41 protein-coding genes and 1 other RNA gene are annotated in these 45,377 nt (G+C 65.0%); 15 read left to right on the top strand and 27 right to left on the bottom strand.

All coding sequences use genetic code 11. The features are described from left to right. The first annotated feature begins 200 nt into the window (after positions 1-200). A complete protein-coding gene (locus HF854_RS02685) occupies positions 201-377 on the top strand; it encodes a hypothetical protein (protein ID WP_168934890.1) in 177 nt (58 codons plus the stop codon). A 611-nt stretch (positions 378-988) separates the two neighbouring features. On the opposite strand, the gene rny is transcribed toward HF854_RS02685, so the two are convergent. The 11 genes from rny to yajC form a co-directional block, all read right to left on the bottom strand. Next, a complete protein-coding gene (rny, locus tag HF854_RS02680) occupies positions 989-2,548 on the bottom strand; it encodes a ribonuclease Y (protein ID WP_168934889.1) in 1,560 nt (519 codons plus the stop codon). Between the two features lie 171 nt (positions 2,549-2,719). Further along, positions 2,720-2,898, bottom strand: a non-coding RNA gene (gene ssrS, locus HF854_RS02675) — 6S RNA. Positions 2,899-2,915: 17 nt separating this feature from the next. Then, on the bottom strand, positions 2,916-3,194 hold the full coding sequence (zapA, locus tag HF854_RS02670) for a cell division protein ZapA (protein WP_168934888.1): 279 nt from the start codon (positions 3,192-3,194) through the stop codon (positions 2,916-2,918). 8 nt (positions 3,195-3,202) lie between these two features. Continuing rightward, positions 3,203-3,448 carry a DUF904 domain-containing protein gene (locus tag HF854_RS02665; RefSeq protein ID WP_081446796.1) on the bottom strand — a complete coding sequence of 82 codons (246 nt, stop codon included), beginning with the start codon at positions 3,446-3,448 and terminating at the stop codon, positions 3,203-3,205. A gap of 316 nt (positions 3,449-3,764) precedes the next feature. Beyond that, on the bottom strand, positions 3,765-5,120 hold the full coding sequence (gene glmU, locus HF854_RS02660; RefSeq protein WP_168934887.1) for a bifunctional UDP-N-acetylglucosamine diphosphorylase/glucosamine-1-phosphate N-acetyltransferase GlmU: 1,356 nt from the start codon (positions 5,118-5,120) through the stop codon (positions 3,765-3,767). Between the two features lie 369 nt (positions 5,121-5,489). Then, the gene (gene clpB / locus HF854_RS02655; protein WP_168934886.1) at positions 5,490-8,090 is read right to left on the bottom strand and encodes an ATP-dependent chaperone ClpB; all 2,601 of its coding nucleotides are present in this window, start codon (positions 8,088-8,090) and stop codon (positions 5,490-5,492) included. A gap of 206 nt (positions 8,091-8,296) precedes the next feature. After that, entirely contained in the window at positions 8,297-8,599 is a 303-nt protein-coding gene (locus HF854_RS02650; RefSeq protein ID WP_168934885.1) for a chaperone modulator CbpM, read from the bottom strand. 15 nt (positions 8,600-8,614) lie between these two features. Continuing rightward, on the bottom strand, positions 8,615-9,538 hold the full coding sequence (locus tag HF854_RS02645) for a J domain-containing protein (RefSeq protein ID WP_168934884.1): 924 nt from the start codon (positions 9,536-9,538) through the stop codon (positions 8,615-8,617). A 307-nt stretch (positions 9,539-9,845) separates the two neighbouring features. Then, positions 9,846-10,946, bottom strand: a complete 1,101-nt coding sequence (gene secF, locus HF854_RS02640) for a protein translocase subunit SecF (protein ID WP_168934883.1) — start codon at positions 10,944-10,946, stop codon at positions 9,846-9,848. Between the two features lie 18 nt (positions 10,947-10,964). Beyond that, the gene (gene secD, locus HF854_RS02635) at positions 10,965-12,545 is read right to left on the bottom strand and encodes a protein translocase subunit SecD (RefSeq protein WP_168934882.1); all 1,581 of its coding nucleotides are present in this window, start codon (positions 12,543-12,545) and stop codon (positions 10,965-10,967) included. 153 nt (positions 12,546-12,698) lie between these two features. Further along, positions 12,699-13,034: a preprotein translocase subunit YajC gene (gene yajC / locus HF854_RS02630; RefSeq protein WP_205906006.1), complete on the bottom strand. Its 336-nt coding sequence runs from the start codon at positions 13,032-13,034 to the stop codon at positions 12,699-12,701. Here yajC and HF854_RS02625 point away from each other — a divergent pair. Next, positions 13,033-13,278, top strand: coding sequence for a hypothetical protein (locus HF854_RS02625; protein WP_168934880.1), 246 nt, complete (start codon positions 13,033-13,035; stop codon positions 13,276-13,278). The genes yajC and HF854_RS02625 overlap by 2 nt on opposite strands. Before the next feature lie 241 nt (positions 13,279-13,519). Here the strand turns inward: HF854_RS02625 and HF854_RS02620 are convergent, their stop codons facing one another. After that, positions 13,520-14,278, bottom strand: coding sequence for an alpha/beta hydrolase (locus HF854_RS02620; RefSeq protein WP_168934879.1), 759 nt, complete (start codon positions 14,276-14,278; stop codon positions 13,520-13,522). A gap of 78 nt (positions 14,279-14,356) precedes the next feature. Here HF854_RS02620 and HF854_RS02615 point away from each other — a divergent pair, with 78 nt between their 5' ends. From HF854_RS02615 to HF854_RS02570, 10 genes are all read left to right on the top strand, one after another. Next, entirely contained in the window at positions 14,357-15,685 is a 1,329-nt protein-coding gene (locus tag HF854_RS02615; RefSeq protein ID WP_168934878.1) for an amidohydrolase, read from the top strand. A gap of 178 nt (positions 15,686-15,863) precedes the next feature. Then, positions 15,864-16,127, top strand: coding sequence for a PxxKW family cysteine-rich protein (locus tag HF854_RS02610; RefSeq protein ID WP_006004419.1), 264 nt, complete (start codon positions 15,864-15,866; stop codon positions 16,125-16,127). A gap of 154 nt (positions 16,128-16,281) precedes the next feature. Continuing rightward, positions 16,282-17,544: a M20 family metallo-hydrolase gene (locus tag HF854_RS02605; protein WP_168934877.1), complete on the top strand. Its 1,263-nt coding sequence runs from the start codon at positions 16,282-16,284 to the stop codon at positions 17,542-17,544. After that, entirely contained in the window at positions 17,525-19,456 is a 1,932-nt protein-coding gene (gene mnmG, locus HF854_RS02600; RefSeq protein ID WP_168934876.1) for a tRNA uridine-5-carboxymethylaminomethyl(34) synthesis enzyme MnmG, read from the top strand. The genes HF854_RS02605 and mnmG overlap by 20 nt, the downstream gene beginning before the upstream one ends. 372 nt (positions 19,457-19,828) lie before the next feature. Next, positions 19,829-20,692 carry a hemolysin family protein gene (locus HF854_RS02595; protein ID WP_168934875.1) on the top strand — a complete coding sequence of 288 codons (864 nt, stop codon included), beginning with the start codon at positions 19,829-19,831 and terminating at the stop codon, positions 20,690-20,692. A gap of 1 nt (position 20,693) precedes the next feature. Beyond that, positions 20,694-22,238 (top strand): apolipoprotein N-acyltransferase, encoded by a 1,545-nt coding sequence (gene lnt / locus HF854_RS02590; RefSeq protein ID WP_168934874.1) that lies wholly within the window; start codon positions 20,694-20,696, stop codon positions 22,236-22,238. 5 nt (positions 22,239-22,243) lie between these two features. Then, a protein-coding gene (gene prfB / locus HF854_RS02585; RefSeq protein WP_204625293.1) for a peptide chain release factor 2 occupies positions 22,244-23,357 on the top strand; the annotation gives its coding sequence in 2 pieces (ribosomal slippage) (positions 22,244-22,318 and positions 22,320-23,357; 1,113 coding nt in all). A gap of 190 nt (positions 23,358-23,547) precedes the next feature. Next, positions 23,548-23,823 (top strand): HU family DNA-binding protein, encoded by a 276-nt coding sequence (locus HF854_RS02580; RefSeq protein ID WP_006004403.1) that lies wholly within the window; start codon positions 23,548-23,550, stop codon positions 23,821-23,823. 37 nt (positions 23,824-23,860) lie between these two features. Further along, the gene (gene dapA / locus HF854_RS02575; RefSeq protein ID WP_168934872.1) at positions 23,861-24,742 is read left to right on the top strand and encodes a 4-hydroxy-tetrahydrodipicolinate synthase; all 882 of its coding nucleotides are present in this window, start codon (positions 23,861-23,863) and stop codon (positions 24,740-24,742) included. A gap of 275 nt (positions 24,743-25,017) precedes the next feature. Further along, positions 25,018-25,719, top strand: coding sequence for a LexA family transcriptional regulator (locus HF854_RS02570; protein ID WP_168934871.1), 702 nt, complete (start codon positions 25,018-25,020; stop codon positions 25,717-25,719). 530 nt (positions 25,720-26,249) lie between these two features. Here the strand turns inward: HF854_RS02570 and argF are convergent. Beyond that, positions 26,250-27,281 carry an ornithine carbamoyltransferase gene (gene argF / locus HF854_RS02565; RefSeq protein ID WP_168934870.1) on the bottom strand — a complete coding sequence of 344 codons (1,032 nt, stop codon included), beginning with the start codon at positions 27,279-27,281 and terminating at the stop codon, positions 26,250-26,252. A gap of 256 nt (positions 27,282-27,537) precedes the next feature. On the opposite strand from argF, the gene HF854_RS02560 reads away from it, so the two are divergent. Together HF854_RS02560 and HF854_RS02555 are read left to right on the top strand one after the other, a co-directional pair. Beyond that, the gene (locus HF854_RS02560) at positions 27,538-28,902 is read left to right on the top strand and encodes a histidine-type phosphatase (protein ID WP_168934869.1); all 1,365 of its coding nucleotides are present in this window, start codon (positions 27,538-27,540) and stop codon (positions 28,900-28,902) included. After that, positions 28,899-29,282, top strand: a complete 384-nt coding sequence (locus HF854_RS02555; protein ID WP_168934868.1) for a hypothetical protein — start codon at positions 28,899-28,901, stop codon at positions 29,280-29,282. Before HF854_RS02560 ends, HF854_RS02555 begins: the two co-directional genes overlap by 4 nt. Before the next feature lie 228 nt (positions 29,283-29,510). Here the strand turns inward: HF854_RS02555 and HF854_RS02550 are convergent, their stop codons facing one another. The 6 genes from HF854_RS02550 to modA form a co-directional block, all read right to left on the bottom strand. Further along, positions 29,511-30,356, bottom strand: coding sequence for a tetratricopeptide repeat protein (locus HF854_RS02550; protein WP_168934867.1), 846 nt, complete (start codon positions 30,354-30,356; stop codon positions 29,511-29,513). A 129-nt stretch (positions 30,357-30,485) separates the two neighbouring features. Next, positions 30,486-31,427 (bottom strand): DUF4037 domain-containing protein, encoded by a 942-nt coding sequence (locus HF854_RS02545; protein WP_240937635.1) that lies wholly within the window; start codon positions 31,425-31,427, stop codon positions 30,486-30,488. Between the two features lie 2 nt (positions 31,428-31,429). Beyond that, the gene (locus HF854_RS02540) at positions 31,430-32,407 is read right to left on the bottom strand and encodes a DMT family transporter (protein ID WP_168934866.1); all 978 of its coding nucleotides are present in this window, start codon (positions 32,405-32,407) and stop codon (positions 31,430-31,432) included. Positions 32,408-32,748: 341 nt separating this feature from the next. Then, positions 32,749-33,528 (bottom strand): ATP-binding cassette domain-containing protein, encoded by a 780-nt coding sequence (locus HF854_RS02535; RefSeq protein ID WP_168934865.1) that lies wholly within the window; start codon positions 33,526-33,528, stop codon positions 32,749-32,751. Continuing rightward, the gene (gene modB, locus HF854_RS02530; protein ID WP_168934864.1) at positions 33,525-34,214 is read right to left on the bottom strand and encodes a molybdate ABC transporter permease subunit; all 690 of its coding nucleotides are present in this window, start codon (positions 34,212-34,214) and stop codon (positions 33,525-33,527) included. The genes HF854_RS02535 and modB overlap by 4 nt, the downstream gene beginning before the upstream one ends. Positions 34,215-34,417: 203 nt before the next feature. Then, the gene (gene modA / locus HF854_RS02525) at positions 34,418-35,200 is read right to left on the bottom strand and encodes a molybdate ABC transporter substrate-binding protein (RefSeq protein WP_205906004.1); all 783 of its coding nucleotides are present in this window, start codon (positions 35,198-35,200) and stop codon (positions 34,418-34,420) included. 153 nt (positions 35,201-35,353) lie between these two features. Between modA and HF854_RS02520 the strand changes: the two genes are divergently transcribed. After that, positions 35,354-36,460, top strand: a complete 1,107-nt coding sequence (locus HF854_RS02520) for a TOBE domain-containing protein (protein ID WP_168934863.1) — start codon at positions 35,354-35,356, stop codon at positions 36,458-36,460. 370 nt (positions 36,461-36,830) lie between these two features. Here HF854_RS02520 and HF854_RS02515 read toward each other — a convergent pair whose 3' ends face one another. The 8 genes from HF854_RS02515 to HF854_RS02480 are packed head-to-tail and all read right to left on the bottom strand — an operon-like array spanning position 36,831 to position 45,207. Continuing rightward, entirely contained in the window at positions 36,831-37,544 is a 714-nt protein-coding gene (locus HF854_RS02515) for a histidine phosphatase family protein (protein ID WP_168934862.1), read from the bottom strand. 1 nt (position 37,545) lies between these two features. Continuing rightward, a complete protein-coding gene (locus HF854_RS12825; RefSeq protein WP_168934861.1) occupies positions 37,546-38,784 on the bottom strand; it encodes a DVU_1551 family NTP transferase in 1,239 nt (412 codons plus the stop codon). Then, the gene (locus HF854_RS02505; RefSeq protein WP_168934860.1) at positions 38,766-40,025 is read right to left on the bottom strand and encodes a DVU_1553 family AMP-dependent CoA ligase; all 1,260 of its coding nucleotides are present in this window, start codon (positions 40,023-40,025) and stop codon (positions 38,766-38,768) included. Before HF854_RS02505 ends, HF854_RS12825 begins: the two co-directional genes overlap by 19 nt. Continuing rightward, complete coding sequence (trsS, locus tag HF854_RS02500) at positions 40,012-41,472, bottom strand: radical SAM (seleno)protein TrsS (protein WP_168934859.1); 1,461 nt, start codon at positions 41,470-41,472, stop codon at positions 40,012-40,014. Before trsS ends, HF854_RS02505 begins: the two co-directional genes overlap by 14 nt. Further along, a complete protein-coding gene (locus tag HF854_RS02495) occupies positions 41,465-41,929 on the bottom strand; it encodes a DVU_1555 family C-GCAxxG-C-C protein (protein WP_300705595.1) in 465 nt (154 codons plus the stop codon). The genes trsS and HF854_RS02495 overlap by 8 nt, the downstream gene beginning before the upstream one ends. Then, positions 41,926-42,630: a DVU_1556 family methyltransferase gene (gene trsM / locus HF854_RS02490; RefSeq protein WP_168934858.1), complete on the bottom strand. Its 705-nt coding sequence runs from the start codon at positions 42,628-42,630 to the stop codon at positions 41,926-41,928. The genes HF854_RS02495 and trsM overlap by 4 nt, the downstream gene beginning before the upstream one ends. Then, positions 42,627-42,842, bottom strand: coding sequence for a DVU_1557 family redox protein (locus HF854_RS02485; protein ID WP_040369047.1), 216 nt, complete (start codon positions 42,840-42,842; stop codon positions 42,627-42,629). The genes trsM and HF854_RS02485 overlap by 4 nt, the downstream gene beginning before the upstream one ends. Before the next feature lies 1 nt (position 42,843). After that, positions 42,844-45,207 carry a pyridine nucleotide-disulfide oxidoreductase/dicluster-binding protein gene (locus tag HF854_RS02480; protein WP_240937633.1) on the bottom strand — a complete coding sequence of 788 codons (2,364 nt, stop codon included), beginning with the start codon at positions 45,205-45,207 and terminating at the stop codon, positions 42,844-42,846. Between the last annotated feature and the right edge of the window lie 170 nt (positions 45,208-45,377).

Here is a 45,377-nt window from a genome sequence, read left to right as displayed (position 1 = left end):
AAAGATCTCCGTTGGACGGAAATCAGAATCTCAAAGTTCCTTCCCGTTCGCTATTCACTTGTCAATGAACCACACCGATTCACTCGGCGCGAAGCAGTTTTTTACGCCGCTTCGCTTTCGCTGTCAACAAGTTTTTTTCATTTTCGCGAAAGTTTTTTTCGCGGCCCCGTCGGGGCAACTCGTTGGCGCGAGGGAGACTTATGTCTCATTTTCAAACCCGCGTCAAGAACTTTTTTGCCATCCGGGAAAATTTCTTTTTCCGTCGCCCTTTCGGACGTGGCCAGCTCGTTGGCGCGAACGGCTTTATGCGCCTTTTCGACCCAACCGTCAAGCATTTTTCCGCAAAAAAATTTGTGGATTTGCTCCCTGCTGACTGATTATTCAATCAACATGCCGAAAAGACACAGAAAAATGTTTTATTTTTTTGCAAGCTATCAGTTTTCCTCACGCGCAAGGTCTCCCATTGAGAGCGGAAGGAATCACCGATCTGCCTGCTTTCAACAATCTCTGCTTCCTACCGTTTTCCCTACTTTTCCCTGTGACACAAACATACCAGGCATATGACACTGCCTTATCCCTTTACCAGGAAGATAGCGGCCATCCAGATTTCATTCGTGTTCCAGTGCAACGCCAGAAACAGCAGGAGAGAGATGCATGCCTCCCCTGCGGCCTTGGTAATCCCTTCCCCCTCTCTAACAAGAGCCTTCGGCAGCTTTGAACGGCAAGCCTGCGAGATAAGGCACGACAGGAATTCCTTTTGGGATTTTCACTCTGGGAGAGAAGGTTTTCGTAGGCTGCCGGGGAGCAACCCTGCAGTACGGAGAAAACACAGAAGCCCGTCATCTTTCAGCAGCACCGGACAGAAGCCCCATACCCGGGAGCGAAGAGCCTTCGAGCATCAGACAGCCACCAAACAGGGATTTATTCGTACAACAAAAAAGGCGGCCACCGAAGTGACCGCCCTGAATATGCACCTGTTCGCTCTGCTCTACTTGGCAAAGCCCATGGCACGGCGTTCGCGGATGACCGTCACTCGGATCTGGCCCGGGTAGGTCAGATTCTTTTCGATCTTTTCCGCGATGTCCTTGCACAGCAGATAGGTGGCATCGTCATCCACATTGTCGGGATTGACCATGACACGGATCTCGCGGCCCGCCTGGATAGCGTACGCCTTGGACACGCCCTCGAAGCTGGTGGCGATGCCTTCCAGTTCTTCCAGACGTTTGACGTAGTTCTCCAGCAGTTCCTTGCGGGCGCCGGGACGGGCACCGGAGATGGAGTCAGCCGCCTGCACCAGCACGGCCAGAGCCGTCGAGGGGCGCTGATCCTCATGGTGCGCGGCGATGGCGTGGACGATGTCCTTGCCTTCGTTATACTTTTTGGCGATATCGGCGCCAATGAGGGCATGGGGCCCTTCGACCTCATGGTCGACGGCCTTGCCGATATCATGCAGCAGACCGGCACGCTTGGCCTTTTTGACATCCATGCCCAGCTCCGCGGCCATCATGCCGCACAGGGCGGAGACCTCCAGGGAATGCTGCAGCACGTTCTGGGTGAAGGACGTACGGTAGCGCAGCTGCCCCAGCAGGCGGATGATCTCGGGATGGATGCCGTGGACCCCGGCATCGAACGTGGCCTGTTCGCCCACTTCGCGCACCTGAGCATCCAGTTCCTGTTCGCATTTCTGGACGATGTCCTCAATGCGGGCGGGATGGATGCGGCCATCCTGGATCAGACGTTCCAAAGCCATCTTGGCCACCTGACGACGCAGGGGGCTGTAGGCGGACAGGATGACGGTCTCCGGCGTGTCGTCGATGATGAGGTCCACACCGGTCGCGGCTTCCAGCGCACGGATGTTGCGCCCTTCACGACCGATGATGCGTCCTTTCATATCCTCGCTGGGCAGGGAAACCGCCGTGACGGTCTGCTCGTTGACGTAGTCGCCGGCATAACGCTGGATGACGTTGCACAGGATCTCCTTGGCCTTGCGGTCGGCGGTCTCCTTGGCTTCCGTCTCGATCTGGCGGATCATCTTGGCCGATTCGTGGCGGGTCTTGGCCTCCACCTCGGCAAACAGACGGGCCTTGGCTTCTTCCGCCGTCAGGCCGGCGATCTCGGAAAGACGCTGCTCTTCTTCATCGATGCGCGTCTGCAGGAACTCTTCCGACTCGGCCAGCTGGCGTTCCTTGCGGGCCAGATCCTTTTCAGCGGCGAGGAGCTCATGCTCCTTGGCGGTGGCTTTTTCCAGTTTTTCTTCCAACCGGCCGCCCATCTCTTCAAGCTTGCGTTCACGCAGTTTGACTTCGCGCTCGCGCTCCTTGAATTCGTTTTCCAGCTCTCGCTTCTGGTTAAAAAGGTCATCCTGCCCCTGGATGAGGATTTCCTTTTTTTGCGCCTGGGCCTCCTTGCGCGCTTCTTCCACAATGCGTTTGGCCAGCTCGTCAGCATCGCCGATGCGCTTGGTGGTCACACTTTTGTGCACCAGCGCACCGACCAGCAGGCCGACCACAGCGGCCAGGGCCAGCCATACAATATCCATAAAATCCATAACCATCCTCTATAATCAACGGGAATCACCCGGGTATCATAAATGGCGGAAGCCAGCCTCCGCACGAGGTCTACTGGCGGAGGGCTGGCTTCTGACCGCAAAAACGGCATAAGGATGGCTGCAGGCAAAGACCACGCCGAAGCGTGCAAGGAGTACGGTGCAGGACAGAAAAAAATCCCCAGAGCGCCGTGTCATGACTTCGATGCAGAACCTGGTTTCCCAGGGGGGGGCCGTGTACTTTTCTACAGGCTTCCCGTAAACGGGCGTGCTCACAAAAAGCAGGGACAGCTCCCGATTTTATGCTTGTAAGGTCAGCACCGAGTCATAAATCACGCACACTCCAGGGAAATATGCTGTCATTGATGACTTAAACGGACTCTTCTTTTATCTTTGAAAGCATGGTCTCGATGCGATTCTGCACATCGTCCAGCTTTTTTTGCGATTGCAACAAATCATCCGCCAGACCAAGAGCCAGAACAGTCAGCAGAATATCTTTGTTACTCTGCATACCGTGTGACCTCAGTTTCTGGTCTGCAAACCGTTCTTCCACAAGAGCGATGGCCTCACGCACACGCTCCATATCGGCACTGTGGCGGAATGTGACCGCAGTACCAAGAACGGTAAGGTTAAAGTGTTCTTGACTCACTCGAAAACCTACTCGGCGCTTTCATGCTCCTGGATAAGTCTCAGCAGAGCATCCATGCGGTTGATGGCATCGCCCCGCACCTGTTCTTCTTTGTTCAGGTTCTCGCGCAGTTCGCGGTTTTCTTCTTCCAAAGACATCTTCGCGGCGATAGTGGCCTCAAGTTCGGAGTGGAGACGACGAGTCTCCGCCAGAAGCTGGGCTTTCTGCTCCAAAAGGGCCAGTACCTGCGTTTCAAGTTGCTCTAGTGCTTCCATGATTCTGGGTATAGCACTGCCCCATGCCGATGGCAAGGCGGCCCATGCGGCAAATCACGATTTCATGCAAAGATAATCAACTGTTTTTCCTTGCTATTCAACGAAATTTCCTTTTCTGGAAAAAGAAAAAACTTTTCCTGCATATCAGAAAAAAGAGGGAGGCACCGGGCCTCCCCCAAAGGATTTTTTGCCTGGAACTCTCCCGCCGGGCAGGAAGAATCAGACGGATAGAGCCTGACTGACGCCACGGCATGGCCGGGCAGTCTTGCCTGCAGCGGAAAAGTTTCTGGTGGCGCTTTTCATGCTCCCAAAGGAGCTAGACGGATTTGCGCGGCAGGTTCTTCTGCCGGCCGCGGGCGATGCCCATCTCGCCATCGGGCACGTCCTTGGTGATGACCGAGCCCGCCCCGATCAGCGCGCCGTCGCCCACACGCACCGGAGCCACCAGGGCCGTATTGCTGCCGATAAAGGCCCCTTCGCCGATGGTGGTCTTGAACTTGTGCTTGCCGTCATAGTTGCAGGTGATGGTGCCCGCACCGATATTGGTGCCCGCGCCGATCTCGGAATCCCCCAGATAGGTCAGGTGATTGGCTTTGGCGCCCTTGCCCAGACGGGATTTTTTGAGCTCCACGAAGTTGCCCACATGCGAGGCTTCTTCCAGCACGGCGCCGGGCCGCAGACGGGCATAGGGCCCCACCAGGGCGGCCTCGCCCACATGGGCATCCTCGAAATGGCAGAAGGAGCGGATCTCCGCCCCGGCCTCGATGACGGTATCGCGCATCACGCAATGGGAGTCGATACGGGCGCCCCGACGCACCACGCTGCGGCCGTAGATCTCGCACGGGCCCGTGATCTGCGCACCCGGCTCCACCGTGGCCAGCGGGCTGATCCGTACCAGCGCGGGCGCATGCAGCATCACGCCGGAACGCAGCAGGCCGTCCACCACACGTTCACGCAAAAATTCTTCGCTGCGGGAAAGTTCCAGAGGCGAATTGACGCCCATCAGGCTCTCGTCCCGGCCGCACTGCACACCCTGCACCTTGCAGCCTTCGGCCACAGCCAGGGAGATGAGATCGGTGATGTAGTATTCGCCGCTCTTGTTGGCATTGCCGATGCGCGGCAGCAGACGGACAGCCAGGTCCAGACGCACGCAGTACATGCCCGCATTGACCTCATGCGGTTCGGGCCCGTACAGCGCGGGATCATAGTCCTTGGCCTCCACGATGGCCCGCACGCTGCCGTCGGCGGCACGCACCACCCGGCCATAGGCGGCGGGATCGTCCAGCTCGATGGTGGCAAAGGCCAGATCAGCCCCTTCCGAGGCCTCCACGAAATGACGCACCACGTCCTCGGAGAGCAGCGGCGTATCGCCGTTGACCACCAGCACGCGCTCGCACTGCCCTTCCAGCGCGGGCATGGCCTGCATCAGCGCATGGCCCGTGCCCAGCTGCTGTTCCTGGTGCACGAAGGAAGCCTCCGGGAAGGCAGCCTCCACCATGCCCGCCTGATGGCCCACCACCACCAGCACACGCCCGTCGAACACGGGGCGGACGGCTTCCAGCACGTAGCGCAGCATGGGTTCGCCCAGAACGGTCTGCAATACTTTGGGTTTGTCGGAATGCATGCGGGTGCCCTTGCCCGCGGCCAGAATAAGGGCGGCTGTCTGCAACATGGTGGCTCCTTGCAAAAAAGATGGAAAGAAAATAGCCCCTCAGCCCGCAAAGGGCAAGCTGATGGATACGAGGGGGAAGGGGAGGACCTTTTGAAAAAGGCCCTCCCCTTCCCCCTCGAGCTCCCCCTTCCCTACCCGAAAACTTTTATTCTGAAGGATGGCAGGCAGGATAGGGGCCGGGAGCAGACACGCGGCCGCAGGTCCCCCGGCAGGAAGACGGCTGTCCCGGACAAAGGGGAATGCTTTTGGCAAAAGCTGCCTTTTGGGATCATGGCGATACGAAAAAGGCGGCCCCGAAGGGCCGCCTTTGCTGTGCGGGATCATCCCGGCAGGCTGGCAGACAACCATGCCGGAGCAGTTTTTTCAGGCTCAGGCGTTCTGGAAAACCAGTTCGCCATCGCGCACATCGATCTGGACAGCCTGACCATCCAGGATGCGGCCGCTGACCAGCTCACGGGCCAGAGGCGTTTCCACGTATTGCTGCACGTAGCGCTTGAGCGGACGGGCGCCGTACACGGGATCGTAGGCTTCGCCGGCGATGAACTCGCGGGCGGCATCCGTAATGCCCAGCGTGATCTTGCGTTCTTCCAGACGCTTGCGCAGGCGATCCATCTGCAGGTCCACGATGCGCGTCACCTGGTCACGCCGCAGGGGCAGGAAGAGCACGGTCTCGTCCACACGGTTCAGGAATTCCGGCCGGAAGTGGCGGCGCAGCTCTTCCATCACCGCATCACGGGCGCCTTCCTTCAGGCTGCCGTCCTCACCGATGCCGTCCAGCAGATGCGGCGAACCGATGTTGGACGTCATGATGACGATGCAATTGCGGAAGTCCACGGTACGGCCCTGACTGTCGGTCAGACGGCCATCGTCCAGCAGCTGCAACAGGGTGTTGAAGACGTCGGGATGGGCTTTTTCGATCTCGTCGAACAGCACCACGGAGTACGGCTTGCGGCGCACGGCCTCGGTGAGCTGACCGCCTTCGTCATAGCCCACATATCCTGGAGGCGCACCGATGAGGCGGGACACGGAGTGCTTTTCCATGTACTCGCTCATGTCCAGACGCACCATGTTGTCCTCGGTATCGAACAGGGCCTCGGCCAGGGTCTTGCACAGTTCGGTCTTGCCCACGCCCGTGGGGCCCAGGAAGATGAACGAACCCGTGGGACGCGAGGGGTCGGACAGACCGGCACGGGCACGCAGCACGGCGTCGGCCACGGCCTGCACGGCTTCGTCCTGGCCCACCACACGCTTGTGCAGCTGATCGGCCAGATGCAGCAGCTTTTCGCGTTCGGATTCCATGAGCCGGGTCACCGGGATGCCGGTCCACTTGGCCACGATCTCGGCCACGTCGTCGGGACGTACTTCTTCCTTGAGCAGGCGCGGTCCGTCGGCACCGGCGGCAGCGGAGGCATCGGCCAGCTGCTTTTCCAGGGCCAGCAAGGTGGAGTACTTGAGCTCGGCGGCCTTGTTGAGGTCATAGGCCCGTTCGGCCTGCTCGATGGCCAGCTTGGTCTGCTCGATCTTTTCCTTGATGCCGCGCACGCTGTCGATGGCGTTCTTTTCCTTTTCCCACTGCTGGCGCAATTCGCCCTGCTGCACCCGCAGCTCGCCCAGTTCGCTTTCCAGCTTTTCCAGACGGTCACGGGAGGCGGCGTCGGTCTCGCGGCGCAGGGCCTCGCGCTCGATCTCCAGCTGCATGACCTTGCGGTTCACCTCGTCCAGGTCGGACGGCAGGGAGTCGATCTCGGTACGGATCAGGGCCGCGGCCTCGTCGATGAGGTCGATGGCCTTGTCCGGCAGCTGACGGTCCGTGATGTAGCGGTGCGACAGGGTCACGGCCTCCACGATGGCGGAGTCGCTGATACGCACGCCGTGGTGAACCTCAAAGCGTTCCTTCAGGCCACGCAGGATGGAGATGGCGTCCTCCACCGTGGGCTCGTCCACCAGCACGGGCTGGAAACGGCGTTCCAGGGCCGGGTCCTTCTCGATGTACTTGCGGTACTCGTCCAGGGTGGTGGCGCCGATGCAGTGCAGTTCGCCACGGGCCAGCATGGGCTTGAGCAGGTTGCCCGCGTCCATGGAGCCTTCGGTCTTGCCAGCGCCCACGATGGTGTGCAGCTCGTCGATGAAGAGGATGATCTTGCCTTCGCTCTTCTCCACTTCATTGAGCACGGCCTTGAGGCGTTCCTCGAACTCGCCGCGGTACTTGGCACCGGCGATCAGCGCGCCCATGTCCAGGGCGTAGAGCTTGTGACCGCGCAGGCCCTCGGGCACGTCGCCCTTGACGATACGGAAGGCCAGGCCTTCCACGATGGCCGTCTTGCCCACCCCGGCCTCACCGATGAGCACGGGGTTGTTCTTGGTACGACGGGACAGGATGCGCACCACACGGCGGATCTCGGCATCACGGCCGATGACCGGGTCCATCTTGCCCTGACGGGCGGCTTCCACCAGGTCACGGGCGTACTTGCTCAGGGCCTCCACCGTATCTTCGGGGTTGGGGCTGGTCACCCGCGCACCGCCGCGCAGGCTCTCCATGGCCTGGCCGAAACTGGCACGGCTGATGTTGTATTCCTTGAAGACCTCGCCCAGCGGCGTGCCGGACGCATTCTCGGCCAGCGCGGCGAACAGATGGTCCACGCTGACGTATTCGTCCTTCATACGCCGGGATTCGTTTTCGGCGTCGCCCAGCACCTTGGCCAGACGCTGGGTGATGGAGATGCGGTTGGGGTCCATGCCGCCGCCGGAGACGGAGGGACGCTTGCGCAGTTTTTCCTCCACGGCTACGGCCAGAGCGGCGGTCTGCACGCCCATCTGATCCAGGATGCGGGGCACGATGCCCTGTTCCTGACGGATCAGGGCCAGCGCCAGATGCTCGCTGTCGATATCCTGATGGCCCATGCCCACGGCGATGCTTTGCGCCTGGGTCACGGCCTCGCGGGCTTTTTCCGTGAATTTGTTGATGTCCATATATCCTCCACGATGCCGCTATGGACGGGGCCCGTGCGCACACGGGCCGCCCCACGGCGGAAGGTAAGCAAAATCGATTTTTTTGTGCGCGGGCTGCGCAGGCGGACTCCAGAGGGCCCGGAGTGTCCGGGCGGCGGCGCAAGGCCGGGTGGGGTCTGCGGGCCGCCGCGACGGATCCGTATCCGCGGGCTTCCCGGCACAGGGGATCAGTCTTCCAATCCCTGCAGTTCGCGCACCTTGTGCTCCAGAGCGTCGATACGCTCCAGAAGGTCCACGATGATAGTGCCGCCCACCACGGGCAGCTCAAAGTCGCAGCAGATGCGTTCCAGTTTGCGCACACGGTAGATGTCCGCATCCCGGAAGAACTGGTCGGAGCCTTCCGTGCGGCTTTCCAGCCAGCCCAGGGCCAGCAGCTCACGCAGCCGCTCGGGCGCGATGCCGGTGCTTGCCATGAATTCTTCGCACGCCATGACCACGGTGGTCATGTCGTCTCTGTCAGACGTGCTCATATCACAACCTCCATCCTAGCCGCGGGCCCGGAAGGACGACTTGTCCGCCAGCTGCTGCCACAGGGCCTTCTCTTCATCCGAAAGCTGCTCAGGCACCCGGATCATCACGCGGGCCAGCAGGTCGCCGCGATGCTGTGCCGAACCAAGTCCCTTGCCGCGCAGGCGGAACTTGCGCCCCGAGGACGAACCGGCGGGGATGTTCATCTCCACCTGCCCTTCCAGGGTGGGCACGGGCACCCGGGCGCCCAGGGCCGCTTCCCACGGGGCCAGGACCACGTCGCACTGCAGGTTGTCGCCGTCCACCTTGAACACGGAATGCGGCAGATAACGCACCCGCAGGAACAAATCGCCGGGCGCACCGCCGGGAGCGGGCTCGCCCTGTCCGCCCAGACGCAGCTTGGCGCCTTCGCGGATGCCGGAAGGCACGTTCACTTCCAGCGTCTTGGGGCCGAAGGCCGTCTGCAGGTTCACGCTGCGGCGGCCGCCGCGGGCCACTTCTTCCAGCGTCAGGGGCAGTTCGGCCTCCACGTCACGGCCGCGACGCGGCTGCTGCTGACGGAAACCGCCGAACGGATCACCGCCGAAACGGCTGCCGCGCCCGCCGAACAGGGTCTCGAAAAAGTCCGAGAAGCCTGCACCGTCGAAGTTCTGGCCGTTGAAGTTGAAGTGCATATTTTCAAAGCCCGGAGCGCCCTGGAACTGCTGGCCATGCTGCCAGTTGGGGCCGAGCTGATCGTACATACGCCGCTTTTCAGGGTCTTTGAGCACTTCGTAGGCTTCGTTGATATCCTTGAATTTGTCTTCGGCCTGCTTGTTGCCCGGATTCAGGTCCGGGTGGTACTTGCGGGCCAGCTTCTTGTAGGCTCTGGCGATCTCGTCCGCACCGGCGGAACGCTCCACGCCCAGAAGTTTGTAATAATCCTTGTATTCTACTGCCATGATGCTCTCCCCCAATCGGGTCTTCTTGCCAATAGGTAAGACGTTCTTGCCCTGCGTCAAGAAACCGTCACACAAAAAATATTCCCCGGCGCTCAACCGGGCCAGCCGGGGACAATGACCTGCCGGGGCCCTCCCGTCGGCCAGGGGCCGCTTCCAGACGACCGGCCCCTGTCCGGCAGGGCCTTCTTGTGCAGACCGGCCGCGCTCTTGCGGGCGCAGGCTCCGGCAGGCGGGAGCGCACAAAAAAAGCCGGGAAGGACCAACGTCCCTCCCGGCCGTAAATCACCATCCGGTGTGGCTGGAGCAACTAGACGATGCCGTGCTCACCGGGCTTTTCGTACACGGGGCGCTCCTGCTGGTGCACGTAGAATTCCGTGTCGCCCAGGGCCAGCAGAACGGCCGAGGACACATAGATGGACGACGCCGTACCCACGAACACGCCGATGAGCATGGTCAGGGCAAAGTCGTGGATCACGCCGCCACCCAGCAGGTACAGGGCCAGGGTCGCCACAAAGGTGGTACCACTGGTCAGGATGGTACGGGACAGGGTCTGGTTGACGCTGCGGTTGATGAGGGCGTCCAGGGGCTGCTTGGGCGCGGCACGCAGGTTTTCGCGCAGCCGGTCATAGACGATGATGGTGTCGTTGAGCGAGTAACCCACCAGGGTCAGCAGGGCCGCCATGACGTTGAGGTCGATCTCCACGCCCATGAGCGACAGCAGGCCCACCGTGATGAAAACGTCATGGATGAGGCCCACCAGGGCGCCCAGAGCGAAGTTGAGCTTGAGGACGAAGCAGACCACCAGGGTGATGCCCAGGGCCACCAGCACCAGCCAGCCCATGCTCAGGCCCGTGAGGCCGGCCAGGTACATGCCGCCCCAAAGGACGGCAGCCATGGCCACACCGGCCATCCAGCGCTGTTCGAAGCGGCCGGAGATGTACACGGCGATGAGCAGGGTCGCGTAATACAGGGCGCCCAGGGCCTTGTTGGTCAGGTCGTCACCGACCTTGGGGCCCACCATCTCAAGGCGCTGGATCTCCACGTCATTGCCGGGGAAGGCCTTGGCCAGGGCGGTCAGCACGTTGGTGCGCAGCGCCGCGGCATCGGTGTTCTCGGCAGAGGAAAAGCGCAGCAGGTAGTCGCGCGTGCCCTCACCGAAGCGCTGGGTGCTGATGCCCGGCAGTTCGGGCACATCCAGGCTCTTCTTCAGTACTTCGTCTTCCACAGGCTGGGCGAACTGCACCTGCACGATGACGCCGCCGGCGAAGTCGATGCCCATGCGCAGGCCATTGCCCCACAGCGCCGAGCCCAGACCCACCAGAAGCAGCAGGATCGAGATGGCGTAGGCGATGTGGCGCTTGCCGATAAAATCTATCTTGGTGTCATGCTTGATGAATGCGAAAGCCATGATTCTCTCCCGGCCAGCCTAGATGCTGATGCCCTTGGGGCCGCACTTGCGCGCCCAGTATTCAAAGATGGCCCGCGACACAAAAATGGCCGTGAACATGGAGGCCACGATACCCAGCGACAGAGTGACCGCAAAACCGCGGATGGGGCCCGTACCGAACTGGTACAGGATCACCGTGGCGATGATGGTGGTCAGGTTCGAGTCGGTGATGGAAATGGTGGCGCGCTCGAAACCGGCCTTGACGGCCGCCAGGGGCGAGAGCCCCAGATGCAGTTCCTCGCGTATGCGCTCGTAGATCAGCACGTTGGCGTCCACGGCCATACCGATGGTCAGCACGATACCGGCGATGCCGGGCAGGGTCAGGGTGGCGCCGAAGCCGGCCATGCCCGCCATGACGATGAGCATGGTGAAGCAGAGCATGATGTCGGCGATGACACCGCTCATGCCGTAGTAGATGGCCATGAACACGACCACAGCGGCGGCACCCACCAGAGCGGCGTTGATGCCGCTGTCGATGGATTCCTGGCCCAGGGAAGGACCGACGGTGCGTTCTTCCAGCACCGACACGGGCGCGGGCAGCGAACCGGCACGCAGCACGATGGCTAGGTCCGTGGCTTCCTGCGTGGTGAACTGGCCGGTGATGACGGCGCGGCCACCGGCGATGCGCTGCTGGATCACGGGGGCGGAATAGACCTTGTCGTCCAGCACGATGGCCATGCGGCGGCCCACGTTTTCGCCGGTGACGTTCTCGAACAGGGTGGCGCCGCGGCTGTTGAAGTTCAGGCTGACGCTGGCACGGTTCTTTTCGAAGGTGGGCTGGGCATCGGCCACGTCCTCACCGGAGAGCATGGCGTCCTTTTCCACTGCGATCAGGCGCGTGGCGGTCTCGCTGCCGTCGTGGCCTTTTTCCAGCAGGGGCAGGGCCATGACGCCGCTGGGCAGCACGGCCTTGTTGGGATCCACGTCGTCACGGACAAGGTGGAATTCCAGATGGGCGGTCTGGCCCAGGATCTGCACGGCACGGCGCGGGTCGGAAAGACCGGGCAGCTGCACCTGGATGCGGTTGCCTTCCTGCTTGCGGATGTCGGGCTCGGCCACACCGAACTGGTCGATACGGTTGCGGATGGTCCGCAGGGCCTGATCCAGCGCCATGTCCTCGATGCGGCTGATCTCTTCGGGACGGAATTCGGCCACATAGCGCAGACCGGCTTCCGTACGACGGGGCTCGCCCACATTCAGCTGGGGGAAATTCTTTTGCAGGATCTCCTGCAGCTTGGCTTCATCGTCCACACGGGGCAGGGCAAATTCCAGTTTGTCATTGCCCACCACGCGGGGATGCAGCACGACGATCTTCTCGTCCTTGGCAAGGCGGCGGATATCCTGCCCGGCCAGCGCCAGCGAGTTGCTGACAGCCTTGGCCACGTCGACGCCCAGGGTCAGGTGGATGCCGCCCTTCAGGTCCAGGCCAAGGTTGATTTTTTTGGATGGTAGGACGTTTTCCAGCGCCGTCCCGATATAGGGCACGCTGGGCAACGCGTAGACAAGGCACAGGCCGAACACGAGCAGGGCCACGGCCAAGCGCGAGCGCAAACCAATCATTGGGATACCTTCCGCACTTGATGGAGATGTCCGTAAAAACGGAAAGAGGCGGCCGGCCGGAGCCAGAACCGCCCGACACGGCCCGGCGCCTCCCTGCAAACAGGGCGGCGCCGGAGCCGCAACCATTACCGATTCCGAAACAAGAACGGAATGTTACTTCTTTTCTTCGGCCTTGGCTTCAGCCTTTTCGGCGCTCTTGCCGATCAGGCCGCCGATGGCGCCGCGGCTCATGCGCAGCTTGGCATCGCCACATTCGATGACCACTTCTTCTTCGCTGATTTCCACGATGCGACCGATCAGGCCGCTGCTGGTCATCACGTGGTCGCCGCGCTTCAGTTCGGCCAGCATCTGCTTGTGGGCCTTGGCGCGCTTCTGCTGGGGACGGATCAGCAGGAACCAGAAGATGGCGAACATCAGGATCAGGGGAACAAACTGCATCAGCATGTCGCCGCCGCTGGGGGCGGCGCCGCCGGCCTGGGGGGTACCCATGGCGAAAGCAACGGATTCAAACAACAAGATGAACCTCCAAAGGGATGCTGTAGGCAGGCCGCTTTCTATGCGGGATGCCCGGGGTAACAAATTTTCAGCGCGCAAGCATATCCTGCCGCAAAAAAACTTGCAAGCCCTTCTCCTGAGCGGGAAAAACGTCCTCCGCGCGGCAGGGGTGATGGTAAAAAACATGCCGGCAGGGGCGCTTCGTTCAGAAAAAATCGCCGCCGCAGGGCCGATTTGAACGACCGGGGACTGTGCAGTCTCTTTATTGAAGGAAAGCCCGGTGCCTGGGCCGCCATCCCGCCCGGGAAGCTCCCGCACAGAGACGACAGGCGGAAAAGCGAAGTTCCTGCGCAAGCGGCCTTCGGAAAGGATCGCCCCTCCTCTGCTCCACCCGTCTGAGGGAAGAAAGACGCATCCCCTTCCTATCACCGGGGATGCCGCCCCGGTATCCCGAAAAGGCTCTCTGTACGGGGCGGACCTCAGCTTCCCAGCACGGCCCGGACGAAATTGCAGGCGATGCGCACCACCTCGTCCCGGCTCTCCCTGTGCGACAGGGGCAGATGCCCGCCGTGACGGCTGACCGTGCGCAGCACATGGGTCTCGGCCCTGCGGGACGCCGTGCAGATCCACTCCACGGCATTGCGGCGCGGGCAGCTGCTGTCATGCCAGAGCTGGACATAACAGACCGGGACATCGCAGGCGGGCAGCAGGGCCCGCAGCCGGGGCTGCTCATGGGCTATCTCGGCCATATGGCGCCAGCAGACCACCCGCTCGTGTCCCTGCCAGGGCGCGGTCTCCCGCGCGGCCTCACTGCGCGGGGAGCAGATCTCCACAGGCTGTCGCCAGGCTTTCCAGGCCAGCCGCCAGCGCAGGGCCCGTTCGCCCAGACGGCCGGGGCGGGACGACCAGTAGAGCGGCGCGGCGAAGACCAGCAGGCAGCGGGGCGCGGGCAACCCGGCCTCCCGGGCCCAAAAAAGCGTATCCAGAGCCAGCAGGCCGCCCAGGGAATAGCCCGCCAGCAGGGGCGGCTCCGGGCTTTGGCCCGCAAGGGCGGCATAGGCCTCATGGGCCGCCGCGCTCCACTGGTTCCAGTGGCTGCGTACGAAAGCCTCCCAGCCGGTGCCATGCCCCGGCAGACAGGGCGCATGGCATGCCACGCCCATCGTCGCCAGCTCTTGCGCCAGCGAATCCATATCAGCGGGCCCTCCACCCAGACCGTGCAGCAGCAGCGCGTCCATTCTTGCCCTCCCCGAAGCATGAGGATACAACTACGCCTGTTTTTCCCGTCCGCAGACCTTAACCCGTCAGGAGCATCCATGCAAACCTGCGACACGCTTCTCCACGCCGGTGTCCTGCTGACCCAGGACGATGACCGGCGCGTCCTCGAAAACGCCGCCCTGGCCATTGATGGCGGGCGCATCGTCGCCCTGGGCTACAGCCAGGATGTGACAGCCGCATGGCAGGCACGTGAAATCCTCGACCTTTCCGGCATGCTCGTCATGCCCGGCCTTGTCAACGCCCACACCCACGCGGCCATGACCTTCCTGCGGGGCCTGGCCGACGACATGCCGCTCATGGACTGGCTGCAGCAGAAGATCTTTCCCGTGGAACAGGGCCTGACGCCCGATCTGGTGCGCCTGGGCAGCCTGCTGGGCTTTGCCGAGATGCTGCGCACCGGGACCACGTCCTGCGTGGACATGTACATCTTCGAAGCCGCCGTGCTGGAAGCGGCGGACAAGGCCGGTCTGCGCTGCCTGGCCGGTGAGGGCGTGTTCAATTTCCCCTCGGCCTGCTGCCCGGATGCCGATGCGGCCCTGGCCTGCACCCGGGAGATGGCGCAGCGCTGGGCCGGTCATGACCGTCTGCATGTGGCCGTCATGCCCCACAGCGTCTACACCACCACGGCGGCGCAGCTCACGGCCTGCCGCGAACTGGCCGACGAACTGGGCCTGCCGCTGCACATCCATCTGGCCGAGACCCGTCAGGAAACGGCCCTGAGCCTGGAACAGCACGGCCTGCGCCCCGTGGCCCATGCCGACCGTCTGGGGCTGCTGCGTCCCGGGACCATCCTGGCCCATGTGGTGGACGTGGACGCCGACGAGATCGCCCTGCTGGCCCGCCGCGGCGTGATCGTTGTCCACAATCCCTCGTCCAACATGAAGCTGGCCTCCGGGGTGGCCCCGGTGCCCGCCATGCTGGATGCCGGCGTGCGGCTGGCCCTGGGCAGCGACGGCGCCGCCAGCAACAACCGCCTCAACATGTTCACAGAGATGGGCCGCGCCGCCCTGCTGCACAAGGCGGCGGGCGATCCCGAGACCATGCCCGCCCGGACGGTGCTCGACATGGCCACCCGAGGCGGTGCGGCGGCCATGGGCGGTGACGGCGGCGTCCTTGCCGTGGGGCGTCCCGCGGACTGCATCGCGCTGGATCTTTCCGCGCCCAACATGCAGCCCCTGTTCAACGCGGCCTCCCACGCCGTCTATGCGGCCACGGGCATGGAAGTGGCCCTGACCATGGTGGCGGGCGAGGTCCTGTACCGTGACGGCCGCTTCAGCCGCTTTGATTACCCGGCCCTGTGCGCGGAAGTGCGCGAGATGCGGCGCTTCGTCCTGCGCCGCCTGGGCCTGCCCGAACAGGTGGCCTGAGCCGGAGCCCTTCCCGTCGCGGCCTTGCCTGCCGGGGCCGGAGCGGGGCCCTTGCGGCAGCGGAAAAGCCGCCCGGGCGGGGTTCCCTTGCACGGGGGGACTTGACACCATTGTTTTTTGGTCTATAGTGCCCCATTCAGACTGAAACGAAAGCGCTTCGGCGCATGGAGGTATCGTTATGGCTGCTCTGCTTAATGCCGTGAAAACCGCCGAAGGCGTGGTTGTGAACGGTTTTGTGGTTTCCCCCATCATTGACAAGTGCGAAGGCTGTGATCGCATTCGCGAGTTTGAAGGCGAAAACTTCTGCTCCAGCTACGCCAGCCCCGCCAGCAAGTGGTCCGGTGGCCGCTGCAACTTCGCTACCCATGTGAAGGTGCAGGTCGCCGCCGCTGCCAAGGTCAACCCCCTGAAGGCGTCCAAGCGCGCCGCCAAGGGTCGCTAGACCATACGCGGCATGCGGGACGCGCCCGGCGCGAACATCCCGCACCGATTGCAATTTTCTGGCACATTGCACAGGGGAGGCTGTCGCGACAGCCTCCCTTTTGTCATTTGTCCGCAGGGGCCTCCAGGCCCGGGCGGCTTCAAGGAAAAACAGCATGAACACAAGTTCGCAGGACAGCGCCCTGTCCCCCCTCCTGCGCTGGCTGGATCAGCGTCAGGACCGTGTGGCGGCCCTTCAGGGCGACCTGACCGCCTTCCGTGCCCTGGGCCCGGAAAACGGCAGCGAGGGCGAGCTGGCCAAGGCCCTGTATATCGAAGACTGCCTGCGCGCCTGCGGGGTGAGCGACATCCGCCGTCTGGATGCCGCCGATCCGCGCGTGCCCTCCGGGCTGCGCCCCAACGTGGTGGCCCGCATCCCCGGCCGTTCCTCCCGGACGCTCTGGCTTTTTGCCCACATGGACGTGGTGCCGCCCGGTGACCCGGCCCTGTGGCATTCCGATCCCTGGCAGGTGGTCCGGCAGGGCGACATGCTCGTCGGACGCGGTGTGGAGGACAACCAGCAGGGCCTGGTGAGCATGCTGCTGCTGGCCGAAGCCCTGCATGCCTGCGACATCACCCCCGAACTCAGCCTGGGCCTGGTGTTCATGGCCGATGAGGAATGCGGCAACGACTACGGCCTGGCCCATGTGCTAGAGCGCCACGCGGCTCTCCCCGAAGAGCAGCGTTTCCTGCGTGCTGACGATTTCTACATCGTGCCGGACTCCGGTTCCCCCACGGGCGCGGACATCGAGGTGGCCGAAAAGTGCCTGTGCTGGCTCAAGGTCGACGTCAGCGGCGTGCAGTGCCATGCCTCCACGCCCCACAAGGGCCGCAACGCCTTCGTGGCCGGGGCCGCCGCCGTGCTGGCCTGCATGGAGCTGCACAAGGATTTCCCCCGCCGCGACGCCCTGTTCGACCCGGCCTGCTCCACCTTCGTGCCCAGCCGCCACGATGCCAACGTGCCCAGCGTCAACATCCTGCCCGGACATGACACTTTTTACGTGGACTGCCGTCTGCTGCCCGGCGTGGAACCCGAGCATGTGCTGGACGCCGCCCGCCGTCGCCTGACGGCCGTTGCCGAACATCACGGCGTGCGCATCGACGCGGCCATCGAGCACTGCCAGCGCGCCTCGGAAACGGCTGCGGACAGCCCCGTGGTCGCGGCCCTGCGCCGTGCCGTCACGGACATCTATCAGGTGGAGGTCCGTCCCGTGGGCATCGGCGGCGCCACCGTGGCCGCCCTGCTGCGCCAGCAGGGCCTGCCCGCCGCCGTGTGGAGCTGCATCGACAGCACCTGCCACCAGCCCGACGAACATTCTTCCATCACCGCCACCCTCAAGGACGCCCAGGTGTTTGCCCATGTGCTCATGCAGCGCTGAGAACCGTTTTGACTGTATCGTGACAGGCGGCGGCCATGCCGGTTCCGAGGCCGCCGTGGCCCTGGCCCGTCTTGGCCTGAGCGTGCTGCTGATCTCCGGCAATGTGGACCGTCTGGGCTATCTGTCCTGCAACCCTGCCATCGGCGGCCTGGCCAAGGGCCACATGGTGCGCGAGATCGACGCCCTGGGCGGCATGATGGGCCTGTGGGCCGATGCCGGGGGCATCCAGTTCCGCACCCTCAACATGAGCAAGGGCCCGGCCGTGCGCGCCACGCGCGCCCAAATCGACCGCGAGGCCTATCAGAAGGTCCTCAAGAAGACCCTGTTCTCCACGCCCGGCCTGCGCATCTGGCAGGACTCCGTGACCGAGGTGCTGGAAGAGAACGGCCATGCCGCCGGCGTGCGCACGGCCCAGGGCCTGACCTTCCATGCTCGGCATGTACTGCTCACCACCGGCACGTTCCTGGCCGGCCTCATCCACATCGGCCTCACGCATCTGCCCGGCGGCCGTCTGGGTGATGCCCCGGCCACGGGCCTTTCCGACAGCCTGCGCCGTCTGGGCCTCACGCTGGGCCGTCTCAAGACCGGCACCACGCCGCGCCTGCTGCGGGCGTCCATCGATTTTTCCAAACTGGAGGAACAGCCCGGCGATACTCCGCCGCCGCGCTTCAGCTTCCGTGGTCCCGGCCCGGTGCTGCCGCAGGTGCCCTGCCACATCACCTGGACCAACGAGGCCGCCCATGCGGCCATCCGTTCCGGCTTCGACCGCTCGCCCCTGTTCACCGGGGTCATCCAGGGCACGGGCGCCCGCTACTGCCCCTCCATCGAGGACAAGGTGGCGCGCTTCCCCGAGCGCGAACGGCACCAGATCTTCCTGGAGCCCGAAGGCCTGGACAGCCCGGAGGTCTATGCCAACGGTATCTCCACCAGCCTGCCGCTGGACGTGCAGCAGGCCATGATCCACGCCATCCCCGGTCTGGAGCATGCCGTCATGGTGCGTCCCGGCTATGCCATCGAATATGACTATGCCAACCCGGTGCAGCTGCACGGCACGCTGGAGACCAAGGCCCTGCCCGGTCTGTGGCTGGCGGGCCAGATCAACGGCACCTCCGGTTACGAAGAGGCCGCGGCCCAGGGGCTGTGGGCGGCCCTGAACATCGCCTGCCGGGAGAAGGAGCTCGATCCCTTCGTGCCCGGACGCGACTCCTCGTACATGGCCGTGCTGGTGGACGACCTGGTCACCTCCGGCACCGAGGAGCCCTACCGCATGTTCACCTCGCGGGCGGAGCACCGCCTGCTGCTGCGCGAGGACAATGCCGACGTGCGCCTGACCCCGCTGGGCCGCAAGATCGGTCTGGTGGGCGAAGAACAGTGGCGCCTCTTCAACGACAAGATGGAACACGGCCATGCGGTGCGCCGCCTGCTGCAGCAGGTGCGCGTCCAGCTGGCCGACGGCGACGAAGCGGCGCAGACCGCTCCGGCAACGCCCGAAGAGACGGAACTGCGTACCGCGCTGCGCGGCCGGACGCTGGAAGAGGCCCTGCGCCGTCCCGACATGGATCTGGAGCGTCTGGCCCGCATCTCGGCCCCGCTGGCCGAGGCCCTGGCCGATCGCGACCTGCGCGATCTGGAGACCGTCCAGGTGGACGTCAAATACGCGGGCTATCTGGAGCGCCAGCGCGAGCTCATCGCCCGTGCCGCGCGTCTGGAATCCGTGGAGCTGCCCGCCGATCTGGATTACCGGCAGGTGGCGGGCCTTTCCCGCGAGGTGGAGGAAAAGCTGGACCGCGTGCGGCCCCGCAACCTCGGCCAGGCCGGGCGCATCTCCGGCGTGACCCCGGCGGCCGTGGGCTGTCTGGAGATCCACCTGCACAAGCTGGGCCTGCTACGTGGCAAGCGGCAGTCCCTCTGATGCCTTTTCCGGGACCTGCGGCCCAGCCGCGGGTCCCCTTTTTGTGCCGCGCATCTTCGCCTGACAAAAGAAGGATGCGCTGTTGACGTTGGGGAATGTTCCCCGTTATCCTGAGAGGACGGGTGCCTTTTGTAGGCGTGTGCTCAGGGCCACGCCGTACACACGGCGGCAGACCGCGTTTTCCTGCCCCGGACGCGGCATCCGCTCCTGCGTCCGCCCGGACGCCTCCACGACAAGGCTGCGCATCCCGCCGCCTTCGTGGGCTGCGTTCCCGGCGGCGTCCCCCTCACCCCAGCCCGTGCCCCGGCACGGCGACATGCCTTTGCCCGGCGCCGGTGCGGCGCGCAGGCAAAGCCCTTCTAGGAGGCTGTTTTGGACGGTGGTTCCGACTGTCATAGTAGCAATGGCACCATCTGGTCGCGTCTGACCCGCTTTTTCGGACGCGAAGACGATGAATCCCTAGAAAAAGCCATCATCGAAGCCCGCGCCGACGGCGAAGTGGAGCCCGACGAGGAGTCCATGCTCCTGGGCATCCTGCGCTTCAACGACCTGCAGGTGCAGGACACCATGACGCCCCGCACCGACATCGACTGTGTCCCCGAAGACATGCTCCTGCCCGAAGTGGCCAGGGTCATCGTGGAGTCGGGCCATTCCCGCATCCCTGTCTTCCGCGACACCCGGGACAATATGGTCGGCATGCTCCACGCCAAGGATATCCTGAGCTGCCTGCTGGACCCCAAGATGGCTGACCAGCCCGCCAGTGCCATCATGCGCGAACCGTTCTTCGTGCCCGAGACCAAGCCCATCCGCAACCTCCTGCAGGAATTCCGCGCCAGCAAGCAGCACATCGCCATCGCGCTGGATGAATACGGCGGCACCTCGGGCCTGATCACCATCGAAGACCTGCTGGAAGAGATCGTGGGCGACATCGAGGACGAACACGACGCTCCCCGCGAGGAAGACATCCGTCCCCTGGGGGCCCATGTCTATGAACTCACGGGCCGTGCCCTGCTGGAAGATCTTGAAGAACTGGGCGTGGACCTCAGCTCCGACGAAGTGGACACCATCGGCGGCTACCTGAGCATGGAAGCCGGCCATGTGCCCGCCCCCGGCGAGGTCTTCATCCTGCGCGGCTGGCGCTTCGAAGTGCTGGATGCGGACAAGAAGCTCATCCGCCACCTGCGCATGGAACCGGCCCGGGAAAACACGCCCGACGCCTCTGAAACGGAAGACTGAGATGCGTGACGCCTGGTTGCGTTCCTCCCCCCTGGGCCTCGGCCTGGCGGGGGCCGCGGCGTTGTGGCTTGCGTTCCCCAACGGCTGGATCTCCCTGCCGCCGCTGGCCCTGCTGCTGCCCCTGTGCCTGGCCCTGCTGGGCGATTCGGCGCCCTCGGCGGGCGCGGCCCTGCGTCGCGGCTGGCTGAGCTCCATCGTGGGCATGGCGGCCGTGCTCTACTGGCTGACCATTCCCATGGCCACCGTGGGCAACCTGCCCATGGCCCTGGCGGCGGTCTGCGCCGTGCTGGTGGCCACCTGCCTGGCCAGCGCCGGCGGCCTGTTCAGCCTGCTGGCCCATGCCCTGCGCGGGCGCGGCCCGCTGGCGCAAGCCTGGTTGCTGGGTCTTGCCTGGTATTTTCTGGAATACGTCTACGCGCTGGTGGCGGGCTTTCCCTGGCTGCCCCTGGGCGGCGCCCTGGCGGCCTGGCCCCTGTGGATACAGGCCGCCGACGTGACGGGTGCCTATCTGCTGGCCGGCCTGTGGGTCACGGTGATCCTTTGCCTGCGGCACTGGCGCCGGCCTGCCTGCGTGTGCACCGGGCTGCTGCTGGCCGCCCTGCTGCTGGGCTACGGTGCCTGGCGCCTGCACACCACGCCGCTGGAGGACGATCCCCGCGGCGAGGACAGCGTGGCCGTCCTCTTTGCCGAAGGCAACATCGACCAGAACCAGAAGTGGGTGCCGGCCTACCAGCGCCGCACGGTGGAGACCTATCTGCGCCTGACACAGGCGGAGCTGGCGCGCCATCCCGGCGAAAAGCCCCTTATCGTCTGGCCCGAAACGGCCCTGCCCTTCAATTTCGACAACAACGGCATCCTGTCCGCACTGGTGCGCAATCTGGCCCGCCAGTCCCAGAGCCCCCTGCTGACCGGCGTGCCCGGCTTCCAGTATGATGCGGCAGGCAACATGCAGGTCTTCAACCGTGCCCTGCTCCTCGATCCCTCGGGCAACACGGCGGGCCATTATGACAAGGAACATCTCGTGCCCTTCGGCGAATATGTGCCGGAGTGGCTCAACTGGAACTTCCTTGCCGACCTGCTCCAGGAAGTGGGCGTCTACACCCCCGGCCGCTCCGCCGCGCCCCTGGTGCACGAAGACCTCCGCCTGGGCATGCTCATCTGCTACGAGGCCGTCTTCCCCTGGCTGGCGCAGGCCCGCGTGGAGCACGGCGCCAACGTGCTGGTGGACATCAGCAACGACGGCTGGTTCGGCCGCTCGCCGGCGGCGCTCCAGCATCTGTACCTCGCCTCCCTGCGCGCCGTGGAACAGGGGCGCTGGCTGCTGCGGGGCACCAATACCGGCATCTCCGCCATCATCGACGCCCGCGGCCGCGTGACCGTCCGCGGGGGCCAGTTCGAAGAAAATACCCTCTGGGGGCGTGTGCGCCTGCAACAGGGGGCCACCATCTATCACAAGCTCGGGCTCTGGCTGCCGCTGGCCGCCGGACTGCTCTGGCTCGGCATTTTCTGGGGCACGCGTCGCCCCTCACCTTCAACCCCTCGATAGTTCTCATGTTGCAACTCAGTGATCTTCGTGCCCGTTGCCAGCCCCTCGACCAGCGTTTCGACAACCTTTGGGGGCGTCTTTGACGTCGCGGCCAGCGAACAGCGTCTTGCCGCCATCGAAACGGAACTTTCCCGCCCCAATGCCTGGGACAATCCCGAGGCCCTGACCCCCCTGCTGCGCGAAAAGCGCCAGCTGGAGGATGAGGTCTCCCGCCTCAATGCCCTCAAGACCTGCCATGACGACATGCACGAGTGGCTGGAACTGGCTGTGGAAAGCGGCGAGGACGAGGCCCTGGAATCCCTGGCGAAACAGCAGGACAGCCTGGACGCCCTGCTGGACGAGACGGAACTGGTCATGCTGCTCTCCGGCGAGGAGGACAACCAGGACGCCATCCTGGAGATCCACCCCGGTGCGGGCGGCACCGAATCCCAGGACTGGGCGGAGATGCTGCTGCGCATGTACACCCGCTGGGCTGCCCGGCGCCATTTCACCGTGGAGGAGCTGGACTATCTTCCCGGTGATGAAGCCGGCATCAAGAGCGTGACCCTGCGCATCTCGGGCCCGCACGCCTTCGGTTTCCTGAAGAGCGAACGCGGCATCCACCGCCTGATCCGCATCTCGCCCTTCGATGCTTCCGGCCGCCGCCACACCTCCTTCGCCTCCGTGGACGTCATGCCCGACGTGGGCGACGACATCCAGCTAGACATCAAGGAAACGGACCTGCGCTTCGACACCTTCCGCTCCAGCGGCCCCGGCGGCCAGAGCGTGAACACCACCAGCTCGGCCGTGCGCGTGACCCACATCCCCACGGGCATCTCGGCCCAGTGCCAGAACGAGAAGTCCCAGCACCACAACAAGGAAGCGGCCCTGTGCATCCTCAAGGCCCGTCTGTACAACCTTGAGCTGCAAAAGCGCGAAGCCGAGCGCGCCGCCCAGTATGCGGGCAAGGACGCCATCGCCTTCGGCAGCCAGATCCGCACCTACACCCTCCAGCCGTACCGTCTGGTCAAGGACCACCGGACCAACAGCGAATGCGGCGACGTGGAAGCCGTCCTGGATGGCCAGATCGACCAGTTCCAGCACGACTACCTGCTCTACAGGCACGAACAGCAGCGCTGATAGCGTCTTCATGGCCCGGAAAGGTGCGTCTGCCCCGCAAAACAGGCATGTCCCGCACTTTTCCGGGCATATTTCCCTGCCATTTTCCGCCCTGCAACTTTACCTCGTCCGGTAAAAAGGATAGGATTCCTTATCATAACGACTGGCATCCTTTTTACCAACGCTCTCCTTTCACCGACGAGGAGGAACGATGAACAAGAGCGAACTCATCAAGGCCCTGGCAGAAGAAAGCAATCTTCCGTTCGATGATGCGTCCTTGGTGGTGAACACTTTCATTGATGCGATGAAGGATTCGCTCATCGCTGGCGACCGTATCGAGATCAGGGGATTCGGGAGCTTCAAGATCAAGGAATACAGCGGCTATGCCGGACGTAATCCCAAAACCGGCGAAAGCGTCTCCGTCGTGCCCAAACGCCTGCCCTTCTTCCGTGCCGGGAAGGAGCTCAAGGAATATATCAACCAGTAACCGCAGTCCCATTTAGCTCAGTTCCAAGGAGTGGACCATGCAATTTTTCGGTGCCCTGACCGCCCTCGTCACGCCGTTCAAAAACGGCGCCGTTGATGAAGCCGCCTATCGCGAATTCATTGAATTCCAGATCAGTGAGGGAATCCACGGCCTTGTGCCTTGCGGCACCACCGGCGAATCGGCCACGCTCTCCCACGAAGAGCATGAACGTGTCATCGAGATCTGTATCGACCAGGTCAAGGGGCGTGTGCCCGTCCTGGCCGGTGCCGGTTCCAACAATACCATCGAAGCCATCCGCCTGACCCGCTTTGCCCAGAAAGCCGGGGCCGACGGTGCGCTGCTGATCTCCCCCTATTACAACAAGCCCACCCAGGAAGGTCTGTACCGTCACTTCAAGGCCATCGCCGAAGCCGTCGACATGCCTCTGGTCCCCTACAACGTTCCCGGCCGTACCGGCACCAACCTGCTGCCTGCCACGCTCAGCCGTCTGGCTCATGAGTTCCCCAATATCGTGGGCGTGAAAGAAGCCACCGGCGACATGAGCCAGTGCAGCCTGATCATGGAACAGTGCCCCAAGGGCTTCAGTCTGCTTTCCGGTGACGACTTCACCGCTCTGCCCCTCATGTCCATCGGCGGCAGCGGCGTCATCTCCGTGACCTCCAATATCGTCCCCGGCAAGGTGGCTGCCATGTACAATGCCTTTGCCAAGGGCGATATCTCCACCGCCATGGGCATCCATCATGACCTCTTCGTCCTGCATCAGGCCATGTTCATGGAAAGCAACCCCATCCCGGTCAAGACCGCCCTGGCTCTCATGGGCCGCATGACCGACGAGATGCGCCTGCCGCTCTGCCCGCTGACCGACGAACATCTGGAACGCCTCAAGAACGTCCTGGCTTCCAAGGGACTGCTTGCCTAATACGGCACATCGTCTTCAAGCCCCGCTCCGGCGGGGCTTTTTTCTTGCCCTGCGTCAGGCCTCCGTACCGGGCCTATCCCTTTTCCGATATGCCGATGCCTGCAGCCGGGGACCACGGTCTGCACGAAAGCCTGCCCGTATCCCTCCCCGTTCGCTCAGGCCGGCGCCCCTTCCGTGCCGTCGTTTCTGCCCGCCGGGCCTTGCCACTGCTTGCCTTCCCCCTGCCCTGCTGCTAGCATGATGGCGTTTTCCATACTGTGCCGAGGAGACCATCCATGACCGATTCCCGTTCCGATCCGACAATCGTGCAACGCCTCATGCAGGCGCTGGAAGCGGACACCGCTGTTGAACTGGCCCGGGCCCTGGGCCTGCCCGTGGCGGATGTGGAACAGGCGCTGGCCAAAGGCCAGGTCCCGGACGAGTGGGTCCGCATCTGCGCCGCGGAAACAGGCTGCAATGCCGACTGGCTCTTCTTCGGCCGTGGCCCCATGCGCCTCCCGCTGGTGGAGTCCGGTGCCATGCCCGCCTGCCTCATGCTGGAAGATGTGGATGACGATGTGGACATGATCACCGTGCCCCTGGTGGTGGCCCGCCTGTCCGCCGGTTCCGGCAGTCTGGAAGTCAGCAGCGAACAGGAAGGCGGCTATGCCTTCCGCAGCGACTTTTTGCACCGCAAGGGCAATCCCCGCCGCATGGTGCTGATGCGCGTCTCGGGCGACAGCATGGTGCCCGAGATACAGGACAACGACCTCGTCCTGCTGGATCAGGGCCAGACCGAGATCGTCTCCGGCCGCCTCTACGCCATCGGCTTCGAGGATGCCATCTACATCAAGCGCATCGACCTGCTGCCCGGCCAGATCGTCCTGCACAGCACCAACCCTGCCTATCCTCCCGTGACCCTCGACCTGAGCGGCGACTGCGCCGAACAGTTCCGCGTCATCGGCCGCGTACTCTGGTCCGGTCGCGAATACCGCTAGCCGCAGAAGTTTCGATCCATATTTTCAAGGGGAGAGGGGGACTTTTTCCAGCGGCAAAAAGTCCCCCTTTCCCCCTCACCCTTCAAAAAACGCTGCATGATCCCTGTGACGCTGATGTCGCGCACAGGACAGCCCCGCCTTCCCGTCCCCCGGTGCGGATGAGGGGCACTATGCGGGGACCCCGCCCAGATCCCGGCCCGGTAGCCAGATGCCCCTGGGGACAGGGCAAACAGCATAAGGACGGCGTGGTCTACCCGGCAAAATGGTTTTCGGGAAAGTGAGGGTGCGCGGGATGAGGCAGTGCTGCGACCCTGCGGGCCTGCGTCCGCAGGAGCCGGCGCTCCTCCCGCAGGATGACGGAACAGTCGTTGCCGCATAAAAATAAAAGAGCGTGCATCCATGACAGGATACACGCTCTTTTTGTGCATAAGGTCGTTGTTCGGCCCCTAGCCGGGCCGCCAGCCCTGCGCCCCCGGAAAAGAGGGGCTTTCACATGACGGCGGGAAGGCTTCGGGCCGCTGCGGTGCGGCCTACAGGCTGCCCTGCCTCACGAAATCGTCCGGCACGTCGGCCAGCGTGGCCACCATGACGGCCTTGATGGTGTGCATGCGGTTGGCGGCTTCGGCAAACACGAGGCTGTTGGGCGATTCGAAGACTTCATCGCTCACTTCCATGCATTCCAGGCCAAAGCGCTGGTACATCTTTTCACCGATGATGGTGTCACGGTTGTGGAAGCTGGGCAGGCAATGCAGGAAAGCGCAGCGCTCATTGCCGGTCTTGCGCATCATCTCGCTGTCGATGCGGTAGGGGGTCAGCAGGTTGATGCGTTCCTGCCAGACATCTTCCGGCTCGCCCATGGAGACCCAGACGTCGGAATACAGGAAGTCGCAGCCCTTGACGCCGCTGTCCACATCTTCCGTACGGGTGATGCGGGCCCCGGTCCGCTCGGCGATGGCGCAGGCCTGTTCGTAGATCTCGTCGGAGGTCCACAGGGCCCGGGGCGCCACGCTGCGGAAGTCCAGGCCCAGCATGGCCGAGGCGATCATCAGGGAGTTGCCCATATTGTAGCGGGCATCGCCGATGTAGGCCATGGTCTGGTCCTTGTAGGGCTTGTCGCAATGCTCGCGCATGGTCAAAAAGTCCGCCAGGATCTGGGTGGGGTGCCATTCGTTGGTCAGGCCGTTCCACACCGGCACGCTGGCAAAACGGGCCAGCTCTTCCACGATGCTCTGGCCAAAGCCGCGGTATTCGATGCCGTCATAGAAACCGGACAGCACACGGGCCGTATCGGCCATGGATTCCTTTTTGCCGATCTGGGAACCGGAGGGGCCCAGATAGGTGGTGTGGGCACCCTGGTCATGGGCCGCCACTTCAAAAGAGCAACGGGTCCGGGTGGAATCCTTTTCAAACAATAGCACGATATTCTTGTCCAGCAGGAACTTGGGCTCGCGCTTTTCCTGCTTGGCTTTTTTCAGTGCGGCGGCCAGATCCAGCAAGTAGATCAGGTCTTCGGAAGTAAAGTCCGTTTCCTTCAAAAAATCTCGATTGGTCAGTCTGCTCATGCCATGCTCCACCCTTTCGGGTCGTTGCTGAAACTCTCTCCGCCTGCGCCGCCCGGCGGCTGTCGGCCTGTCCTCAGGCCGTGTTCCTCTACAGGTGGAAAGCAGGAATCTAGCAGCGCCGGGCCGCTTTGTCCATGCCCGAACGCCTGTAACATGAACGTCACATCCGCGCGCAGAAGGGTTGCGGGCATATCTGCGCAAGACATTGCCCCCGGCATCGTTTACGCTTATGCTTCCACCAAGAAAGGAGATCCTCATGCGAACCTGGACATGCCTCGCCGGATTGCTCACCCTGCTCCTGGGCCTGATACCCTGTCCGGTGTCTGCTGCCCCATCCGCGTATCACCTCAGCAAGGTCGTCATGCTGACACGTCATGGTGTCGCGGCACCGGCCGACGATAACCAGCTGCCCCGGATCACCGGCAAAGCCTGGCCGCAATGGCCTGTGGGGCCCGGCCAGCTCTCGCCGCGCGGCGCCGGGCTGCTGACGGCCCAGTGGGCCTCCCTGCGTGCTCTGTATCTTGAGGCGGGCCTGCTGCCGGCGCAAAAGACCGAATCCCGGGTCTTCGTGCGTGCGGACAACACCCCGCGCAGCCGCGGCAGTGCCGAGGCCCTGTTGCGGGGCCTGACGCCGGGCACGCTGCCTTCCTATGCCGTGGTGAACCTGGATCCCGACCCTCTCTTTGAGCCTGTACAGGCCGGTCTTGCCATCTTCGACCCGGCCGAGACGGCCCTGGCCGTCCTGGACCACATCAACGGGGACTTTTCCCAGTTCTGGGAAAGCCTGGGCGAGCCCATGTCCCTGCTGGACCAGCTCACGGGCCCCCTGTCCTCCGAAGCCTGCAACAGCATCAACCTGCCCGGCGGCTGCCGCCTGTCCGACATGCTCCCCTCCATCTCCATTATGGACATGGGCCGCCGTGTGGAGATACGGGGCGGCCTTGGTCTGGGATCGACCCTGGTGGACCTGCTGGTGCAGGAATACGCCCAGTGGCCGCAGCAGGATGCCGCCTGGGGCCAGGCCAATGCCGCGGCCCTGCGCAAGCTCCTGCCCATCCGCAGCGAGATTTTCAATGCCCTGCACCGCACGCCGCTGGTCGCCGGCATCTACGGCGGCCCCCTGCTGCGGGATATGGCCCTTGCCCTTTACAGCCAGCATGCCGACCCGCGTCTCAACGAGGCCCGGTGCGCCGTCTTTGTGGGCAACGACAACAACCTGGCGGCCATCGGCTCGCTGCTGGGCATCGACTGGCAGGCGTCGGGTTTTCCGCCCAATGCCCTGCCGCCCGGCACCGTCCTGGCCATGGAATTGTGGGAAGGCCCCGACAACGCCAGTGAAGTACGCTTCCGGGTCTTCATGCAGAGCCTCGATTTCATGCACGCGCCGCTGAGCGTCACCACGGCCAGCGGCTACCAGACGGCCCCGGACAGTTACGGCCCGGCCCTGCTGGAAGCCCATGTCACGCTCGACGGCCAGGAGGACGGTCCGGTCATGGGCAGGGAGCTGTTTGAACAGCGCGTCCGCGGTGCGCTGGAAGGACGGGGCCTGCCGCGCATTACCTTCCTGCCGGAAATGGTCTCCCCGCAGGCCCCGGCACCGACCCTTCCCGTACAGCCATGACGAACGACGAAAAAAAGACTTTGCTGCAACAGCGCTACGCGGAACTGGATGACGAAAGCCTGTGCGCGCTGGAACGCCACAAGCTGACCGAACAGGCCCGCGAGCTTTTCGATGCGGAGCTGGCCCGCCGCGGCCTCGATCTGGCCGCCTATGAAGCGCGCCACGGCGACAGCCTGTACCGGAGCCGGACGGCCCTGCGCCAGAGGCAATGGCGCGGTGTGGGTCTCAAGGCCATCCTTGCCGGTGTCATCTTTGCCGGGGCCGCCCTGGTCCGGCAGCAGTATGGCGACAGTCTGGACGCCATGGAGACCCTGCCCGTGGCTGCCGGCGGCCTGGCCCTGGTCATCCTCGTGCTGGCCTTTGCCCTGCGCCGCCGCTGAGGCACCTGCCCCTGCCGGACAAATTCCGCCGAGGCTCCGGAGCTGTCAGGCGATCTCCGCCCTGCCGCGCCGGGAGCACTGTCTGTATCTTCGTGCCATCGCCTGCTGTCCGTCAGGCGCAAACATCGGCCCATTACGACAGCTTTCCTTCCTGTACAAAAAACGGGGAAATGCCATGAGGCATTTCCCCGTTGCCGTTTCATGTCGTCCTCAAAAAGATGTGGACGGCTAGTCGTCGCTGACCTGGGGCGTCGTCCCCGGAGCCACCATCTTCAGGGCGTGGCGGCAGATCTCAAGATTCTTGCGGTAGCCTTCGATGTCCGGTCCGGTGGTATGTCCGGCACGGGCATAGCAGTCCAGGGCTTCCTGCAGGGTATCCACGGCTTCCTGCCACTGACCGGCCGTTGCCAGGGCCACGCCGAGGTTGCCCAGGGAGAAGGCCGTTTCCGTATGGTCGCCCAGCAGCTCCTTGCGGATGGCCACGGCCTGGCGGTGCAGGGCGATGCCCTGTTCCAGATCGCCGCGCTCTTCATGGATGCGTCCCAGATTGTTCAGGCAGGTGGAGACATCCATGCGGGACTCGTCGCCGCTCTGCTTCTCGAACACGTCCCGGGCCTTGAGCAGCAGCGCCTCGGCGCCATCCAGATCCCGCTGCATGTACAGGCAGGCCGAAAGGCGCATCATGGCTCCGGCCACCAGCGGATGATCTTCCCAAAAACCGGCACGCAGGCCGTCCACGGCTTCGCGGCTCACGGCGATGCTCTTTTCCACCTGTCCGGCAGCAAGGTACAGACGTCCCAGATTCTGCAGCGCGCCACAGGTGGCGGGATCCTGCACGCCCTGCCGCTCACGCAGCAGGCTCACGGCCGCCTCGATGGCTTCGATGGCTTCGGCCTGACGGCCCTGCTCGAAGACGGCACGCCCCAGCCCGTCCAGAGCCAGAGCCTTGTGCAGAGGATTGTCCGTCCCCTTGTCCAGCAATTGGCGATACCGGTTTTCGGCACCGGCAAGGTCCCCGGCAGCCATCAGCTTGCCGGCGGCACGGATCTCCTGGATCCAGCTTTTCGCATCCATGTTCGTACTCCTGAAAAGATCTCTTCTGCCGGGCTGTATGCGCAGACGTCCGGCCATGCTGGCCCCATGTTGCCAAAACGGGCAGCCGGTCGCAACCGTATGCCCGCTGTTCCGGCTGTGTCCTGCCCGCTAATCCCGCAGCAGGTCCATGCGCAGGATCTCCACCGTGCGCACCTGCCGCATCACTATCGGCCCGTGCAGCCACAGCCAGCTGTCCTGCTCATCGCTCAGTCCCTGACGCCGTAGCTCCGCCGCCACAAGAGCGCAGATGTCTTCCACGGCCGCCACGGCTTTCTGCCCGCCTTCTTCGGTCGTCAAAGGGGCCGCTGCGGCCTGTTGCAGGGCAGTACACATATCGGCCCCCAGGCGGGGCAGGCCCTGCACGGTGCGCCAGGCCCATTTGTAGAACGGCAGATACCGCCGGTTCAGCAGGCAGGCCAGGGAAAGGGCCGCCTCGCTGAAGCGCCCCAGGGCCAGCATGGCGCCGATGCTGTCCCCTCGTTCAAGACAGCGCGGCAGGTTGTACTGGCCCGCCTGTGCCATCTGCATGCAGCGCGTGGCCATTTTTTTCAGATGCAGGTCACGGGGAAAATAGTCCAGCAGGGTCGTGCGCCAAGCACTGAAGCGATCGGGCCCGTCGAAAAAAACTTCGCCATTGGTGCAGGTGGCCAGTCCCCATTCCTGCATGCCCAGCCAGTGACACCAGTCGGAAGGCGGCGTGTCCCGGCCGGTGAAGCGGGCGTAAAAATCTTCCATGGCCATGGGTCCTGTCCGCCCCATGCGCCGCTCCGGCGTCATGCGACAGGGAAAACCCTCGAAGGTCCCGGGCAGCAGGCGCAGGACGTCTTCCAGCCGCTGCCTGTGCCGGGCCAGGTCTTCCCGCGAAAGCCAGATACAGAAGCCCGGCCCCCAGTCGTGATCCCGGGACGTGGCATCGTCGAAGCCCAGGCATTCCGAGCCCTCCCCTGCCAGGCCCACGGCGCACAGGGGCAGGATGTCGCCCACCTGTTCCTGCAACAGGGGCAGGCAGGCCTCGAAATAGCGCCGGGAAAGTTCCAGTCCTTGCATCATGATCATCTCCTTGGGGCGGTATCCGCCGATTGTCCGCATCTGTTGCCGTCAGGCCGGGGCACAGCATGACGCTGCCCCCACAAAGCCACGATGAAGATGCCGCCGAGGATGGCGGCCGAACACAGGACAAGGCGCAGGGTGATGGCCTCGCCCACGAAGACCACCGCCCCCAGGGCCGTGATGACAGGCACGCTCAGCTGGGCGGCGGCAGCGGCCGCGATACTGTAACAGGGCACCAGCGCATACCAGAGGATATAGCCCAGGGCGGAGGCCAGGGCCCCGGCGCACAGGGCCAGCGCCACCCCCTGCACCGGCAGGGAGAGCCGCCACCACAGGGCCAGCATCAGCACCAGGACCAGGGGGACGCAGCGGATGAAGTTGTCGGTGGTGGCCTCCGCAGCGTGACGGAACTTGCGGCCGCACAGGCTGTAGGCCCCCCAGGCGGAGCCGGACACGAACATCACGCAGGCGGCCGGCAGGGGCGGCGCTTCCAGACCGGGCAGCAGCAGGACCACGAGCCCGGCCATGGCCAGGCCTATCCCCAGCGTCTGCCCCAGGTTGGGGCGCTGCCCCGCATGGATCCCGTAACCTATCATGCTGGTCTGCACGGCCACGGCGATGACCAGGGCCCCGGCCGCGGTGGGCATGCTCACATAGGCGATGGAAAACGCCAGCATGTAGGTGAACAGCGCCAGGGCCGCGCCCCAGCTGCCCTGCCCCCGCCAGTCCGGCACCTGCCCGTGACGCCGCTGGCGCCATCTGTGCAGGACAAAGAGCATCAAAGCGCCGGACGTCATGCGGATGGCCGTATAACTGACCGGATCCATGCCGTGATGCAGCAGGGCAAGGCGGCACAGGATGGAGTTGGGGGCAAAAAGGGTCATGCACAACAGGGTCAGGAGCGCCAGCGGCAGCCCCTTCTGCCAGGCGCGGCGTGCCGCAGGCCCTGTCCCCGGTATGGATTGTTCCGTATCCGTCATCTTTTCTCCCCGGCGTCACAGGCTGACGCCACGGCTATTCAAAAGAAATCTTTCGCAAATGACAAGCAAAATCCGTACCTTCTGCAGAACATGCGACAGGTTTGAAGAAATTCTTCCCTCCCCTCTTCCTGTGGCGCAGTCTTGCATCCTTTCCCTTCTCTTCGGATGCAGGACTGCAACAAAAAAGCCTCCCGAAGGAGGCTTTTCATCAGGGATCTGTCCCTCTTTTCTGGATGGCGGCAAGCAAGAAGTCTCCTATGCAGGCAGGCCGTTACCTCAAGTATCGGGGCCCAAGTCGCAAAAACGTAGGGGATCCTGCCGTTGCTTATGGCCCGCCCGGACTACCGCCCTGCGGCCCGGGCGCTCTCTGCCTGCATCTCCTGCTGCAGATGGCGCAAACAATCGCCCGCCGACGCGTACTCCCGGCGCAGGGAGGCATAATCCGCGATCATGCGGGCCCGTCCCCGGTGGTAGGTGACCAGGGTCCCGGCAAAGGCGTCCACGTCTTCCGGGTCATGGCTGATGATGACGGCCGGGATGGCGAATGCGGCAAGGATCTCCTGTATCTCGCCGCGCAGGCGTTCACGCAGCAGGGGGTCGAGCGCGGAAAAGGGCTCGTCCAGCAAAAGGAGCGACGGCCGTGTCCCCAGGGCCCGTGCCAGCGCCACACGCTGCTTCTGCCCGCCGGAGAGGTTGCCCGGGTACAGGCGGGCCAGATGAGCGATGCCCAGGCGCTCCAGCAGATCCATGGCCCAGGTGCGCTGCTCCCCGTTCAGACGCCAGGGCAGCAGGCCCGTCCCGGCATAGGCCACGTTATGCAACACGCTCAGATGCGGGAACAGGGCGTAATCCTGGAACATGTAGCCGATGCGCCGCCGCCGGGCAGGCACACAGATGCCCTGCTCGCTGTCACACAGGACGTTCCCGTCCACCACGATGCGCCCGGCATCGGGCCGGACCAGACCGGCAAGGCAATGCAGGGTCAGGGTCTTGCCCGAACCGGAAGCACCGAACAAAACGAGGGTCCGGCTGTCCTCCGGCATCTCCAGACGGATGCCCAGATGGAAGGGCGCTTCCCTGCCGGGATCGTCGAATGATTTTTTTATATCCAGAAAGATCATGCGCTGCGCCGCCTTCTTTTATATTTGACCAGCACTTCGGCGGCCATGAGCAGGGTCACGCACAACCCGGACGTCACCAGCACCAGCAGGGTGGCCAGGGCGTCATTGCCCGCCTGGAAGGCATCGTAGATGGCCAGGGCCAGGGTCTGCGTCTTGCCGGGGATGTTGCCCGCCACCATCAGGGTCGCGCCGAATTCGCCCATGCCGCGGGCAAAGGCCAGCATGAGCCCGGCAAAGATGCCCTTCCAGGCCAGCGGCAGGGAAACGGTCAGCAGGATGCGCAGCTCCGAGGCCCCCAGAGTGCGCGCGGCGTTCTCCAAATGCGGGTCCACCTGTTCCAGGGCCGCCCGCGCGGATTTGTAGAGCAGCGGGAAGACCACCACGGTGGCGGCCACCACCGCCCCCTGCCAGGAAAAGATGAGCTGCAGGCCAAGATCCCGCAGCGCCGGGCCCAGCAGGCCGTTACGACCCACGACGAGGATCAGGTAATAGCCCAGCACCGTGGGCGGCAAGACAAGGGGCAACGTGCACAGGGCATCCAGCAGGGCCGGCAGGGGGCCGCGGCGACGGGCCAGACGCCAGGCCACGAAAAGCGCGGCCAGAAAGGAGAGCGCGGTCGCGATGCCCGCCACCCGCAGCGAAAGCAGGAGCGGCCGGGCAAGATCGGTAGGGACAAGGTATTCCATGCGGTATCCGGGCAACAATACCGGCGGGGGACCAGGCCCGACCGCCGGCAGGGGGAAGCATCCTGGGCTCCGGCCGTCGGCGATACCGCCGGACCGGAGACATTCAGCGCAAAATGCCGGACCCGGACATGCAGGAGTCGGGACATGTCCGGGCCCGGTGGGAACAGGACGACAGCGCCCGCAACGCCGTCGCCATCAGAATCCTACGGCTTGGAGAAGCCGTAACGGGCCAGGATCGCCTGTCCTTCGGGGGAAAGGACGAAGTCCACGAAAGCCTGGCCCATGGCAGCATTGCTGCCGGTGGTGGCTACGGCAATGGGATAGGTGACAGGCTTATGGCCCGTGAGCGTCAGGCAGACATCGACCTTGTCGGCGCGCTGCTTGGCGTCGGTGGCGTAGACGATGCCGGCATCGACTTCACCACGGGCCACGTAATCCAGGACCTGTCGCACGCTGTTGCCGTAGATGAAGGAGGGCTGGAGGGTCTCCCAGAGTCCGGCGCTTTTCAGGGCGTCACGCGTATAACGGCCCACCGGCACGCTTTCGGGCGAACCCACGGCGATGCGCTGGGCCTTCTTGAGCTCGGCAAGGCTGCCGAACTTCTTGCCCTGGGCGGGCACGATGAGGACGACGGTATTGCTGACGAAATTCTTGCGGCTTTCAGGCTTGATGAGCTGGGCTTTCTGGGCCTTGTCCATGGTCTCCTGGTCGGCGGAGGCGAACACGTCCACCGGGGCCCCTTCCTGCATCTGCTTGAGCAGCGGGTTGGAGGCGGCAAAATTGGTATGCACGGTCAGGCCCTGATGGGATTTTTCGAACGCGGTCTTGAGTTCGGCAAAGGCATTGGTCAGGCTGGCCGCCGCGGAAACGGTCATCTCCCCGGCAGACGCCGTCACGGCCTGCCCGCAACCGAGGGCGAGGACAAGGGCGGCCACGGCCAGGGACACGCTTTTGATACAGGCGGAAAGCACTCGTTCAAACAACATACAAGCCTCCTTGGCTTTTTTATGTTCTTGTCATGATGCACTTTACGCGCCTTCAGGAGCGGGGCAAGGCAGACACGGATTATATGAAAAGCGCGACAACTTGTAACATCTTATGATACAAGTTATTTTAGGGAAGCTTCAGGGAGGTTTTCTATGGTTTCCGCGCAAAAACGTGAAAAACTTAGCACTTTACTGCACAGTCTGGAGACGGAAGACAGGAAATGGCTGCAGCAGAAGCTCATGCGCCAGGACACTGCCAGCCTGCTGCGTGACGAAAAAGGCCTGAGCGATCAGGAACTGCTGGCCGCCGAATCCTGGTACTGGCAGCAGTACGCCGAATCGACCAGCATGCGGGCACGCCGGGCCCATGCCCGCCTGTGGTGCATCTTCATGCTCTTGCGCTATGGCGGTCTGCGCCTGGTGGAGGCCCTTGCCCTGGAACTGGGGCACATGGACTGGGGCTCCGGGATCATCCACATCCAGGGGGAACATGCCCGGCAGGTCCCCCTGCCCGCCACCCATTGCCGCCGCCTGCGCCAGATGATGGAAGACCCCGCCCTGTTCACGCCCAGCGGCGCCCTGCTCCACTGCGATGCCAGCTATGTGCGGCGCAGCCTGCAGCAGTGCGGCAATGCCTGCGGCCTGCCCGCGGGCCTGCTCAGTGCCCGCAGCCTGCGCCAGACCCGCATCCTCGAGCTGGTCCGCCAGGGCCTGCCCGCCCCTGTGGCCGACATGTTCGCCGGGCGCAACCGCCGTCAGCAGTCCGGCAGCATCCGCTACAACCTCAAGGCCGCGCAGACCCTGCTGCGTGAACATGTCCAGCGCACCAGCGGGCTGCGTACCAGCGCCCGAAACGTCTTCCACGGCCGCATCGAACACTTGCGGGCCTCGGGCATCATCGTCACCGTGGTCTTGTGCACGGCGGGCGGCCTGCGCGTCACGGCCATGATCACGGACGAAAGCTGCAAGAGCCTGGGGCTTTCCAAGGACATGCTGGTCACCGCCAGCATCAAGGCCCCTTGGATCATCATCGAGCCCGACCAGGGCCAGGACAAGCCCCCCGTGGCCACACGCAACTGCTTCCGGGGCACGGTGGAACGCGTGCGCCAGGACGAGATGCTGGCCGAGATCCTGGTCAACCTGCCTGACGGCAGCCAGGCCTGCGCCCTGCATGTACGCGGTGAAAGCCCCATCCCGCCGGTGGGCAGCAGCGTCTGGGTCATCTTCAAGGCCCTGTCCGTCATCCTGACCCTGGATTAGGAAGGAACGCCGGGGCTTCTTTCAGGAGGCCCCGCGCGCTGTCCCAGGGCATCGTCACAGGCCCGCCCTGTGCCGCTCTCCCGTTACGCAGACGTAAAACTCTTTTCCCTCGGACGCCCTCCCCGCGCACGGCATCACCCGGGGCATTCCCCTCCCGACAGCGACGACAACGACGGCCGGACCGTGCAGTTGGGAGGTCCGCCTTTCAAAGTCCCACATCCAACAGCCTTCGGTCTCTTCGTTTCTGTTACCGGAAGGCCACAGGGGCAAGCCGACCTTGTAGGCGCCCCCTGCCATTTCCCTGACCAAAGCGTCTTGGGGAAGATGCAAAGGAAGCCCCCAAGACCCCGCTAGAGGAAGCGCTTCCCCTCTAAAATTCCTGTCCCGACAGCCAGATACGGCAGGCATAATGCTGGGGGACGCGCATCACTTCGGCCAACGGCAGGGCCAGGCAATGGCACAACAAAGTACGCAGCACGCCCGCGTGGCTGACCAGCAGCAAACATTCATCAGGATACCGGGCCTGCCAGCGTTCCACACAGGCCACGGCACGGGCCTGTACGGCGGCGAAGCTCTCTCCCTGCGGCGGCGCAAAGCCCGCCATGTCTGCCCCGCGTGCCGCATGGCTGCCCGGCCAGCGGCTTTCCACTTCGGCCACGGTCAGCCCTTCCCACAGTCCCAGCGAGATCTCGCGCAGTCCCGCATCGGGAAAAATATCTATGGCATGGCCCCGGGCATGGAAGATTTCCTGCACCAGCCGTGCGCTTTCCCGGCAGCGCCCCAGATCCGAGCAGATGATGTGCCGGGGCAGGAAGGGCCCATACCGGCCGCTCTCCCCTTCCCGTAGCGCTCCTCTCTCCGCCGCCTCTGCCACCGCCGTCCGCGCATGTCTGCCCTGCCCGGTGGCTACGGCACCAAAGGGCGGCAGTCCGTTTGCCGCACCGCATTCCCTCAGCAGGGCCCGGGCGGCCTGCCGTATCTGCTCCCGTCCCGCAGCGGTCAGGGCGATGTCGCGCGCGCCCACGAAACGCCGCTCAGGATTGGGCGGCAAAGAACCGTGACGCAACAGCCAGAGCCCGGCCATGTCAGGCATCCTCTCCCAGCGGGCACAGCGGCGTCCAGAGAGCGCGCCGGGCATCCAGCATCTGCGCGCGCGTACCGATGTCCGCCGTATCCAGCACTTCCCGTGCCAGCTGGGCGGGGTCACGGCCCAGCTCCACGGCCAGCCGCCGTTCCAGAGCCAGTGCCCGGTCGCGCCGCCCTTCGATACCGGCCCGGGCGCCCGGATCAGCGCCGAATTCTTCCAGTTTCTGGGCAAAACGCTGCGCCACCGGCACCCAGATCCCGCCCCGGCAGTATTTGTCCGCCAGATAGACCAGCTCGTGCGCACCCAGTTTTTTTTCCGCCGGGACGCTCTGATCCCTGTGGGCCGCCACGATGGCAGCCATGCGGGCCAGCCCCAGACGAGCCAGCAGCCGCCCTCCGGCGGCCTCATGGCCATGCACGCCCTTGCAGATATCGTGCGTCAGCCCGGAGGCCAGCGCCAAAGCCGTCTCCACGGGAGCCTTCTCGCCCCGGGCCTCCGCCAGGGCCGCGCACAGGGCTTCCGCCACCCGGCCCACGGCCAGCGCATGGCGCAGCCCCCGCTCCGGCACACCGGCCTGGAGCAGCAGGCCTTCGGCCTCGTCCCGCGTCAGGGCATCGTGGCAGGCGGCCCTGTCCTGCAGATCCGCGTACTGCTCGGGAGTATCCATATCCAGCAGCATGGCGGCATCGGCCACCGGCACCTGACGGCAGGGGACAGACGCCAGCGCACCGCGCAGGCCTTCACGTCCGTCATGGGCAAGGATGGCGGGCACGAGGGAAAGGGGCAGATAGACGGGATGCCCCGGCTCGCCACAGAACGCCGCCTGCAGGGCTGTCCCCGGCACGGCGTCCGCAGTCCGCAGCAGGGCCAGCAGGGTCAGGCGCCGGGTCAGGGGCACGTCCACAGGATGGACGAACACGCCGCCCTGCTCCGGCTCCACGCCATCCGCCCGGGCCTGTTCCAGAACGGCCTGGAGCCCCGCACAGATGGAAGAGAACATGCCGTCTTCCGGGCGGGGATTACGGACAGCGCGCAGGCCCCAGCCGGGTGCCACCGGCTCCAGCAGCCCCGCATGATGTCCGGTGACCACGAAGCGCTGCCCGCAAAAAGCGTACATCCGGGCCAGACGCTCCAGAGCGCAGCAGTCCCCGTCCGGGAAGGGCAGCGGCAGCAGGGCCTTGCACCGCCCCATGCGGGACGCCGCACCGGCAGCCAGTATCAAAGCGTAATGGTGCATGACCTCCTCTCCTCGCTCCCCCCTTTGCGGGGATGCGTCACTCGAAATCCCTGTCCGGCATACTCGATGCGCCCCAGCACCGGCCCCAGACGCGGCAACGGACTGCCGCAGGCACAGGGCCCGTCCAGCAGGCTGGCCATGTCGCCCGTACGGTAGCGCAACAAGGGCATGGCCCGCCGCTGCAAGGTGGTGATGACCAGCTCCCCGGTCTCGCCCGCCGGCAGGACCTTGCCCGTCACAGGATGGACTATCTCCAGCAGCAGGTCCAGGGCCCGCACATGCCGCCCTTCACGGCAGCGGCACTGCACGGCCCCGGCAAAGGCGCTCTCCGTGGAGCCGTAATGATCCAGCACAAGGCAATCCCAGCCCTGCTCCACCTGACGGCGCAGACCGGGATCCAGCCAGTCGGCAGCGCACAGGGCGGCACACAGGCCCGGCGGCGTCTGGGGAAAGGCCCGCCACAGGCACGCCATCTGGCGGGGCAGCAGCACGAGCCCCAGACCGGCGGGAGCGGTGGCCGCAAGCGCCTGCCAGGCGGCACGGACAGCCGCCAGACGGGCCGCCGCCCCTTCTGGGGCCTGCTCCGGCACACACAGCAGCAGGTCGGCCAGGTCCATGCAGGCCGTCACGCTCACGCCCTGCGGCGCCAGGCTCCCGGCCAGCAGATCCGTGATGCCCCGCGGGCGGTGGGCGCCCGGCAACAGCACGGCCACGTGCTGCCCTGCCGTGACCATCTGGGCCATGCCCACGGCAAAGAAGTCCCGTGTGCGCGCCAGCTCGGCATCGCTGAAGGCCAGCCGTTTGGGCACGCCCGTACTGCCGGAGGTGCTCACCGTGACCATGCGCGCCACCTCGTCACGCGAGACACAGAGCAGCGCCTCGCCGGGGCGCAGATCGTCGGCCATGGTGAACGGCAGTTCCGCCAGTTCGGCAAGATCATGCAAAGGACGAAGACCTGCCGCGGACCAGCGCCCGACCCCGGCCAGACGTTGCCGGTACAAAGGACTGTGCAGCGCCATATGGCAAAGATCGGCATTGAGCAGCTCCAGCTGGCGTGCCCGCACGGCGGCGGCCAGTCCTTTGGGGTGCGTCTCACCGCACTCCGCCGCCAGCCAGGCATCCAGCCCCAGCGCGAAAGGCCCGGGATGTTCCAGGGCCTGCCGGACGGCCGGGGGCAGGAGCGACGGCGCTTGCCCCGTACTCCGTGCCTTTGCCGGAGAACGCGGATCAGATGCCGTCATGGCCTTCCTCCCCGCAAGCCAGACGCTGCGGATAGAGCATCCGGCCTTCCGTGGACGTAAGGTTGTGGAGGCAGAAGGGGATCATGCGGCCATCGGGGCGCACCACATGGATGCAGCAGCCGCGCACCCGCTCCACGTCCAGAGAGAGCGCGTCCTGAAAAGCCATGCAGGAAAGGGTGAAGCGCTGTTCGGCCCCGGCACGGGCCAGAAAGCGGCCGAAGTCATCGGCCAGCGCCGCCTTGCCCCCGTCCCGGGGACTGTCGTCACCGCGCCAGTGACTGGCCACGAACTGCCGGGACTTGCGCGCCCCTTCGGCCGCCGGGACCGGCACCTTGTCCACGGCAGGCCCGCAGCAGGAGCGGGCCGCATCAGGCAGCCAGCGCAGGGACGGGCTGCCGTCCGCCGCCTTTTCCCGCGCGTAGAGCGAACTAAAGGAGCAAAGGGAATGCTCGCAGCCCGGCGGGTGGAAATGCTCCATGCGCAGCCACTGCGGGACCTGACGGCACAGGGCGGCCATCACATCGCTGAGGGTGAAGCGGAGGCCGTCTTCCAGCCGTCCGGGATAGCGGCCGAAACGGGCCACGGGCTGGATATGCAGGCCGCGCACGCCGGGGCCCAGCTCCAGCGCCAGACGCAGCAGGGCCCCCAGACGGTCATCATTGACGCCCCGGGCCACGGTGGCCACCAGCACCACGCCCAGACCGGCGGCCGTGCACTGCTCCACGGCCCGGCGCTTGACCGCCAGCAGATCCAGCCCATCGGGCAGGGCCACGGTCCCCCGCAAAGGCAGACAGCCCTCCAGATCGGGACTGTCCCATTGCAGGTAGACGGAATCCAGCCCGGCCTCGCGCAGCGTTCGGGCATAGCCCGCTTCCAGCCCCAGACGCAGACCGTTGCTGTTGACCTGCAACAGGCCGAAGCCCCGTTCCCGCGCCATGCGGATGATGGCGGGCAGATCGTCGCGCACTGTGGGCTCGCCGCCGGAAAGCTGGACATTGCAGCCCGGCGAGGCCCGGCGCAGGCTGTCCAGCTGGAAGGCCACGATCTCCGGCGAAGGATCGTCGGGCACGGCCCCGCCGGCCGCCGCATAGCAGATGGGACAGGCCATGTTGCAGCGCAGGGTCACTTCCACCAGGCCCGTGCAGGTATGCTGGGCATGGGCCGGACACAGACCGCAATCATAGGGGCAGCCGTGCCGGACAGCTGTGCGCGGTTCACGCGGGTACGACGGCGTTTTGGGCCGTGACCAGCCGTCGAAACGCGGCGGCGTGACGTCCTCTTCCGTCCGTTCGTGCCAGATGTCCACGGCAAAGGTACCGTGTTCCGGGCAGGTACGCTCCAGCAGGATGCTCTGCCCCCGCCGCACATACCGGGCATCCAGCCGTCGCAGGCAGACAGGGCACAGGCTCTGGGTCTCGTGCAATATCTCCACGTCCACCTCAGGCATGGGCCATGAAATCCAGATCGTAGTTCTGGATCAGCTCCAAAATTTTTTCCCAGCATTCGGCCAGCAGGTCGCCACAGGCCACGGGATCGGGCTCCGCGCCCGCCGCCGTACGCGCTCCCAGCCCCAGCGCCACCTGTTCGCAGGAGTGGCCGCCGTAGGCCGCCGTGCGCTCGTAAAACCAGCTGGCGTAATCATTGAGCAGGGGGGCCAGCATGGGATGGGGCTCCTCGCCTTCCGCGCCTTTGCCCGCCAGCAGGGCCAGCACACAGGCACCGCCCGTGAGCAGGCCGCAGGGCCCGCCGGACTGGCCGATGCCGTGACAAAGACCGTGCAGGGCCCGCACCAGATCCGGAACTTCCCTGCCCTGGGCCTGCACCAGAAGCTGCACCAGCAGCTGGCTGCAGCAATAGCCCTGCCGCACCAGCGGCAAAAGATCCATCATCAGGGGATGCATCATTCCTCCTTTTGCGCGATCCAGAGCGCATAACCGGGCCGGGATGCCGCTCCGCCGCGACCGGGCCCGCACAGGCCCCATTCCCGCAGGCTCCGCTTGTCGCCATACCAGACCAGCGCCGCGGCCAGACGGGCCAGGGCCGGGCTGGCATCCTCGAAATGCCGGACGGTGAAGCCCGCCCCTTCGCACAGCGCCGTCCAGCCCGCACGGGAACGGGCCCCGGACGCACAGCCGGCGGGCTGCGGCGCAAGGACGCTCTCTTCTCCACGCCGGTACAGATCACTGCACGCCAGCAGACCGCCCGGCCGCAAGACGCGCCGGGCCTCCTGCAGAAAGGCGGCGGGGTCCGGCAATACGGACAGCACGCATTCACACAATATCATATCCAGCACACCGTCCCGCAGGGGCAGGCCAGCGCAGGCATCGGCCACCAGATACGGCCGTTCCCCGGTCACAGGCGGAGCTTCCGTCCGCCACTGGGGACGCAGCACGGTATCCAGGCCCCAGACCTGCCGCCCCTGCTGCCGCAGATGGCGCACACTGCCGCCGGGCCCGCAGCCCACGTCCAGGATACGGCCTTCCGCCCCGGCATCATGCCAGCGCCGCCCCAGGGCCAGCAGCCTGTCCGTGATCTCCGTCCCGCCGGGCCGCCAGTGTTCGCCCGCGATGCGCCTGAATTCCGGCCGGGTGTAGAGCTGGCTCACTTGTCTTCCAGCAGGGCTTCCACTTCCAGCATCTTGCCCTCGGCCAGTGACTTGGGCACCATGGTCAGCCCGCATTGCGGACAGCGCGGCAGCATGACGTCAAAAGCGCTGTTGAGGTAAAAGACCTGCACCTTGCCCTGTTCCAGCGGGCAGCCACAGCGGCCGCACGTCCAGCTGCCGCCATCCGGTTCATAATTGGGACCGATACTCATCTTACGCCTCCCCGCAGCAGCCGTTTTCCTGCACGCCGCCGCTGCCCGGCACGCGCATCCGGTGGCACCAGGCATCATGCAACAGCCAGCGCCCGTCTTCTTCCGTGTATTCCACCCAGAAGGTCACGTTGCGCGGCCGCCACGCGCCCAGGCGATGGCCGCTCTCCGCATCCACGAAATAAGCCTTTTCCGCTTCCACGGCCGCCACGGCCCCGTCCACGTCCTCCAGCAGGATATGGCGACGCTCAAGCTCTTCCAGCAGGCCGGAGACAAGGTCCAGCCGCCCGGCGGCCGGTTCGGCCAGTTCCTGCCCCAGCCAGATACGGGCCAGACGACGGCGCAAGGCCGCACGACGGGCGCGCCGTTCCGAAAGGCCGGGCCCCTTTTCCGGCTCCAGACCGTGGGCCAGCGGGGCCAGCTGCGGCAGCAGGTCCAGCAGATGCAGACCGGGCTTGCCGCTGCCCGCCAGACGGTCACGGCACATGATGCAGGAACTGAGGGCCGCATGCGGCAATCCTCCGGCCCGGTGACCGGCCATGGCATCGGCCAGTTCCGGCTGAGCACACCAGACCAGACCGCCGTACCCGCAGCAGGCCGTCCTGTCGCGCCCCTGCGGCGGCTCTTCCGGAATCATGCCGGCCTTGCGCGCCAGCGAACGCACGGCGTCCTGCCATGCCGTATCGTGCCGGGCCGTGCAGGGGTCCTGCATGGTCAGCAGGGTGCCCCTGTCCGCACCGCCGGAAGTGCCTTCGGGCCACGGCAGGGCATCCAGTACCTCCCAGAGGGAGAGGGCCCGCGCCTCGGGCAGGACCTCGCGCAGGACGGAGAGGCAGGACGAACAGGCGGCCATGATCCGCGGCCTGCCCAGCCCTTCCCATTGCTGCCGCAATTCCTGCGCCTGTCGGGCAAAAAGTTCTTCGCGGCCGCCCCAGCGTGCCGGGATGCCGCAACAGCGCAGCAGCAGGCTCACGGGCCCGCGTTCCAGGCCGGGAGCGAACTCGCCCTGCCCGGCCAGCGCGTCACGCAGCCAGGCATAGAGGGCTTCCACCTGCTCCCCGCGCGAGGCCGCCAGCTGGCAGCCGGGGAAGAACAGCCAGCCGCCCTCCCCTCCCCTGATGCTCAGGGCGCATTCCGGGCCGCTGGCGGCTTCCATGTCCTCCAGCGCGAATTCATGGGCCGAAGGCGGCATGACGCCGCGCTCCACCATGTCCTGCCGCGCGCTCAGGCAAAGCTCGGCCATGGAGAAATTCTCGGGGCACAGTTCCTCGCACTGCCCGCACAAGGCGCAACCGTTGATGAGGTTGTTGGCCAGATGCAGGCCTTTGACGATGGCCGCATTGTTGTACATCTGGCGGGCATAGACGCGAGGATAGCCCTTGTATTTTTGCAGATAGACGCAGGCCTTGACGCAGACAAGGCACTGGCATTGCAGGCAGCGTCCGGCCTCCTGCCGGGCCTCCGCCTCGGAATAGACTTCCGCGACGGGCAGGACCCGCTCCACCGGTGCGATGCCGTCCAGCTCGGTGTACAGGCTGCGCTCGTCCGTATCGCGGGCCGCGGTCAGGGACACGCCGGCCACCAGGCGTTCCAGGGTCCGGGCCGCACTCCTGCCCTGCCCGGCCTGCCGCGACGCGGACGCGAAACGGTGGCCCGTGGGCGTGACGCTGGCCCAGCCCGCGCAGCAGATGTTGTCCCGCCAGTGCAGGATCTGCGCGTCCACGCCGTCTTCGGCGGGCACCAGCTCCGGCAGGGCCCCGGCATCCAGCAGGACGCCCTCGTACTCCCCGGCAGCCTGTTGCAGGCAGGCCGCATCCGTGGAGGCTTGCTCAAAGCGCACGCCCCGGCGGACCAGGGCCTCCCATTCGGCATCCAGGGCCGCGGCCCCCGCCCCGGCCAGCACGGGCCAGCAGGACAGCAATTGTGCTTTGGGATCGCCTTCATGGAAGACAGTCACGGGATAGCCCTTGCCGGCCAGATCCCAGGCACAGACCAGACCGGCCAGGCCGGCACCGATGACGGCGATGCGCTTTTGTTTGCGCGGCATGGGCAGGGAACGGGTCTGCACGCCCAGATGCTCCGTGCAGAAGATCTCCAGCCCGTGCAGGTTGACGGCGCCCCCCAGATCGCCGCGCAGGCAGCCCTGTTCGCAGGGATGGTCGCAGACGCGGGCCAGCAGGCCCGGCAGGGGCAGATAACGTTCCAGCTGTTTGCGGGCGTCGCTCCAGCGGCCTTCGGCGGCATGGCCGAGGAAGGCGCGCGCATCCAGACCCAGCGGACACAGGGACTGGCAACGGGGCGGGCGCTCCTGCGTGCAGCGGGACTCCACTTCATGCAGCGCGCTCTGGCTGTTCATGGAAATGCTCATGGGGACCTCGGGATGCCAGCGGGCAGGGGCCCCGCATCGTCATGCCCCATGAGGAGGCAGGCAACGGATACGGCACACGGCACGCCTGCGGCGGGCAGGGAAGAAAAAACGGTGCAGGGCAAGACGGCATCCCTCCAGCAGGATGCCGTCAGCCTTGTCTGCATCTGACG

This window comes from Desulfovibrio piger (genome assembly GCF_012843875.1).
Lineage (GTDB): Bacteria > Desulfobacterota > Desulfovibrionia > Desulfovibrionales > Desulfovibrionaceae > Desulfovibrio.
The sequence above is the reverse complement of the archived record's forward strand: the minus strand, read 5'-3'. Positions and strand labels throughout refer to the sequence as shown.

What these genes read in the sequence shown, in the direction of transcription:
- modB (WP_168934864.1), bottom strand. Translation starts at nt 34,214, where the DNA reads ATGGAATACCTTGTCCCTACCGATCTTGCCCGGCCGCTCCTGCTTTCG.
- HF854_RS02505 (WP_168934860.1), bottom strand. Translation starts at nt 40,025, where the DNA reads ATGACGGCATCTGATCCGCGTTCTCCGGCAAAGGCACGGAGTACGGGG.
- HF854_RS02540 (WP_168934866.1), bottom strand. Translation starts at nt 32,407, where the DNA reads ATGACGGATACGGAACAATCCATACCGGGGACAGGGCCTGCGGCACGC.
- HF854_RS02560 (WP_168934869.1), top strand. Translation starts at nt 27,538, where the DNA reads ATGCGAACCTGGACATGCCTCGCCGGATTGCTCACCCTGCTCCTGGGC.
- argF (WP_168934870.1), bottom strand. Translation starts at nt 27,281, where the DNA reads ATGAGCAGACTGACCAATCGAGATTTTTTGAAGGAAACGGACTTTACT.
- HF854_RS02615 (WP_168934878.1), top strand. Translation starts at nt 14,357, where the DNA reads ATGCAAACCTGCGACACGCTTCTCCACGCCGGTGTCCTGCTGACCCAG.
- HF854_RS02580 (WP_006004403.1), top strand. Translation starts at nt 23,548, where the DNA reads ATGAACAAGAGCGAACTCATCAAGGCCCTGGCAGAAGAAAGCAATCTT.
- HF854_RS02610 (WP_006004419.1), top strand. Translation starts at nt 15,864, where the DNA reads ATGGCTGCTCTGCTTAATGCCGTGAAAACCGCCGAAGGCGTGGTTGTG.
- HF854_RS02570 (WP_168934871.1), top strand. Translation starts at nt 25,018, where the DNA reads ATGACCGATTCCCGTTCCGATCCGACAATCGTGCAACGCCTCATGCAG.
- HF854_RS02485 (WP_040369047.1), bottom strand. Translation starts at nt 42,842, where the DNA reads ATGAGTATCGGTCCCAATTATGAACCGGATGGCGGCAGCTGGACGTGC.
- HF854_RS02495 (WP_300705595.1), bottom strand. Translation starts at nt 41,929, where the DNA reads ATGATGCATCCCCTGATGATGGATCTTTTGCCGCTGGTGCGGCAGGGC.
- secD (WP_168934882.1), bottom strand. Translation starts at nt 12,545, where the DNA reads ATGATTGGTTTGCGCTCGCGCTTGGCCGTGGCCCTGCTCGTGTTCGGC.
- HF854_RS02545 (WP_240937635.1), bottom strand. Translation starts at nt 31,427, where the DNA reads ATGATGCAAGGACTGGAACTTTCCCGGCGCTATTTCGAGGCCTGCCTG.
- secF (WP_168934883.1), bottom strand. Translation starts at nt 10,946, where the DNA reads ATGGCTTTCGCATTCATCAAGCATGACACCAAGATAGATTTTATCGGC.
- lnt (WP_168934874.1), top strand. Translation starts at nt 20,694, where the DNA reads ATGCGTGACGCCTGGTTGCGTTCCTCCCCCCTGGGCCTCGGCCTGGCG.
- rny (WP_168934889.1), bottom strand. Translation starts at nt 2,548, where the DNA reads ATGGATTTTATGGATATTGTATGGCTGGCCCTGGCCGCTGTGGTCGGC.
- HF854_RS02685 (WP_168934890.1), top strand. Translation starts at nt 201, where the DNA reads ATGTCTCATTTTCAAACCCGCGTCAAGAACTTTTTTGCCATCCGGGAA.
- HF854_RS02535 (WP_168934865.1), bottom strand. Translation starts at nt 33,528, where the DNA reads ATGATCTTTCTGGATATAAAAAAATCATTCGACGATCCCGGCAGGGAA.
- HF854_RS02605 (WP_168934877.1), top strand. Translation starts at nt 16,282, where the DNA reads ATGAACACAAGTTCGCAGGACAGCGCCCTGTCCCCCCTCCTGCGCTGG.
- dapA (WP_168934872.1), top strand. Translation starts at nt 23,861, where the DNA reads ATGCAATTTTTCGGTGCCCTGACCGCCCTCGTCACGCCGTTCAAAAAC.
- modA (WP_205906004.1), bottom strand. Translation starts at nt 35,200, where the DNA reads ATGTTGTTTGAACGAGTGCTTTCCGCCTGTATCAAAAGCGTGTCCCTG.
- trsS (WP_168934859.1), bottom strand. Translation starts at nt 41,472, where the DNA reads ATGCCTGAGGTGGACGTGGAGATATTGCACGAGACCCAGAGCCTGTGC.
- HF854_RS02515 (WP_168934862.1), bottom strand. Translation starts at nt 37,544, where the DNA reads ATGGCCGGGCTCTGGCTGTTGCGTCACGGTTCTTTGCCGCCCAATCCT.
- HF854_RS02665 (WP_081446796.1), bottom strand. Translation starts at nt 3,448, where the DNA reads ATGGAAGCACTAGAGCAACTTGAAACGCAGGTACTGGCCCTTTTGGAG.
- glmU (WP_168934887.1), bottom strand. Translation starts at nt 5,120, where the DNA reads ATGTTGCAGACAGCCGCCCTTATTCTGGCCGCGGGCAAGGGCACCCGC.
- HF854_RS02555 (WP_168934868.1), top strand. Translation starts at nt 28,899, where the DNA reads ATGACGAACGACGAAAAAAAGACTTTGCTGCAACAGCGCTACGCGGAA.
- HF854_RS02520 (WP_168934863.1), top strand. Translation starts at nt 35,354, where the DNA reads ATGGTTTCCGCGCAAAAACGTGAAAAACTTAGCACTTTACTGCACAGT.
- HF854_RS02645 (WP_168934884.1), bottom strand. Translation starts at nt 9,538, where the DNA reads ATGGCAGTAGAATACAAGGATTATTACAAACTTCTGGGCGTGGAGCGT.
- HF854_RS02550 (WP_168934867.1), bottom strand. Translation starts at nt 30,356, where the DNA reads ATGGATGCGAAAAGCTGGATCCAGGAGATCCGTGCCGCCGGCAAGCTG.
- HF854_RS02625 (WP_168934880.1), top strand. Translation starts at nt 13,033, where the DNA reads ATGGCGAAAGCAACGGATTCAAACAACAAGATGAACCTCCAAAGGGAT.
- HF854_RS02480 (WP_240937633.1), bottom strand. Translation starts at nt 45,207, where the DNA reads ATGAGCATTTCCATGAACAGCCAGAGCGCGCTGCATGAAGTGGAGTCC.
- yajC (WP_205906006.1), bottom strand. Translation starts at nt 13,034, where the DNA reads ATGGGTACCCCCCAGGCCGGCGGCGCCGCCCCCAGCGGCGGCGACATG.
- mnmG (WP_168934876.1), top strand. Translation starts at nt 17,525, where the DNA reads ATGTGCTCATGCAGCGCTGAGAACCGTTTTGACTGTATCGTGACAGGC.
- clpB (WP_168934886.1), bottom strand. Translation starts at nt 8,090, where the DNA reads ATGGACATCAACAAATTCACGGAAAAAGCCCGCGAGGCCGTGACCCAG.
- HF854_RS12825 (WP_168934861.1), bottom strand. Translation starts at nt 38,784, where the DNA reads ATGCACCATTACGCTTTGATACTGGCTGCCGGTGCGGCGTCCCGCATG.
- HF854_RS02650 (WP_168934885.1), bottom strand. Translation starts at nt 8,599, where the DNA reads ATGAGCACGTCTGACAGAGACGACATGACCACCGTGGTCATGGCGTGC.
- HF854_RS02620 (WP_168934879.1), bottom strand. Translation starts at nt 14,278, where the DNA reads ATGGACGCGCTGCTGCTGCACGGTCTGGGTGGAGGGCCCGCTGATATG.